67 protein-coding genes and 2 tRNA genes are annotated in these 52,363 nt (G+C 47.3%); 49 read left to right on the top strand and 20 right to left on the bottom strand.

Going from position 1 to position 52,363, the window contains the following annotated elements; all coding sequences use genetic code 11:
- The 10 genes from ACKTR5_RS08145 to ACKTR5_RS08100 all read left to right on the top strand — a co-directional run.
- The coding region (locus ACKTR5_RS08145) for a hypothetical protein (RefSeq protein ID WP_407880656.1) at nucleotides 1-348 on the top strand (348 nt) is incomplete at its 5' end.
- A gap of 14 nt (nucleotides 349-362) precedes the next feature.
- Nucleotides 363-662, top strand: a complete 300-nt coding sequence (locus tag ACKTR5_RS08140) for a hypothetical protein (RefSeq protein ID WP_407880655.1) — start codon at nucleotides 363-365, stop codon at nucleotides 660-662.
- Between the two features lie 168 nt (nucleotides 663-830).
- A complete protein-coding gene (locus ACKTR5_RS08135) occupies nucleotides 831-1,241 on the top strand; it encodes a hypothetical protein (RefSeq protein ID WP_407880653.1) in 411 nt (136 codons plus the stop codon).
- Nucleotides 1,234-1,464, top strand: a complete 231-nt coding sequence (locus ACKTR5_RS08130) for a hypothetical protein (protein ID WP_407880652.1) — start codon at nucleotides 1,234-1,236, stop codon at nucleotides 1,462-1,464. Before ACKTR5_RS08135 ends, ACKTR5_RS08130 begins: the two co-directional genes overlap by 8 nt.
- Complete coding sequence (locus tag ACKTR5_RS08125; RefSeq protein ID WP_407880650.1) at nucleotides 1,457-1,876, top strand: phage holin, LLH family; 420 nt, start codon at nucleotides 1,457-1,459, stop codon at nucleotides 1,874-1,876. The genes ACKTR5_RS08130 and ACKTR5_RS08125 overlap by 8 nt, the downstream gene beginning before the upstream one ends.
- Complete coding sequence (locus tag ACKTR5_RS08120) at nucleotides 1,876-2,751, top strand: peptidoglycan amidohydrolase family protein (protein ID WP_407880648.1); 876 nt, start codon at nucleotides 1,876-1,878, stop codon at nucleotides 2,749-2,751. Before ACKTR5_RS08125 ends, ACKTR5_RS08120 begins: the two co-directional genes overlap by 1 nt.
- Nucleotides 2,752-2,976: 225 nt before the next feature.
- The gene (locus ACKTR5_RS08115) at nucleotides 2,977-3,372 is read left to right on the top strand and encodes a hypothetical protein (RefSeq protein ID WP_407880646.1); all 396 of its coding nucleotides are present in this window, start codon (nucleotides 2,977-2,979) and stop codon (nucleotides 3,370-3,372) included.
- A complete protein-coding gene (locus tag ACKTR5_RS08110; RefSeq protein ID WP_407880644.1) occupies nucleotides 3,372-3,794 on the top strand; it encodes a hypothetical protein in 423 nt (140 codons plus the stop codon). Before ACKTR5_RS08115 ends, ACKTR5_RS08110 begins: the two co-directional genes overlap by 1 nt.
- A 300-nt stretch (nucleotides 3,795-4,094) precedes the next feature.
- A complete protein-coding gene (locus tag ACKTR5_RS08105) occupies nucleotides 4,095-4,220 on the top strand; it encodes a hypothetical protein (RefSeq protein WP_407880642.1) in 126 nt (41 codons plus the stop codon).
- A complete protein-coding gene (locus tag ACKTR5_RS08100) occupies nucleotides 4,211-4,402 on the top strand; it encodes a hypothetical protein (RefSeq protein ID WP_407880640.1) in 192 nt (63 codons plus the stop codon). Before ACKTR5_RS08105 ends, ACKTR5_RS08100 begins: the two co-directional genes overlap by 10 nt.
- Before the next feature lie 11 nt (nucleotides 4,403-4,413).
- Here ACKTR5_RS08100 and ACKTR5_RS08095 read toward each other — a convergent pair whose 3' ends face one another.
- The 5 genes from ACKTR5_RS08095 to ACKTR5_RS08075 form a co-directional block, all read right to left on the bottom strand.
- Entirely contained in the window at nucleotides 4,414-4,740 is a 327-nt protein-coding gene (locus ACKTR5_RS08095; protein WP_407880639.1) for an acetyl-CoA carboxylase, read from the bottom strand.
- 2 nt (nucleotides 4,741-4,742) lie between these two features.
- Nucleotides 4,743-4,958 carry a hypothetical protein gene (locus ACKTR5_RS08090; RefSeq protein WP_407880637.1) on the bottom strand — a complete coding sequence of 72 codons (216 nt, stop codon included), beginning with the start codon at nucleotides 4,956-4,958 and terminating at the stop codon, nucleotides 4,743-4,745.
- Between the two features lie 573 nt (nucleotides 4,959-5,531).
- Nucleotides 5,532-5,828: a putative quinol monooxygenase gene (locus ACKTR5_RS08085; protein ID WP_407880636.1), complete on the bottom strand. Its 297-nt coding sequence runs from the start codon at nucleotides 5,826-5,828 to the stop codon at nucleotides 5,532-5,534.
- Between the two features lie 20 nt (nucleotides 5,829-5,848).
- Nucleotides 5,849-6,145, bottom strand: a complete 297-nt coding sequence (locus ACKTR5_RS08080; RefSeq protein ID WP_407880635.1) for a putative quinol monooxygenase — start codon at nucleotides 6,143-6,145, stop codon at nucleotides 5,849-5,851.
- Nucleotides 6,146-6,156: 11 nt separating this feature from the next.
- Complete coding sequence (locus tag ACKTR5_RS08075) at nucleotides 6,157-6,906, bottom strand: SDR family oxidoreductase (RefSeq protein WP_407880633.1); 750 nt, start codon at nucleotides 6,904-6,906, stop codon at nucleotides 6,157-6,159.
- Between the two features lie 200 nt (nucleotides 6,907-7,106).
- On the opposite strand from ACKTR5_RS08075, the gene ACKTR5_RS08070 reads away from it, so the two are divergent.
- The 3 genes from ACKTR5_RS08070 to ACKTR5_RS08060 all read left to right on the top strand — a co-directional run bounded on the left by ACKTR5_RS08070 (nucleotide 7,107) and on the right by ACKTR5_RS08060 (nucleotide 8,244).
- Nucleotides 7,107-7,487 carry a winged helix-turn-helix transcriptional regulator gene (locus ACKTR5_RS08070; RefSeq protein ID WP_407880632.1) on the top strand — a complete coding sequence of 127 codons (381 nt, stop codon included), beginning with the start codon at nucleotides 7,107-7,109 and terminating at the stop codon, nucleotides 7,485-7,487.
- Nucleotides 7,488-7,651: 164 nt separating this feature from the next.
- Entirely contained in the window at nucleotides 7,652-7,870 is a 219-nt protein-coding gene (locus ACKTR5_RS08065) for a CsbD family protein (protein ID WP_407880630.1), read from the top strand.
- A gap of 143 nt (nucleotides 7,871-8,013) precedes the next feature.
- Complete coding sequence (locus ACKTR5_RS08060; protein WP_407880629.1) at nucleotides 8,014-8,244, top strand: hypothetical protein; 231 nt, start codon at nucleotides 8,014-8,016, stop codon at nucleotides 8,242-8,244.
- Nucleotides 8,245-8,316: 72 nt separating this feature from the next.
- On the opposite strand, the gene ACKTR5_RS08055 is transcribed toward ACKTR5_RS08060, so the two are convergent.
- Complete coding sequence (locus ACKTR5_RS08055) at nucleotides 8,317-10,317, bottom strand: cation:proton antiporter (RefSeq protein ID WP_407880628.1); 2,001 nt, start codon at nucleotides 10,315-10,317, stop codon at nucleotides 8,317-8,319.
- A gap of 21 nt (nucleotides 10,318-10,338) precedes the next feature.
- Entirely contained in the window at nucleotides 10,339-11,694 is a 1,356-nt protein-coding gene (locus ACKTR5_RS08050) for a hypothetical protein (protein ID WP_407880627.1), read from the bottom strand.
- 232 nt (nucleotides 11,695-11,926) lie between these two features.
- Here ACKTR5_RS08050 and ACKTR5_RS08045 point away from each other — a divergent pair, with 232 nt between their 5' ends.
- The 4 genes from ACKTR5_RS08045 to ACKTR5_RS08030 all read left to right on the top strand — a co-directional run bounded on the left by ACKTR5_RS08045 (nucleotide 11,927) and on the right by ACKTR5_RS08030 (nucleotide 16,385).
- On the top strand, nucleotides 11,927-13,513 hold the full coding sequence (locus tag ACKTR5_RS08045; RefSeq protein WP_407880625.1) for a hypothetical protein: 1,587 nt from the start codon (nucleotides 11,927-11,929) through the stop codon (nucleotides 13,511-13,513).
- Between the two features lie 173 nt (nucleotides 13,514-13,686).
- Nucleotides 13,687-15,024, top strand: a complete 1,338-nt coding sequence (locus ACKTR5_RS08040) for a dihydrolipoyl dehydrogenase family protein (protein WP_407880623.1) — start codon at nucleotides 13,687-13,689, stop codon at nucleotides 15,022-15,024.
- Between the two features lie 244 nt (nucleotides 15,025-15,268).
- On the top strand, nucleotides 15,269-15,928 hold the full coding sequence (locus ACKTR5_RS08035; protein ID WP_407880622.1) for a hypothetical protein: 660 nt from the start codon (nucleotides 15,269-15,271) through the stop codon (nucleotides 15,926-15,928).
- A 118-nt stretch (nucleotides 15,929-16,046) separates the two neighbouring features.
- Nucleotides 16,047-16,385, top strand: coding sequence for a YxeA family protein (locus tag ACKTR5_RS08030; protein WP_407880620.1), 339 nt, complete (start codon nucleotides 16,047-16,049; stop codon nucleotides 16,383-16,385).
- 50 nt (nucleotides 16,386-16,435) lie between these two features.
- On the opposite strand, the gene ACKTR5_RS08025 is transcribed toward ACKTR5_RS08030, so the two are convergent.
- Nucleotides 16,436-17,005, bottom strand: a complete 570-nt coding sequence (locus ACKTR5_RS08025) for a TMEM175 family protein (protein ID WP_407880619.1) — start codon at nucleotides 17,003-17,005, stop codon at nucleotides 16,436-16,438.
- Between the two features lie 303 nt (nucleotides 17,006-17,308).
- On the opposite strand from ACKTR5_RS08025, the gene ACKTR5_RS08020 reads away from it, so the two are divergent.
- From ACKTR5_RS08020 to ACKTR5_RS07990, 7 genes are all read left to right on the top strand, one after another.
- Nucleotides 17,309-17,647, top strand: coding sequence for an ArsR/SmtB family transcription factor (locus ACKTR5_RS08020; RefSeq protein ID WP_407880617.1), 339 nt, complete (start codon nucleotides 17,309-17,311; stop codon nucleotides 17,645-17,647).
- A complete protein-coding gene (locus ACKTR5_RS08015) occupies nucleotides 17,644-18,330 on the top strand; it encodes a type 1 glutamine amidotransferase domain-containing protein (protein ID WP_407880616.1) in 687 nt (228 codons plus the stop codon). The genes ACKTR5_RS08020 and ACKTR5_RS08015 overlap by 4 nt, the downstream gene beginning before the upstream one ends.
- Before the next feature lie 131 nt (nucleotides 18,331-18,461).
- A complete protein-coding gene (locus ACKTR5_RS08010; protein WP_407880615.1) occupies nucleotides 18,462-19,496 on the top strand; it encodes a hypothetical protein in 1,035 nt (344 codons plus the stop codon).
- 92 nt (nucleotides 19,497-19,588) lie between these two features.
- The gene (locus ACKTR5_RS08005; RefSeq protein ID WP_407880613.1) at nucleotides 19,589-19,999 is read left to right on the top strand and encodes a VOC family protein; all 411 of its coding nucleotides are present in this window, start codon (nucleotides 19,589-19,591) and stop codon (nucleotides 19,997-19,999) included.
- Nucleotides 19,950-20,225, top strand: a complete 276-nt coding sequence (locus ACKTR5_RS08000) for a glycosyltransferase (protein WP_407880611.1) — start codon at nucleotides 19,950-19,952, stop codon at nucleotides 20,223-20,225. The genes ACKTR5_RS08005 and ACKTR5_RS08000 overlap by 50 nt, the downstream gene beginning before the upstream one ends.
- Before the next feature lie 446 nt (nucleotides 20,226-20,671).
- Complete coding sequence (locus ACKTR5_RS07995) at nucleotides 20,672-21,118, top strand: hypothetical protein (RefSeq protein WP_407880609.1); 447 nt, start codon at nucleotides 20,672-20,674, stop codon at nucleotides 21,116-21,118.
- Nucleotides 21,119-21,170: 52 nt separating this feature from the next.
- The gene (locus tag ACKTR5_RS07990; protein ID WP_407880608.1) at nucleotides 21,171-21,446 is read left to right on the top strand and encodes a DUF3781 domain-containing protein; all 276 of its coding nucleotides are present in this window, start codon (nucleotides 21,171-21,173) and stop codon (nucleotides 21,444-21,446) included.
- Nucleotides 21,447-22,075: 629 nt separating this feature from the next.
- Here ACKTR5_RS07990 and ACKTR5_RS07985 read toward each other — a convergent pair.
- The 8 genes from ACKTR5_RS07985 to ACKTR5_RS07950 form a co-directional block, all read right to left on the bottom strand.
- Nucleotides 22,076-22,148 (bottom strand) — tRNA-Gln (locus ACKTR5_RS07985).
- Between the two features lie 53 nt (nucleotides 22,149-22,201).
- Nucleotides 22,202-22,274, bottom strand: a tRNA-Glu gene (locus ACKTR5_RS07980).
- A 173-nt stretch (nucleotides 22,275-22,447) separates the two neighbouring features.
- Nucleotides 22,448-22,894 (bottom strand): universal stress protein, encoded by a 447-nt coding sequence (locus ACKTR5_RS07975; RefSeq protein ID WP_407880607.1) that lies wholly within the window; start codon nucleotides 22,892-22,894, stop codon nucleotides 22,448-22,450.
- Between the two features lie 103 nt (nucleotides 22,895-22,997).
- The gene (locus tag ACKTR5_RS07970; protein ID WP_407880605.1) at nucleotides 22,998-23,390 is read right to left on the bottom strand and encodes a VOC family protein; all 393 of its coding nucleotides are present in this window, start codon (nucleotides 23,388-23,390) and stop codon (nucleotides 22,998-23,000) included.
- A 30-nt stretch (nucleotides 23,391-23,420) separates the two neighbouring features.
- Complete coding sequence (locus ACKTR5_RS07965) at nucleotides 23,421-24,197, bottom strand: fructose permease (RefSeq protein ID WP_407880603.1); 777 nt, start codon at nucleotides 24,195-24,197, stop codon at nucleotides 23,421-23,423.
- Nucleotides 24,198-24,227: 30 nt separating this feature from the next.
- Nucleotides 24,228-25,100, bottom strand: coding sequence for a fructokinase ScrK (scrK, locus tag ACKTR5_RS07960; RefSeq protein ID WP_407880602.1), 873 nt, complete (start codon nucleotides 25,098-25,100; stop codon nucleotides 24,228-24,230).
- A gap of 372 nt (nucleotides 25,101-25,472) precedes the next feature.
- Nucleotides 25,473-26,468, bottom strand: coding sequence for a LacI family DNA-binding transcriptional regulator (locus ACKTR5_RS07955; RefSeq protein ID WP_407880600.1), 996 nt, complete (start codon nucleotides 26,466-26,468; stop codon nucleotides 25,473-25,475).
- A 34-nt stretch (nucleotides 26,469-26,502) separates the two neighbouring features.
- Nucleotides 26,503-26,709: a hypothetical protein gene (locus ACKTR5_RS07950; protein ID WP_407880598.1), complete on the bottom strand. Its 207-nt coding sequence runs from the start codon at nucleotides 26,707-26,709 to the stop codon at nucleotides 26,503-26,505.
- A 115-nt stretch (nucleotides 26,710-26,824) separates the two neighbouring features.
- Between ACKTR5_RS07950 and ACKTR5_RS07945 the strand changes: the two genes are divergently transcribed.
- Nucleotides 26,825-27,832, top strand: coding sequence for a serine hydrolase domain-containing protein (locus ACKTR5_RS07945; RefSeq protein ID WP_407880597.1), 1,008 nt, complete (start codon nucleotides 26,825-26,827; stop codon nucleotides 27,830-27,832).
- A 75-nt stretch (nucleotides 27,833-27,907) separates the two neighbouring features.
- Complete coding sequence (gene manA, locus ACKTR5_RS07940) at nucleotides 27,908-28,873, top strand: mannose-6-phosphate isomerase, class I (RefSeq protein WP_407880595.1); 966 nt, start codon at nucleotides 27,908-27,910, stop codon at nucleotides 28,871-28,873.
- Nucleotides 28,874-28,956: 83 nt separating this feature from the next.
- Here the strand turns inward: manA and ACKTR5_RS07935 are convergent, their stop codons facing one another.
- Both ACKTR5_RS07935 and ACKTR5_RS07930 read right to left on the bottom strand, forming a co-directional pair.
- A complete protein-coding gene (locus ACKTR5_RS07935) occupies nucleotides 28,957-29,664 on the bottom strand; it encodes a type 1 glutamine amidotransferase (protein ID WP_407880594.1) in 708 nt (235 codons plus the stop codon).
- A complete protein-coding gene (locus ACKTR5_RS07930; RefSeq protein WP_407880592.1) occupies nucleotides 29,664-31,025 on the bottom strand; it encodes a MurT ligase domain-containing protein in 1,362 nt (453 codons plus the stop codon). The genes ACKTR5_RS07935 and ACKTR5_RS07930 overlap by 1 nt, the downstream gene beginning before the upstream one ends.
- 217 nt (nucleotides 31,026-31,242) lie before the next feature.
- On the opposite strand from ACKTR5_RS07930, the gene ACKTR5_RS07925 reads away from it, so the two are divergent.
- The 21 genes from ACKTR5_RS07925 (at nucleotide 31,243) to ACKTR5_RS07825 (ending at nucleotide 49,020) form a co-directional block, all read left to right on the top strand.
- The gene (locus ACKTR5_RS07925; RefSeq protein WP_407880591.1) at nucleotides 31,243-31,827 is read left to right on the top strand and encodes a thymidine kinase; all 585 of its coding nucleotides are present in this window, start codon (nucleotides 31,243-31,245) and stop codon (nucleotides 31,825-31,827) included.
- A gap of 35 nt (nucleotides 31,828-31,862) precedes the next feature.
- Nucleotides 31,863-32,945 (top strand): peptide chain release factor 1, encoded by a 1,083-nt coding sequence (prfA, locus tag ACKTR5_RS07920; protein WP_407880589.1) that lies wholly within the window; start codon nucleotides 31,863-31,865, stop codon nucleotides 32,943-32,945.
- Nucleotides 32,938-33,792: a peptide chain release factor N(5)-glutamine methyltransferase gene (prmC, locus tag ACKTR5_RS07915; protein ID WP_407880588.1), complete on the top strand. Its 855-nt coding sequence runs from the start codon at nucleotides 32,938-32,940 to the stop codon at nucleotides 33,790-33,792. Before prfA ends, prmC begins: the two co-directional genes overlap by 8 nt.
- Before the next feature lie 14 nt (nucleotides 33,793-33,806).
- Entirely contained in the window at nucleotides 33,807-34,832 is a 1,026-nt protein-coding gene (locus tag ACKTR5_RS07910; protein ID WP_407880586.1) for an L-threonylcarbamoyladenylate synthase, read from the top strand.
- Between the two features lie 175 nt (nucleotides 34,833-35,007).
- The gene (gene glyA / locus ACKTR5_RS07905) at nucleotides 35,008-36,255 is read left to right on the top strand and encodes a serine hydroxymethyltransferase (protein WP_407880585.1); all 1,248 of its coding nucleotides are present in this window, start codon (nucleotides 35,008-35,010) and stop codon (nucleotides 36,253-36,255) included.
- Nucleotides 36,256-36,330: 75 nt separating this feature from the next.
- Nucleotides 36,331-36,960, top strand: coding sequence for a uracil phosphoribosyltransferase (upp, locus tag ACKTR5_RS07900; RefSeq protein ID WP_407880583.1), 630 nt, complete (start codon nucleotides 36,331-36,333; stop codon nucleotides 36,958-36,960).
- A gap of 424 nt (nucleotides 36,961-37,384) precedes the next feature.
- Nucleotides 37,385-38,089 (top strand): F0F1 ATP synthase subunit A, encoded by a 705-nt coding sequence (gene atpB, locus ACKTR5_RS07895; protein ID WP_407880581.1) that lies wholly within the window; start codon nucleotides 37,385-37,387, stop codon nucleotides 38,087-38,089.
- Between the two features lie 25 nt (nucleotides 38,090-38,114).
- Nucleotides 38,115-38,327 carry a F0F1 ATP synthase subunit C gene (atpE, locus tag ACKTR5_RS07890; RefSeq protein WP_407880580.1) on the top strand — a complete coding sequence of 71 codons (213 nt, stop codon included), beginning with the start codon at nucleotides 38,115-38,117 and terminating at the stop codon, nucleotides 38,325-38,327.
- Between the two features lie 46 nt (nucleotides 38,328-38,373).
- The gene (atpF, locus tag ACKTR5_RS07885) at nucleotides 38,374-38,898 is read left to right on the top strand and encodes a F0F1 ATP synthase subunit B (RefSeq protein WP_407880578.1); all 525 of its coding nucleotides are present in this window, start codon (nucleotides 38,374-38,376) and stop codon (nucleotides 38,896-38,898) included.
- Nucleotides 38,882-39,427, top strand: coding sequence for an ATP synthase F1 subunit delta (atpH, locus tag ACKTR5_RS07880; protein WP_407880577.1), 546 nt, complete (start codon nucleotides 38,882-38,884; stop codon nucleotides 39,425-39,427). Before atpF ends, atpH begins: the two co-directional genes overlap by 17 nt.
- Before the next feature lie 27 nt (nucleotides 39,428-39,454).
- Nucleotides 39,455-40,987, top strand: coding sequence for a F0F1 ATP synthase subunit alpha (gene atpA / locus ACKTR5_RS07875; RefSeq protein WP_407880576.1), 1,533 nt, complete (start codon nucleotides 39,455-39,457; stop codon nucleotides 40,985-40,987).
- Nucleotides 40,988-41,006: 19 nt separating this feature from the next.
- Nucleotides 41,007-41,966, top strand: a complete 960-nt coding sequence (locus tag ACKTR5_RS07870) for a F0F1 ATP synthase subunit gamma (RefSeq protein ID WP_407880575.1) — start codon at nucleotides 41,007-41,009, stop codon at nucleotides 41,964-41,966.
- A gap of 68 nt (nucleotides 41,967-42,034) precedes the next feature.
- The gene (atpD, locus tag ACKTR5_RS07865) at nucleotides 42,035-43,441 is read left to right on the top strand and encodes a F0F1 ATP synthase subunit beta (RefSeq protein ID WP_407880573.1); all 1,407 of its coding nucleotides are present in this window, start codon (nucleotides 42,035-42,037) and stop codon (nucleotides 43,439-43,441) included.
- Between the two features lie 14 nt (nucleotides 43,442-43,455).
- Nucleotides 43,456-43,887, top strand: a complete 432-nt coding sequence (locus ACKTR5_RS07860; RefSeq protein WP_407880571.1) for a F0F1 ATP synthase subunit epsilon — start codon at nucleotides 43,456-43,458, stop codon at nucleotides 43,885-43,887.
- Nucleotides 43,888-44,013: 126 nt separating this feature from the next.
- Nucleotides 44,014-44,235: a DUF1146 family protein gene (locus ACKTR5_RS07855; protein ID WP_407880569.1), complete on the top strand. Its 222-nt coding sequence runs from the start codon at nucleotides 44,014-44,016 to the stop codon at nucleotides 44,233-44,235.
- 65 nt (nucleotides 44,236-44,300) lie between these two features.
- The gene (murA, locus tag ACKTR5_RS07850; RefSeq protein ID WP_407880568.1) at nucleotides 44,301-45,611 is read left to right on the top strand and encodes a UDP-N-acetylglucosamine 1-carboxyvinyltransferase; all 1,311 of its coding nucleotides are present in this window, start codon (nucleotides 44,301-44,303) and stop codon (nucleotides 45,609-45,611) included.
- 272 nt (nucleotides 45,612-45,883) lie between these two features.
- Nucleotides 45,884-46,873, top strand: a complete 990-nt coding sequence (gene mreB, locus ACKTR5_RS07845) for a rod shape-determining protein (RefSeq protein ID WP_407880566.1) — start codon at nucleotides 45,884-45,886, stop codon at nucleotides 46,871-46,873.
- A 19-nt stretch (nucleotides 46,874-46,892) separates the two neighbouring features.
- On the top strand, nucleotides 46,893-47,195 hold the full coding sequence (gene yidD / locus ACKTR5_RS07840; protein ID WP_407880565.1) for a membrane protein insertion efficiency factor YidD: 303 nt from the start codon (nucleotides 46,893-46,895) through the stop codon (nucleotides 47,193-47,195).
- Nucleotides 47,179-47,403: a DUF2969 domain-containing protein gene (locus ACKTR5_RS07835; RefSeq protein ID WP_407880563.1), complete on the top strand. Its 225-nt coding sequence runs from the start codon at nucleotides 47,179-47,181 to the stop codon at nucleotides 47,401-47,403. Before yidD ends, ACKTR5_RS07835 begins: the two co-directional genes overlap by 17 nt.
- A gap of 71 nt (nucleotides 47,404-47,474) precedes the next feature.
- Nucleotides 47,475-48,689 carry an FtsW/RodA/SpoVE family cell cycle protein gene (locus ACKTR5_RS07830; RefSeq protein WP_407880561.1) on the top strand — a complete coding sequence of 405 codons (1,215 nt, stop codon included), beginning with the start codon at nucleotides 47,475-47,477 and terminating at the stop codon, nucleotides 48,687-48,689.
- A 25-nt stretch (nucleotides 48,690-48,714) separates the two neighbouring features.
- The gene (locus tag ACKTR5_RS07825) at nucleotides 48,715-49,020 is read left to right on the top strand and encodes a glycine cleavage system protein H (RefSeq protein WP_407880560.1); all 306 of its coding nucleotides are present in this window, start codon (nucleotides 48,715-48,717) and stop codon (nucleotides 49,018-49,020) included.
- A gap of 59 nt (nucleotides 49,021-49,079) precedes the next feature.
- Here the strand turns inward: ACKTR5_RS07825 and ACKTR5_RS07820 are convergent, their stop codons facing one another.
- Nucleotides 49,080-49,799 (bottom strand): gamma-glutamyl-gamma-aminobutyrate hydrolase family protein, encoded by a 720-nt coding sequence (locus ACKTR5_RS07820; protein ID WP_407880558.1) that lies wholly within the window; start codon nucleotides 49,797-49,799, stop codon nucleotides 49,080-49,082.
- A gap of 150 nt (nucleotides 49,800-49,949) precedes the next feature.
- Between ACKTR5_RS07820 and ACKTR5_RS07815 the strand changes: the two genes are divergently transcribed.
- Both ACKTR5_RS07815 and ACKTR5_RS07810 read left to right on the top strand, forming a co-directional pair.
- A complete protein-coding gene (locus ACKTR5_RS07815) occupies nucleotides 49,950-50,933 on the top strand; it encodes a DUF2785 domain-containing protein (protein WP_407880556.1) in 984 nt (327 codons plus the stop codon).
- Nucleotides 50,934-51,038: 105 nt separating this feature from the next.
- Nucleotides 51,039-52,172 (top strand): D-alanine--D-alanine ligase family protein, encoded by a 1,134-nt coding sequence (locus ACKTR5_RS07810; RefSeq protein ID WP_407880555.1) that lies wholly within the window; start codon nucleotides 51,039-51,041, stop codon nucleotides 52,170-52,172.
- 100 nt (nucleotides 52,173-52,272) lie between these two features.
- Here the strand turns inward: ACKTR5_RS07810 and ACKTR5_RS07805 are convergent.
- Nucleotides 52,273-52,363: IS3 family transposase (locus ACKTR5_RS07805; RefSeq protein WP_407880658.1), on the bottom strand; the 91-nt coding region annotated here is incomplete at its 5' end.

Here is a 52,363-nt window from a genome sequence, read left to right as displayed (position 1 = left end):
GGCTACATTGTGACTGCTAAACGAATGGGGAACACCGTGATGTATGCATTCTCGGTCGACAACAATCGTAAACAAGTTAAAGGATGGACACAATTCACAGATGCAGGGTTTATCCCGGCGGGATTCAGACCAACAACTTCCCATTATTTAACGGCAGAAAGTGCGCCAGGAATCATTGATGGCAAGCCAGCTGACTGGGCCTCTGGATTCTTGGTTGTTAACCCAGATGGCAGTTTGGCAACTCGGGCGTTCGTTATTCCGTCCGCAGTGACCGACAATCCAGATTCATCTTGGGTAAATGCCAAAGGCACCGCAATCACTAGTGACGACTACCCAGCAAGTAATTAATAAGGAGAAAAGACATGATTGAATACTACAAATATGACCCAAAAACATTTGCATACGCTGGTGCCGGTGTGGGCGATAAGGTGCCAGAAAACGCCACAGCAACGCCAATTACTGGACTGGTGGGCAACATCGTTTACAACCCGGCGTCGAACGGGTGGACTGGGGACCGTTTACCAGCAACACCAGATCAGACAGCAAATCAACCCACGACTGATCAGTTGTTGATGATGAACTTGACGCAGCAAGTGGCAGCCTTGAATACAAAAGTGGCCGCCTTAACGGCAAGTAACGCGACGAAAGGGGCGAATGCATAATGTTTCCTACATTTGACGATTTAAAGATGTTTAAGTCATGGGGTGCCAGTGTTTCATACTTCCAGTTCTATTTGGACAATGGAATTATCACACAGGACCAATTTAAGGAACTTACTGCTTAACAGTACGTAATATTCATAAATTCTAAATCGAAAGAAGGTGTGACGATTGCGTACTCAATTCAGACGTTTTAAAGCCTGGTATCGCGTGTTGTTTCGTTCGAACTTTGGCGCCTTAGGCATTGCGTTGTTTTATTTTTCCGAGGGCCTTTATGTTATCTGTAACCCGGACTACTTGAGGGCTCAAGAACGCTTTGGCTGGCTGATTGGGTGGATCGATGACAAATGGTTTGGGTTCCTGCTGGTGGCCATTGCGGCGGTCTTGTTCCTAAGCATTACTCGACATGTACAAAGCATTAAACGTCCGTTAATCACGTTTAGTGCTTTTTTGTTTGGCGTCTACTCGGGCATTTTCATCTTGCGGTCCATTGATGGTTTTCCGAACTCATCATGGGCGCTGGCTTTAATGGGCCTATGGCTCTCAATCGGGATCACGAAGTATGGTGATTTCGATGAATAACTGGGCCAAGTTTTTTGAAGCAATTAAGGATGCCGGTCTGTTTCCGTTTTTGACAGGCCTAGTGCCGGCATTCTTCGCCTGGCGAAATTCACACACGAACAGCCAGACTAAAATTTTACAGATGAGTTTAGACCAGCTCAACAGGAACTACAAAGACGTCATTAACGAACGTGACGCGTTAAAAAAGGAGCTCGAAGAATTAAAGGAGAAGAAGAATGGGTAAGTTAAATATTAATGATGTGGTCACTTGGCTGTTAGCCAGTGGCCTTTTTACGTGGGCCTATTTTGGTTTGTTGTCACCCATGCTTCATCAATGGGTAGCCACGCAAAAGGCGTCTAAAGGGCGACAGATTGAAGAATTGCTCCTGAATTTAGCTGATACAGCAGTTCAGGGTTTAGCCACGAATTACAACATGACTGGGGCCACCAAGAAGAGTGCGGCAGTGCAACGTGTTAATAAGGCATTAGCGGACAAAGGGATTAATGTTGATGACCAACGCATCCAAGATACAGTTGAGCGTGCCTACCAGACGTTTGCTCAAACTGACGCGCCAGCCATTAAGCAACAGGCAAAATTACATCAACAACCACAGACCGGCGGTCCAGTTAAGCCACAAGACAAGGGGGCAAAGTAATGTCAGTCGATACAAATGCCGTTATTCAATGGTTCCGTGATCGTGAAGGACAATTAACATACAGCATGTACGGCTCTCGCAATGGGAGTGATGGGACAGCGGATTGTTCAGGGTCCATGACCGAGGCGCTGTATCAAGCAGGCGCTGGTCGTTACAGCTACCTGTACTCAACAGAAACCATTCACGAGTATCTTACAGCGAATGGGTTTGAATGCATTGTTGAAAATGACCAAAACGGTTGGGACGCTCAGCCGGGTGATATTGTTATCTGGGGACAACGGGGTTCATCGGCTGGCGCCGGTGGTCACATTATGGTGATGACGAGTGGTGATCCAGACAATAACTGTATCTCGACTTGTTATTACACTGGTGGCGAAGAAGGGACCGCTGTGCAAGAGCTAGGGTATGACTATTTCGCTTCGCTGGATGGCTATCCATATTATTACGTCTATCGGTTGACTGGTAATGGCAATGAACAAACGCCAACGCCACAGCCAGTTCCAGCGCCATCACGCGATAAATCAGCCGTTCAGCAATTTAAAGATGCTGGCGGCTGGGTTAAGTTCAACGGGCACCCCTGGTTACTTGATCAGGTCGAGTTTATTAACGGCTGCTGGCAGGGGCTGTCACATGAACTATCTGCGGCTAGTTCTAGCGATCAGTTAAGTTGGGATGACAATGGTGTGCCCCTGGTATTTGTTTCGTTAACTGATAACCTTAATCAAAATGACGCCACTCCAGGCAATCATTTCAAGTTCGATAAAGACGAGTGGTTAATTGCAGACTACGACGAAGGTTCAAACGCAATCGCGATTGATCTGGGAGCGGATTATGGATTGATTTGGTTCAACGCAGACGCGTGTTTAAAAGCATAGTTAAATGAAAAAAAGGCTCTAACTTCCTAAAATCACGGGAGGTTAGAGCCTTTTTTTATTAAAGCAAATTAATTTTACGAAATAGTGTCAACTATAGTTGACACTCGCAATACTAAGCGTTATTATGTATTTGTAATCAAGTGAGACAAAAAAGGCCCGCCGAAGCGGACCGGTCCTGCAAGACCTCCCTTGATTATACAATTTAAAAAATCGAGGTAAAGAACAATGAATGAATACGTTGAAGAAATGAATGTGCATGCTAACGGTGTTGTACTTGATGGTTTAAAATCAGCGGACCAATTAACCGAGGAAGAACTCAACTTGCTCACGATGCAATACGACAAAAAGATGGACGATTACGCTACATTCCGCGTAATGAAAAACAAACATGGCCGGGTTCTGCGCGTGCGAGCACACGATTATTCAGCACAAAAACAAATTGAAAATGAAGCCGAAAAACAAGCAGTAAGTGTGCTTGACCAGATGGCTGTAGCCTATGGATCGAAGTCCCAGCGCCGCCAAGCCTTGTCAAAAATGCGTCGTTCTAACAAAAATGTACCGTCACAAAAGGCCGTTGAAGCTGCTCTGACAACTATCCATGGCGAAGGGGGGGTCTATTAATGGCATTGAGCGAATTACAACGTGCACGGTTATTGTTGTCGGACTTCGATGGCAATGTAAGCGCACTGGTTAAAAAACTGGGAATTACGCGGCAAGCCTATTATTACTATAAAAATGGCGATCGTAATATTGAGGATGCTAGCTACAATGTTGTTCATCGTATGGCCATGGAACATGCCACGTGGGTTAATGAACAAATCACTAAACAACCGGAGTTTCTGATGTTCTTGCGAACGCTGAATGCCTATTTAAAAGATATGGTGCAGGAGCAAAATGAACTGGCTAATAGTCCAGAAGCGGCCTCCGATGACATGGCTATTGCGGCCATGTTAGGTGAGCTCAACAAATATGTTGCAAACGATCAGCAATTGCAGATGGATTTGTTTAGTGCGTATGCGCGGGCACTTCCAGATAATAAATAAAAAATCCTCTTTACCCATACTAAAATGGGTAAAGAGGATTTTTAGCTATTTAATTGTAGATTTTCTGTTGACATATAGTACTATGCATAGTACTATATAAATGTACCAAAGAGGAGGTGAGTAAATTGCCCCGCTTAAAAGTAAAAAAGCCACAATCGGTAAGCCTAACCCTGAAAGTTAACTTACTAATCATAGCTTTTGAGATTACTGTTAAGTGGTAAGTGATTACCACACAAGAGGGAGTTCGCCCTCCCTCTTTGGTACATTTTTAGTATAACACAAAATAATGGGGTGACTAACATGAAGCTATTTGAATCAAAGCACGTTAAAATAGTGGTCCGCCGCACAACACGTAAAGAACGGGTGGAGGGGATTGTTGCCTTAATAATCGTCTTGGCATTCGTGGGGTGGTTATTATGGCAGTAACACAAACAGAACGTAATAAAAAATGGGCTAATAAAAATAAAGCCCACGCTAGCTATTTAAGCGACCGTTCACGCGCAAGAAGTTTCATTAGAAACAAGGCCACTGTGGAGGATTTAAAAGAGTTGCTGACATTGATTGATGAAAAGCAGAAAACGATTCAGCAAGACGAACAGAATAGTTAGAATTGCTTACCTTATCTAGCTTCCTCTTTACTGATCCTTGGCTCAATTCGTTTCATTGTTGATGGCCACTTTGCTTCTCCAAATGCATTAAACTCAAATACTAGCAGTGTTTGCTTGCGGATTTCTTTAATCACTTCCTCAAGATAATAAAGTTCATAGTGATCCACATCATATATAGGGATTGAACGCGTCCGACGTCCTTTGTGCATTATTAGCATGAAAAAGTTGTAGGTCTTGTCGTATTTGTCATTGGCAATCTGAATGTGGTATTGGCACCCGGGAGCACGTGTAAATAGTTTGTTGACGCCTTCCATTATCGATTTAACATCTTTATTCATAATTACTTCCTATTTATGACCCGCAAATAGTCCTTTTTTGATTTATGCACATACTTGCCGTGGGTAGTGTTGATCCATTCGTCGAATTCTATTTTGAGACGTTCGACTTTTTCTGGGTCAGATTTAACGGATTCATAAATCGGAAGCGCGGTTAAAAAGAAGCGAGTGCCCTTATTGATATTAAGAAGTTGAGCCAACCACATTTGATCGTCTGACATAGAATCACCCTTTGGATTTGTTATCTCTGATTATACGAACTAGCGTTCGATATATCAAGAGTGAAGTGTAGCTAATGCAGATTGCTCTTAATTCAAAAATGTTTCCTTGGATGTTTCCTCTAGTATAGAAGTAGTGAAAACATTGAAAACGATGAAAACGCTATAAACGTTATTACAGCGGCATTTTTACTGTAATGAAACTAAAGAGAGTTAATGCTATTATATGACGAACATGTTTGCCTTGCTTGGAAAACCTGGCTTTGAAGAACAAACGAAAGAAATCCAAAACCGCGTGCAGGACTAGGGATTAGCGCACAATTAAGTGTCAAAACAGGTATGCACTCACTTAGTTTTTTCGTGCTTGCGGTTGCCATATTGGTTGCCATCGGGAGAAATTGCATTAGCCTGTATCGAAAAGTCATCCGTTCGTGGATGACTTTTTTCTTTGCCATGAGTCCACCGTTTGCAGGTAGTGCGGCAAGTCAGCATTTGAAACAAAGCGAGAATGTAAACGATCAAAAACCCGCCATCAATCTACCGATGGCGGGTTTAAAATAGGTGACAGCATGTCACTTATTCGGCTGTTGGAAGTTCCCGAAAGACCTTTACGTCCATGTCGTGGCTCAGGAGTGGCGTAACTTGAGCTAGAAAGTCCGTAAAGTGCGTGGCTGCGTGATGTGCATCCAGTGCGACTTGATCAGCATACTGTTCAATAAACACGAATTCACCCGCGTGTTCAACGGATTGATACATGTCGTAGCGTAAGTTACCAGGTTCACTTTGGGTGCCAGCGATAAGGGCGTCTGTGAACATTAAGTATGCATCAACGTCCGTTGGTTTGACATAAACTGTCGCATTAATTGTAATCATTGTTTTTCTCCTCTAATTGATTATTCCGTTGCGCCAAGACCATCAAAAATCATGACGTCCATTGGTGCATTTGTAATCGGTGCTAATGCCGTTAAGAATGCTTGGAAATGGGCCGAATCACGGTGGGCAACGATGGCTGCTTGATCCGCATAAACTTCAACAAAGACAAAGTCACTGTTGCAAGCGTGACGATGATAGAGATCAAAGCGGGTGTTGCCCACTTCAGCCCGCGAACTGGTCGTTAAGGCCTGGGCTAGTTTCATAAAGGTTGCTTCTTTTCCGGGTTGAACGTGAACCGTTGCGTTAATTGTTTTCATCATGGTGCTCCTTAATAATCTCGTTGTGCTGTGGACCGTAAAATCACTTCGTTAATACCGACGTTAGCCGGCGTATCAATGGCATACACGACGGCTGTAGCGACGTCCGTTGCTGTTAACCCCGTTTCCGCTTCGCTTTTCAGGACGGCAGCGCGTAACTCAGGGTCAGAAATGGTTGAGGCTAATCCTGTTTGGGCATGCCCTGGTGAAATCAACGTTGACTTGATTCCTTTACCGACTTCCTCGGACCGCAAGCCTTCCATCACAGCCCGCATTGCATACTTTGTGCCAGAGTAAACGGCTGATCCTAAGCCAACAAAGTGACCGGCCACAGAATCCGTTGTGATGATGTGGCCGCTCTGCTGAGCTTCCATTATTGGTAATACTGCTTTAATGCCGTACAAGGCACCCTTTAAGTTAATGTCGATCATCGCTTCCCATTCGTCGACCTTACCATCGCGGAGCATTGAAACGGGCATTAACCCAGCGTTGTTGAAGAGGACGTCAATGCGACCAAAATGCTGTTTTGCCAAGGTGATCAGTGATTCAACTTCGGCCAATTTAGTCACATCCGTTGGTTGGTAAATAACGTTTGCTTGATAAGTGCTGATTAACTCGTTTGCTAACGTTGCCAGCGCTTCTTCACGACGTGCTGCTAAAACTAACTTTGCGCCGCGCTCTGCGAGTAGTGTTGCCGTTTGAGCACCGATCCCGCTTGACGCACCGGTAATGATAACGACTTTATCTTTTACGTTTTCCATTTTAAACTGAGCCTTCGCTTTCCGTGTTGATGATTAGTTTACTGCACCTGAACCCATAAACAATTACGCACTTTAAGCTTACTAAGGCACTTTAAGGTAAGTTTTGTGCACCAGCTCGAGTTAGGCGGCCCATTTTATTGTTTTATTTTTACCTGCAAATGGTGTAGCCTTTTCCTATAATCACCAGAGGAGGACCACGGATGAGCGAACCACAAACGATTTATAAAAATGGTGTTCAAGCCACACTCGCAGTTATGGGAAATAAATGGAAACCGTTGATTTTGTGTCACCTTGGGCACGGCCCGATGCGAACGGCGGACGTGCGCCGTGCCGTTGCCGGAATCTCACCAAAAGTGTTAACGGATCAACTGCGTGAACTGGAGAATGATGGCATCATCGCCCGGAAGGTCTACAATGAAGTTCCCCCACACGTGGAATATTCAGTTACCGAATACGGAAAATCGTTAAACAGTGTGCTGATTGCGATGTCCGAGTGGGGCGAAGACCGGATTAAAATCCTGCAGGCTCAGGGGAAGAACGCAAACTTATTGTTTCCCGATCACGACGGGTATGAGCATTAATCAGTTACCAGCGGTAATGGCGCCCAAATAATGGGGGCCATTTTAGTTTGTCGACAGAAGCAGTTTATTCGCGTCATGAGTAGTCAGCCTTTACACTGTAAGTATGAAGGACTGCGAGCCTTTAGTTTTTGATAACTCACCGAATTGTTCAAGGGGGTAAGCGTATGGCACTAGACGATAAAGTGGATGCTAAAAAGGATCAACTGGTTGGGAAGGCCAAGGAAACTGCTGGCCATGTAACGGGTGATGAACAAACAGAAGCAAAGGGTAAGGGCCAAGAACTATTAGGGAAGGCCAAAGAAGAAACCCAAAAGGTAACGGGAAAGCTTAGCGAGGAAGCTGGGAAACTGGCGGACAAAGCAAAGAAAAAGTTAGACCGCTAACCAACTTAAAGTGGCCCTGCCAGGTGGATTAAACCATCAGGCAGGGCCATTGTTGTGAAAGCAGATTTTTTGCGAAAGGGGATTAACTACTTTTAAATGGGAACTATAAATAACTGATGTTCATCAAGAAAGTAGGAATTGCCATGATTACAAATGCCAACGAATTTTTAGCTGATTTACACCGGGTGCTTCGCGGCGCCGCGACCCGTGCGGATGATGACGTTACCAGAACACTGCGGTTAGTGGCGTATCAGCTAAAGGAACGACATTCCTTGCATTACCGATTGTCACGTTGGCGGAGTGTGGATGCACAGGATCATGAGTTCACTTTCCGGGCAAACTCAAATGGTAGTTATACCTACTTACATGCATAATGAATCGGCTTAAATCAAAATCGGCGTGCGCCCTCGATGAAAAGGACGCACGCCGATTTTGATTTGGGTGCATTACCGAATAAACGTGTCGTTATTTTGAATGTACGCCATTTCGTCGAAGATGATGTGTTGTTGCAGATGTTGAGCGGTTTCTAAACTCAGGTTGTCACGCGTGATGGCAGTTTGAAAATACTCATACTCAGCGTGAAACGCGGTCAAGAACAGCTGATAAACAATGCGTGCATCGGGTTCAGGCATGGTCATCCGCCGGTGGCGTTCCCGGTAAAAGCGTTGAACGGCGTGAAGCTCAACGGAAGTTGTGCCACCATGAGCGCGGCGATAGCGTTTAAGAGCCTTCATGACGGCTTGAAAACCGGCTTCCTCAATGGGCCGAATATCCTCGCCATGGACATCAAATTGTTTTTGCCAATAGCGCTGTTCCGTGATGACCGGGGTGGTAAAAAAGACGTTTTGACCGACAGTAACATTTTGGTAACGGGTCATGTTAATGCTGAAGCGAAGCCGAAGCCAGATGTTTTTCCAGGGGCGGGTGTCCGCTGACAGTAAGTTCAGATCAATGAACTGGTGGTAGTACTTGCGTTCAGAATGACTGATCTTTTCGTCGTTGTAGAGTTTCTCAATGGCGTCGTGTTCAGCGGCCGCGGCGTATTCGTACAGGATGTGGCGCTGTCGCCGGTGTAAACGTGCGTTTTGGTGAAGTTGTTGACTCAATGCATCCAGGACAATTTGCGTTTCTGCTGGATGATCAGTGTCACTACGAACGGTATTCATGGCAACCATCACCATTTCGCGGGTCCATTGCGACATCGGTTTAACAACTTCCTCAGGCGGAAGGGCGGTCATCCGGGGCACCGTAATTGCGGCAACGGTTAAACTGAGCAAAATAACAACGGCAACAATAAAGATAAGCGCATTTCGGTCAATGAGGACGTGAGCACCACTAATTGTTGGCAGGAGAAAGGCCAGTGATAAGGAGATGGTTCCGCTGGCTCCGCTGACGGCAATGAGTAAACTGTCTTGCCACCGGTGGTCACGAGATACGTGCATCCAAACAAGGTAACGGGCCCACAGTAACCGAATGAGGAACTTTAGCCCGTACAACGAAAGTCCGATGAGGAGGAGAACCCACAGAAAACCAGGACGTTTAAGGATGATTTGGGCGACGATTGCTGGCAGGGAAATCCCCAGAAAAATGAACACGATTCCGGTTAGACCTTCCTCGACCAGGTCCCAGATGTTACTCCGAACCAGTTGCATGCGGGTGGAAATGAGTTGTAAATGATCGTTTTCTAGTCCCTGAACGATGCCGGCAGCGACCACCGCCAGAATACCGGAGAGGTCAAAGTGTTCGGCCGTAAAATAGACCAAAAATGGCACCAATAGCTCCAGTGCAATCATGACAAACGGACTGTCATCACCCCAAATAATCAGGCACTGCCGCACGCCATAGAAGAGCGCGCCAATAATCGCACCACAGAGAAGGCCACCAATAAACTGAACGAAAAAGGAACTAAACGCGTTTGTTGCCGAGAAGGTTCCCGTTGTGAAGGCTAGTAAGGCAAGGTCAAAGGCCACAAATCCGGAAGCATCATTAAAGAGTGACTCGTTTTGAAGAATCGTAAACGGAATGCTTAGGTCTGGATTGGGTTTTGCAAAGGCACTGACAGCCGAGGCATCGGTCGGTGTGACGATGGCACAAAGGGCAAAGGCTAAACTGAGTGGTAGGAAGGCAAATAAGCTGTGAAGTGCCGCGCCAACCACCACAACGGTCGTGATCACTAACAGAATGGATAATGACACAATGTTGATGGCCCCACGGCCGATCCAATAACGTGAGGCGGATTGGGCCTCGTTATAAAGGAGCGGCGCCACAATAAAGAATAAGAATAACGCAGGATCAAAAATGTAATTGTGGTACAGCGGAAAGAGTGATAAAACGAGCCCCGCCGCGATAAAACACAGTGGTAGTGGCAGGAAGCCGGCATGATGGTGCACGAGGACCGAAAAGACGACGGCGATAAGGATCAAAAGTACAAAAAAGGTACTGGTCATGAGTGAACTCCGTTTCAAAAATTACTTGGTGGATGATGAGCGGCGAAGACGCCAGTTAGCCACGCCCCACCCAATGAGTAACAACCCGTCAATGAGATCGTTTAGCGGGCCGATGGTGCTGTGATGAAGGGCAGTGGCGAGCGTGGGCGTCAATTTGAAGAACATAATGATTGAGAAGTGTTGGGTAACACCAAACGTTAATAGGAGGGCGAAAAAACAGAGTTGAAATAACTGACTGCCATATGCGGACAACCGGTACTTATAAAAGAGGGCAACGTCCTTACTGAGGCCACTTTTGAAGTACAGGTCATTATTAAAGTAGGGATTGAGAAAGCCGACGTACAGGGAGAGTAAGAGAATCCCCAGAACAAACGTCCACGGTTGATTCAGGATAATGAGGAGGGTTGCTGATAACGGCCACCACCGATCTAACAATTGCCGATGATCGATCAGGACGGGGAACCACTTTGGTAACCGGGGGCCAATCTGAAAACCAATCAAATAAGTACTAAAGATGACGAGTGGTCCATGGGTTCCCCAGAATAAACCGCCATAAAAGGTGGCGTAAAAGAGGACAAAGTTTAGGAGAAAGCCCCGGAAGACAAGGCGAATGTCAATGTCAGCCAGAAGTTTCGTGTCCAACAGCAATTCGCGGAGCGTCATCACAAACGCAATCAAAATGAGCGCAATTAGTAATGGATACAGGTAGCCGCCAACGGACTGTTTGCGGGCCAACGCTAAACTTGCAATGATCCCAGCAAAAAAGAGGAGGGGAACCAACCGCCACATGCGCGGCCGTTGATCTGCATGAAGGTCAGCCTGTTGATACACAGGAGCAAGGTTATAGACGAGGCGAATGGCACTGGGTAAGGCGGCTGCGTACAGAATTGCGAGCGCCCCAAATGCAAGGTGAAGGCTGGGATGAAGCAAGTCAATGCCAATAACGCCGCCAAGACTAAGTAGAAAAATGAACCAGTGATAGGGCTTCGGTGCAAACGTGCCGTACGTGGTGGCGTGTAGCTTGATGGTTAAAAAGTAGGGCCATAACGTGGCGGCACTGTAACCAAGAGGCAACCCACCAATGATGAGCCAGAGCGTGGTGCTAGGTGCAATCGTATAGATAAGGGCCCCCAGAAGACCACAAAGAAGGTTCAGGAGAAGGTACTGGCTCGACTTTAGGCGAAGGTGGAGACCCCCCAAAAAAGAGACGGCCCGGGTTGTGTAGATGGTGAGCAGGCCAATTAACAATGCTGTTGAATGGAGCTGATTATAGGCGAGGAGAATGAACAGGTAGGGCAACAACACGCCAAGGTTTGCAATGCTGTTTAGGGCACCATATGAAAGGGTGAAACCAAGGGTATTTGGGGTGGGCTTCATGGCTGTGCTCCTTTAATGGATAATGATCGATGCGAATAAATAAACACACTTAGTGTACCAGTAATTAGTGGCTATGCGTTAGTTTGAACCAATTCACACGCGGTAGCGATCAAAGAATGGCTAATAAAGGCATTTTGGCTAAAAATCGTATGCTATACTTTAAGGGATTGCTAACAAACAAGTTTGTAATGGGATAGTGTCATTTAGTAAAAGAAAGCGGAGAATTTATGTTATGAGTAAAATGACTAGTCGGCAACGCCAGTGGGTTAACTATGTCATTCCATTGCTGGTTATTATTTTGGCGAGTTTAGTGTATGTTCACAATAGCCCACTCTATAAAGGAAATCAGTGGGTTGATACGAATGCAATGTTAACGCTGGGGCAAGCGTGGTTACAGGGCCATGTCCCGTTGCGTGACATTTTTGAACAGCGCGGACCAATTCTATATTTATATTATTTAATTGCCAATGTTATTTCATCTCGTGGTTATTTTGGCTTGTTTGTTATTGAATGTCTCAATTTATATGGCATTTGGTATTGGTCAAGGAAAATTCTCCGATTGTTCGCACCAACGGTTTCAACTGAAGCGGCTAGTGGGATAAGTTTGACATTGCCGCTGCTTCTTCTTGGTTCCTTTAGCTTTGAGGATGGTGGTAGTCCGGAAGAATTAATGCTCTTTTGGATTTTATGGGCCCTTTATCTGGGCCTTCGCTACTTTAAATTAGGAAAACTAGAAGTTCGTAATGGTGTTATGTTAGGGGTTAGCTTTGCCGTTGTTTTTTGGACAAAATATACCTTAGTTGGAACGTGGATTGCTCTAATTGTTTTATTTACTGTAGTTGCATGGGCACGTAAGCAATGGCGAATCTGGTGGCAGACTGCAATTAGTTTTACTGTTGGCGCGAGCTTAGTTTCAGGGATTATCTTAGGTTATTTCGCAGTTGTTCACGGATTGAACGCGTTAATTCACGTGTACTTTACCGTTAATATGACGGCGTATGCTTCGCCTGCAGGTGGTAAACGGGAGCGTTTGTGGGAAATGGCTACAGCTATTCATCGGAATGTGATGGCGCACCCGTATGGATTTGCACTTTTTGTTGCGGCCGCCGTTGTTTTACTGTTTTTCTCAAAAGAACATCGACCATTAGTAGGAACTACAGTAGCAGTTATTGGCGTTAATTTAATTCTTTCCTACTGGTCACTTCGCACTGACCCTTATGTATTTTTAATTACAGTTGGGCTTGGAATGGTACTGGTAGCCCCGGCATTAATGGTTATCGGTGATCAGTTACAAAATAAACGATTGTGGTTAATCGCGGTCGGAATCACCGTGTTAATGCTGCCAGCATTTGGTAATCGAATTGCGTTAAGTGGTCCATATATTTGGTCGAATCAACCCTTTGCAGCGGCAGATTTTGGTGCATATATTTCAAAACATGAGACAAAACCAGTTCGTGTTTTGTATTATAACGGCGTTGATATGGGGATTTCTCGTTTTACAAACGTGGTCCACGATCAGTATTATTTTGAGCATACAAATTTATCAATCACGAAGTATCCAGCACAGAGCCAAAGTGAGCGGGACACGGTAGCTCATAAGCGGGCTAAATATGTTGTGTGGACCTTAACATGGGGAAATAAAAATCAGTTCAATCTTGCCAATCGTCAATCATTAAAACAGTTCATTCCCAAGGATATTCTTAAAAATTATCGAATCGTAAAAGTTGGTTCGTCACGAAGTCCCTTGTTTGATGGTGTATCCGGTGCCTCAATTGTTGGTCTGCATGATGAGCAGTATGTTTTATTAAAAGCACGATAGCGGAAAATGCATGATAAAAGATGTCAGTGGTCACCAACGAGATATTCGTCGGTGACCACTTTTTATTAAATTGTGCGACCATTATCAAGCTAATAAATTGTTCATCGGCATAAAAGCGCCTAGCATAAAGGTTAGTTTCAAGCTGGTTAGTTGATGACGATGGAGGGAAAATGATGACAGAAGAAGTGTTTGATTTTGATGTCTTGTATGTCGGTAGTGGTCACGGAACGTTTGACGGCGCAATTCCGTTAGCTAGCCGCGGTAAACGGATTGGGGTCATCGAAGCCGGACTAGTTGGGGGAACGTGTCCCAATCGTGGCTGTAACGCAAAAATCACTCTCGATGCGCCGGTCGACTTAACCCGGTATCGTGAGCGAATGGGGGACATCGTGAACGGTGACTTAACAATCAACTGGGCGGCTAACATGGCCCACAAGCACGCGGTGATTGACGGGTTGCCAGACATGATCACCGGGTTACTTAATCAGGCTGGTGTGACACTCATCACGGGTCGTGGTGTGGTCACCGGACCCCATCAGGTTCGCGTTGATGAACAAACGTATACGGCAGAAAAAATTGTTGTGGCAACGGGGTTAACCCCTCATCGTGTGGCTGTTCCCGGGGCAAATCTAGCCCACACCAGTGACGACTTTTTAGAGCTCACGGAGCTACCAAAGCACATCGTCATCCTCGGCGGCGGGTACATTGGGATGGAGTTTGCGACCATCGCGAACGCAGCGGGCAGCGATGTGACCGTATTGCTTCACGGTCATCAGGCGTTGCGCGCATTCCACCAGCCGTTTGTTGAGCAGGTTGTCGCCGACCTTAAGCAACGTGGGGTTACCTTTGTAACGGACGCTAAGGTCAGTGCGTTGACACAAGCGGGCACGGAGATTGCTGTCCGCTACGGCGACGGAGACACGCTCACGACTGACTGGGTGCTGGATGCAACCGGGCGGATTCCAAACGTAGCGGGCTTAGGACTAGAGGACGTTGGCGTTGTGACGAATGCAAACGGCATTGTGGTGAACGATCACCTGCAAACAAATATTCCGAGCATCTACGCTTCTGGGGATGTGATTGATAAGCAACAGCCCAAGCTGACACCGACTGCGGTGTTCGAATCACTGTACTTAATGCATCAATTTGCTGGTGACAGTGACGCTGCCATCACCTATCCGGTAATTCCATCTGTCGTTTTCACATCACCACAAATTGTCCGGGCTGGCGTTTCTCCGGAAACGGCGGCTGATCACGATGGCATGCAAGTTCACGAAAACCACTTACCAAAGTCATGGTTCCGGCAGGTGGATTCAGAAACAATGGGTGATAACGTGTTGGTGTATGACGAAACGCACCACATCATTGGGGCTACTGAAATGAGTGCACATGCGGCGGAAGCCATCAATACGTTATTACCAGCCATTGAATTTCATTTTGGTCCGGAGGAATTGGCACGGTTAGTTTACCTGTTCCCAACGTTAGCCTCTGATACGTGGGCGGCCATTTAAAGCGTAAAGTGAGTGTTGAGACTAGTTTTCCTTAGTGATTGGAAAACTAGTTTTTTTGTGGAAAATGAGATCGTGATGGTTAACCTGAACTAGTGAATTATTCAACAAAGTTTGATCAAATTAGGGTGAAACCATAGACGGGAAATGTTTAATAATTTATAATTAATAAGTTAATTTATTTAAATGGTAAATTTACAGAACAATCGTCATCGAAGGCTGACGGTTAACGGGGGAGAATGATTAGATGAAGCGGGGATTAATTGTAATTGGGATTGTTTCAACGGTGCTTTTAGCTGGGTGTCATGCGCAAGTTAGTGGGCATCAGGCAGCAGCACAACACAACCAAACCACGGCAACAAAGAAGCTGTCCACGAAACAAATGACCAACTTGAAGGAGCGGATGTACCAGTTGGAGTTGTCGTTGGCATTTTATGATAATTACATCGGTAACATTGGTTATAACGTTCAGGAGGGGATGAACGCAGATACCGTTGCCGAGGTTCAGGAGTATACACAAAAGGTCCTGATTGAACCACAAGCGGCCGCTCAAAAGACGGACGCGGCGGATTTGAAAGCAATCGGTGAGCTAAAGTTACCGTCAAAGACGGTTGAAAAATACACGACGGATTATCAACAATTACGAACAGATCAAGACCACTGGATTACGAATTTAAAGAACTTTAACGCAAATAACATTGCTGAAACATGGCAGGCACTCGATGCGCACCAGGATGAATATCGAAAGCTGTCCACTACGTTTGGGAAGGACCAGGTTGCACTGTTGAAGGCTGGCGGGATGAGTGACGAAGAGGCAGGTAAGACGGTTCAAACGTTAATCAAACGGGCAGTCAAAGAAGTTGGGGACCCAACGGACGCGGCTAAGTTGAATGAAACGAATCAGTAAACGGTGGGGATGATCGGAAGCCATCACTTAAATAAAAGCTAAAGCTCACTGAAACTTATGAATGAACCGGTGGTTAACGGGTATAATTGGTTCAGAGAAAAAGTGGGGGGATTTGAAGATGAAACAGATTGACCGGGGGACGCTTGCAATTGGCCTTTTGCTGCTGCTTCTGATTGTCGGGGCTAATCAAGCGCTGATGAGCTTTCGGTATGGCGGCACGGTGCACACCGTAAGGGTGGTCGGAAAGCCGGTAAGTTCCTTTCCGGTTTCATTACCAGGGAGCGTGACGGGAACGGGTTATGAATATCGGGCAGTAGATGCTAGTCATCACGGGGCAAAGCGCACGCTTCGGTTTAAAACCAATCCAGATCAACAACTAAAGTTTAAGGCTGGCGACCGCGTTAAGCTGACAGTCAGTCGCCGGTATGGCGTGACAACGTACGCACCAGTAAAGTAAAAAGCAGTTTCTGAGAATTTTTAAACTCAGAAACTGCTTTTTCATTGTCGTTAAACGGACCGTTTGATTTTTGCTACAAGCACCCGGGTCCCCATGCTTAAAATAATCAGGGGGAGGAGGGTCACCGGCCAGCAACTACCGATGAGCCAATAGCCAACACTGCCCCATAATTGAATTTTGGCCGATAAAAGTTCCTCATGATCATGGGCCGATAACTGATCATAATGACGAATGACCAAGCGGAACAGCCGATACTGTAAGAAGTTAACGATCACTAGGACTAGCGAGAAAAAGAAGACCACTAATTGTGACAGCGGGTAGCCGTTGAACCAGGCGGTGGTAAATGGAATGAGAGCGATGGCAGCTAAATAATAGAGGTTCGTGACAAGGAGTGGGTTGGGAAGCTTTGTTAGCTGCGTGAAAATTTCTTGGTGAAAGAGCCAGTATTGACAAACGACTGAAAAGCTCACCAAGTAAATAATAATTTGACGGGCAAGCACCTGCAAGGCGGTGCTGGTTAAGGCATGTGGCACCTGAATGTTGAGCACCATAATGGTTAAGACAACGGCAAAAATCCCGTCTGAAAGCGCACGGGTTCGCTCCAACGAATTTTTAAACATAAACTGGCTCCCTTATTAAGATAAAAAAGACCACGACGCGTCATATAAACGTCATGGTCATCTTAAGCCTGCTAGTGGTTTCTGTCACTGAAATGTTTAGTGATGGATGGGGAATACGGGGGCAAGATGGCGTAAGACTAATAAGCAGGTCGTGTGAAACTGATAACCTCTATTCATGATAGAGGGCACAATAACTTATTTAATGCGCCAAATCATGGCACAGTGAGGTGGTTTCACTTGAAACAAAAGGAGAAGTGGTGTTTAATGGTTTAAAAATCCAAACGGATGGTGGTGAGCAATAACATGATTGAGGGTCATTTAAGTACGGACTTCGATGCTTCCGGGCCGTTTCTAACCGCACTTGGGGATGAAAAACGCCAGAAAATTATTATTAGTCTGTTGCAAGCAACAACGTGTGAAGGGCTGCAAGTAAGTGATTTAACGAAGGTTACCGGATTATCGCGACCAGCGGTTTCGTATCACTTAAGGATCCTCCGGGCCGCTAAAATCATTGACTATCGGACTAAGGGAACGAAAAACTTCTATTACTTTGTGCATGAAACGACAGAAATTGAAAAATTACAGCACCTGTTAAGTGACGTTGTGCAGGCGATGACAACAAATGGAGAAGCAGACAAATGAAAAAAGTCTTGGTTGTGGAAACAAACACGCAGCAGTACGGGTCAGTAAGCGAACCAACTGGCCTGTGGCTAGGCGAAAGTGCGGAGTTCGTTGATGAAATGCAAAAGGCCGGTGTGGCCGTTGATTATGTGAGTCCGCTTGGCGGGTTCGTCCCGTTGGATCCACGGAGCATGAAGTACGTTGACACGAGCATTATGGGCATTTATGAGGATGATGATTTTATTAAACGGGGATTGAAAAATACGCTAGCACCGGCAGCCGTTGATCCTGACGACTACGTGGCAATCTACTATACCGGTGGTCACGGGGTGATGTGGGACTTTCCGGACAATCCCGAGTTACAGGCACTTGCCGCCGCTATTTATAAAAATAATGGTTATGTGATGTCCGTGTGTCATGGAATCGCAGGCCTTTTTAACATTAAGGATGAGCACGGACAAAATGTAATCTCAGGTAAGACGATTACGGGCTTCACCGCCACGGAAGAATTGATTGCTGGTAAACGGAAAGTTGTGCCATTTTTGAATCGCGACATGGCCGTGAGTCGTAATGCAACCTTTAAGCAAAAGCGGTTTTATGCTGATTATGCTGTGCAAGACGACCGGCTCATTACGGGCCAGAACCCATTTTCTGTTCGGTCTGTGGCCAAATTGTTCCTGAATGCAGTAGGTCAGTTAAATTAATGCTAATGATTACTTTATACCGAGATTTAAAAAGATTATTAACTCGATCCTGCTAGGCCAAGAAAAATCAGGTAGACTAGTGAGTGTTAAGAATTGTTATGGTAAATTCAATGGAAATTAGGTAGTCAATCATGCTTCTATTTTTAAGCCTTATTCTCCTTCCCTTTTTATGTGCACTGGTGGCCTGGCTGTGCATCGACGTGATTAGTGGCGTGGTAAGTCGGTCTGAACAACTGACGCGTTTCGGAGTTGACTTTGGTTCATGGATGAAAAAACAGCGGTTCTGGATGGGTGCCTTGTTCCTTGCAACTGGCGTGTTCGGAATGGATCAGATGGGGCGATTTTATCTTTTTAATGGGGCCTACTTTTGGTATGTATTGTTAAGCTTTGGTCTGTACTTGTTGCTTTTTATTGTCCCGTTAGGCGCGGTGAGTTTATCGTTTCAAACGGCGTCAACGTTAAAACGACAAGCCGGGCTAAATTACTGTGTCATTGGTTTCACCTTGCTTTGGGTGGTTATGTTGGCGATGAAAACAGATCCCTTTGTGTACCTTGATGAAGGTGGTGTTGCGAAGAAAAGCGTTAACTTGGTGTGGAAAAATCTGGCGCTGGCAGGCATGATTGTGAATTTTATTTTGCAGGCGAGCTATTTGTTGAGTTCTAAACTTGCGAATGATCGCCACGTGCTGATGGATCAGTGGGGCCCACGTTTACATCAATTTTTTAAACGGCTGACGTTGAAGCCGGCAATGGCGCGTTATGGTGCACAACCACCGCGAAAACAATTCACCATAGGACTATGGCTGATGCTGGTTGGCCTGATTATTGGAATGATGATTTTCAATTTGCTAAGCCAAATCGGCGTAGCCCTAAGTCTATGTTTGTTCCTTCAAATAAACTTGATCATCTTAGCGTATTTAGGACGGTTGCTTTTAAAGCCGACCAAACGTGCATGGGTAACGCGGTTAAAGCGGCTAGTTTATTGGGTGCTAATGATTGGCTACTGGCTGATGGTGTTAATGATCGGGATGATTTGGATGGGTTCTACTGCCCTAATGGCGGTGATTTTTCTGGTGATCATCGGTTGCCAGGCGACGCTCTGCTACCGGGCGTGGAAGCAGTTCAGGCGTGAGCGTCGGAAGACGAGCGAGGTTGCTGACGTTTAGGGACGATTAATTGTCTTTGAATCGGACAAATTAATTGATGGCGAGATTGATGTATGATAGTTTGACGGTATTAATGAAAGGAAGTGTCCATGATGCCAAAAATGATTTTTGTTAATTTGCCAGTTACAGATTTAGCACGGTCCATTAGTTTCTATGAAGCGTTGGGATTTAAACGCAATCCAACGTTTTCAAGTGAGTTTGCAAGCACGATTGTCTGGGACGAAACGATTATGTTTGAGCTGTTAACACCGGACTTTTACAAGAAATTCATTGGTGAAAAGAACATCATTGACGGTAAGACGACAAGTGGTGCGCTTATCTCCTTGAGCATGGATAGTGCCGATGAAGTCCGGGCCTTTGCGAACGCGGCCCAGGCAAACGGTGGCCATTACTTCCACGTCGACACGGGGATGCCAGAAGAGCAAATGTTTGGCTTAGAAGTTGTTGATCCTGATGGGAATCAATTGGAGCCAACGTGGATGGATGTTGACATGGTCAATTAAGCGATTGCCATGGTTTGAAAACCAGGTGGTAATTAAAAAACATCAATCGCAAATTTTGATCAGTTTAAGTCAAGTCGATACTGAACCCCTGTCAATAATTGAGGCAATGGGGCACGGTGTTCCAGCTCTCAGTTATCGATATTCTTATGGCCCAGAGGAACTGATCAGAGATGGCCAAAATGGCTATTTGTGCCATCAAAGCAGTGAGGACGATGAATCACTATAAACCTTATCGGAAACGAGCTATACTGAGTGAAGCCGGTTCAGTGCAGATAAAATTCTAGATAAGTGGAAAGATTTGCTAGAATTATAGTCGGTTGAACCGTTTTACCAACTGGTAAAACACGGGACCAAATGACCTTTAAATAACGACCTGATGCGGTATTCAACCGAAATCAGGTCGTTTTTTAGTGAACCAAAAAGACCTGCGCTCAGTTAAATACTGAGAACAGGCCATTGCTTAGAATCAAAAGCAAATTTGACTAACCTTTTTAATGATCAAGATAAATTTTTATGAATGTCTGTCGCGTGCCCACGAGATTCGTTAAAATGAACTTACAGACGTTCGGACAGCTCATTGCTTGCTACCTTTCCGTGGCGTTAGGCAATGGACTTGTTCCATCGTTTAAACGGGTTATTTAAAGTGTTGAATCAATCAGCTGGAGGAAAATCATGAAAGACATTACTGACAATCAAGCCGCTTCGTACGGGGTCTTCTCTCATCATCAAAAGATGGACAATGGTGAGTTGCGCTTTCGACTACAGTTTGCGGATGGGACGAGTTATATCCGGACGGAAGGAACAGCCACGGGAGCATGGCAGAATAGCCATAAGCACCAAGCAGTTCATGAGATGTTTATTGTTCAAACGGGATGGATCGTATTTGTTGAGTTGGTCGATCGCGTCCCGATTTTTAAACGGTATTCAGCTGGTGACTATTTCACGACGACACCAGGTTATGCCCACAATATGTATGTAAGTGCTGACACGATCATTCAGTGTGTTAAATATGGCACGGCTCTAAAGGAAACAGCTGATTGGATTGCCGCACCAGATTTAGACGAATTGACTAAAAAACTAAGCGAACAGGATTTACTAACCAAAATCGACCGCGACTAAGGTATATAGTGATAGCCTAGTTGGGAAATATAAGTCGGGGGTCCAAAGATTTATGAAAGATGATTCCGATATTCAATTGGCAAATAAGATTGTGAAAGAGATTTGTTATACGGAACTTGTTTACGGAAGGGTTAATAAGAAGTTAAATGCTGAATTGGATAAAAAACAGATTGAGGAGCTTGTTAGAAAAAGTGTATTGAGTTCTGACAAGATCGAGCGACACGGGAAAAACTATTATGTTTATAACGGATCTGCAAAAATTGAAATCACGATCAATGCAAATAACTATCGAGTAATTACAGTGAATAAATATATTGAAAATAACTAAACGCAATACTAGTCTTTTGCTATGTGGTATTGGCTGCTGTAGAGGCTAATGTTTCTTTCACGAGTGAGAGAAACTTGTATGAATGTGTAGCGTTTGACCACTAACTTAGGTGAAATGAATTTTACAGACGTTCAGTCAGCTCATTACTTGCTGTGGTCCTAGCTGGTTGTTACTCGTCCCCATCTTCATCCACTTCCTAGTAAAGGGGTGAGGACTGATGACACTCAGATTAAGGAGTTTGTGGGATGTGATACAGCTTGCTGTGTCCGTCGATGTCCTCGCCAAGGCAACGGTTTTGTTTGCCAAGGCGTACGACATAATAAAAAAAGCTAATCGCATTTAGCGACTAGCTTTACCCAATAACACTTATCCCAGCGGGTAGTGAGTGCCGTTAACGCTCACTACCTTTCCATGGTTATATTATATCAGGTTTTGCCTGTTAGGCAATAACTTAGATTTGGGGATGAGCTCACTCGAGGACATCCTTTTTTGGATTAAAAACAATGAAAAATTGATTTAACATAATAGGAACGGTCTATTATCGAATTTCGTGGACCAATTCATTCTTAAATAAAAAATGTCTCAATGCTGATATAACAGCACTGAGACAACCTTATAGAACTTATCAATTGGGTATACTGGATTCGAACCAGTACATTACGGATTCAGAGTCCGCTGCCTTACCAATTTGGCTAATACCCAATAATTCATTTAAAGTCGTAAATCTGCCAAGCAAACGCCCGGGTGACTTCAAATCACCCCACCGGGGATCGAACCCGGAACTCCGCCTTGAGAGGGCGACGTCTTAACCAATTTGACCATGGGGCAAATTTACTTAATTAAGTATACGGTACTGACAAAAATTGTCAACGCTATTTCAGGATAAAACCGTCATTTAGTGAAAATAATTCTTTTACCGGAAGAACTGCCGCACTAAATCATTGCTGAGGCACTAAAAAACGGCGACCTTGCCCATAATGACAAGGTCGCCGCTTATGCAATTATGCTTCGGGATCTTTAACCACCATGACGTTAACGGTGGCGTTTCGAACCACATAACCCGTTGTTGAGCCAAGAAGGGCCCGTTCAAACGCGTTTGTTCCGGTTGCACCAATCACAATTAAATCAATTTCATACTTTTCCGGAATGGTCTTTGCAATGGTTGGCTTTGGAATCCCAGAACTGACGAGCGACTTGATCTTAGTGAATCCGGTCTCGGCAATGGTCTTTTCAGCCAAACGTTGGGTATAGGCCTTTGCGTGCTCTGTGACTTGTCCGGCAAGATCTTCCACGGGGTATTGGGGGGCCGAGTACAAGGGCGCAACGACTTCAAGCAGGTAGACTTCTGCATCGGTAAGTTTTGCGATGGACACGGCTTCTGCAAGTGCCAATTTGGCGTTATCTGATTCGTCGGTTGGCACTAAAATACGTTTAGGTGTGAATGACATGGAAATAGCCTCCGTTTCAAAATGATGTATTAAACCTCTAAATCATTTATACCACGAATGCATGTTAAAGCGATGGTTATCTGCTTCTCAAACGAAACGGTATCTATGCTGTCAAGATTTGGCAAAATTCAACGATTTCGCCGTTGGGGCCCTGAATGTTGAAATAGCGGATGCCGTGGTCCCAGAAGGGGAGGGCTTGCACCGTTTGATCAATTAAGGTTAAGCCGGCTTCCTTCACTGCGGCAAAGGAGGCGTCGATATCCGTACTGTTTATCGAAATGTGATTGATGGCGCCAGCCACCATGGGTGTTGTGGGCATGGTCCATGTTTCAATGACAAGGTGGTTAAGTTGCATGAATGCAACCTGACCGTCACCGTTAGCGAACTGGCCGCTTTTTGTGAAGCCCAGGGTGGTCCAAAAAGCGATGGTGCCGGGGAGGTCAGTGGTGGGAACCCCAATGTGTTGAACATCGGTAATCGAATCAGCAATTTTCATGAGGAAGATCCTTTCATTAATGGCGTGGTGTTAGCCTTGGTGAGCTGGGGTGACAGGCGTCGTTGTCGTTGTTTCAGTCCCAACATCAACGGCTTGATGTTTAAGGTGAGGGAAAACATAGCGATCAGCCAAACCAGTAATGCCGCCCTGAAACAGGAAGGCAAAGAGGGTGCCAAGGCCAAAGTTTGTAAACTGCCGGGTGATGGCAAAGGCGATGATGGCCATTAGGGTTGGTGGAATGTATGAGGCCCACATCGCAACGTTGGCGTTCCCATGACAGTACTTGAAGCGGAGGATTTGCATTAAATCATCTGCGGGGTGCAACACGAGGTTGACGCGTTGGTAAAGAGAGATGGCGATGGCGATGAGGACAACGCCCAAGAAGTTTAAAATGACGTACAGACTGGTCATGCCAATGCCGTGCGCAGTTGGGAGCCCGGTAAAGATGTTTGCGTAAACACCATTAAAGAAGTCAGCAAATACTTGAATCAGTGCGGAAAACGGCACCATGAAAATCAGGTTACCAAGGGCCCGCCGCCATTCCCATTTACCAACCAAGATGGCGTTTAAAACGGTGGTCAACATCCCAAAAATAAGGAAGGCCCAGAAAAGGTTCCAGTGAATGGCGTTACCAAGGTTGACCTCGGCAGCCGTCCAGTAGGCTGAGCCCATAAACGATGGGTGAATCTTAGCGCTGGTCACAAGCGTGAGCACGTTTCCGGCGGCGTTAATGACGAGTGATAAAACAAAGAAACCGATGGCACTGACCATTGAGATGGAGCGGCCAGATTGATGTGTTTGTTTCATGAGTGGAGTCCTTTCTTAGTGACGATGAGGTTAGGCCTGAAGTTCTCTAAGGGCCAGCGCAAAGTTTCCCAAGGTGGCGGAACCGTTGTGCTTAATAGCTGGCATTGTGATGTAGTCGTTGAGGTCGCCAACGGCCACATAATCATTCAGCAGGTCGGTAAATTGGGCCCGAACCTTATCCAAGAAGGCGTCACTAACGACACCACCGCCAAAAATAATCTTGCCGGGCCGCAACGTTAAGGTGACTTGAATGGCAGCTTGGGCAACGTAATAGGCCATGATATCCCACACATGATCAGTCAGTGGAACGTCCTTGCCGGGTTTTCCCGTCCGCGCGTCAAATGTTGGCCCCGCAACCAGGCCTTCTAAACAGTCACCGTGAAATGGACAGATACCGGCGAAGTCCAGGTCATCTGGATGGCGTTTGAGGCGAACGTGGCCCATTTCGGGGTGCCCCAGTTCACCGACGAAATCCCCGTTGATGATGGCGCCGGCGCCAACACCGGTCCCAATGGTGTAGTACACCAGGGAATTAACCCGTTCGTTGGTCAGCGTTGCCATGACGTATTCGCCGTACGCAGATCCATTAACGTCCGTTGTCCAGTACATGGGGATGTCAAAGGCGTCCTTCAAGGCACCAATGAAATCAGTGTCTGCCCAACCCGGTTTTGGCGTGTTAGTGATGTACCCGTAGTGAGGATCGTTTCGCCGAAGTTCGATGGGGCCGAATGATGCAACGCTTAAAGCTTCAATATCAAACTGTTTGAAGTAGTCGATGGTGCGTTTGAGCGTTTCTTCTGGTGTTGTGGTGGGAAAATTAATCATGTCCTTCGTCCGGTAATTTTCATCCCCGACGGCGCAAACAAATTTAGTTCCTCCAGCTTCAATGCTTCCTAATAGCATGGCAATGTGTCCTTTCATGGTGCGTAAGTTTTTATTTTGTATTTTTTGTAAGCGATTACATAATTTATCCTACGGCGAGACTAGTGGCAGAACAATGGGTTATGAGAAATTTGACGTGTCGAGTTACTTTGTGAAGAAAGCCCGTAATCCCTGGTGTGGTCAGGGTTAACGGAAAGTCGTCGTCGTTTTATGAAAGTAGCCGATTGGGGAAAAGGCAGAAGACAAACGTTTGTCTTTGAAACTGACTTGGCACGCATGAAAACAATGGCGGATGTTTCATAAATTGATGTAAAGCCTTGATGGAACAGGGGCTGACTGTCCTTGAATAAAAAAGACCGTTCCCCTGATAAGCAGGGCAACGATCAAATGGATTTAGTGATTGGGATGGTGTTCATGAAACGTCACGGGGAACCGGGTCGTTGAAACGGGGGCCTCTGGATGCGCGATGCGATCGAAAAGGGTGGTGACCGCGACGTGACCGAGCTGGTAGGTTGATTGTTGGGCAGCAATCAAATCAACATTAAGATAGTCAAACCATGCGAGGTAATCAAATGTACCGAGTTGAAGCGGAGCCGCTTGGTGTGTAGACGCGGTGAGGGTCTTCAACACCTGGCCCAAAATGACGCTATCTGCGATGACAAGGCCGTCCACATGTTCAGTTTGACGGAGTTCATTAACGATCCGGGCGGTTGTCTCTGGGGTGTAGTTCGTGTGGCGAATCAGATTTCGTTTGACGGAAAGACCGTGATTTTTAAGGGCAGTACGATAGCCGGTTTCGCGTTCGGCAGCCGAAAAGGCAACGGCACTGCCGATGAAGCCCAGCCTTGTTGCACCAGCGTCGAGTAAGCGGGTGGTTAATGAGGTTGCTGCCGGGACGTTATCGGTTAACACGGCGTCATAGCGGGCAATGGAGGCGGCGTTTGGGACCCGATCCACAAAAACGGTGGGGGCCGCCTGGGTAAGCGCGTCATAATTGGCGATGCCGCCGGTGCTAACAATGATGAGACCATCCACCATTTGCCCGGTCAACGACTGTAAGATCCGCGTTTCCTTTTCCGGCTGTTCGTCTGTGTTAAACAGAATCATGTGGGTGTTTGCCCGGAGAAGTTCATCACTAATGCCACGGAGGACTTCGGTGAAGTAAGGATTTAAAATGTTACTGATGACAACGCCAACCGTATTGGTGCGCTGGTTTCGGATGCTTTGTGCCAGGACGTTTGGTTGATAGTGGAGTTCTTTAGCCACCGCTTGAACGTGACGGCGTGTGGCCGCCGTGACCCGGGAACTGTTATGAAGTGCGCGTGAGACTGTCGACGGCGCAAGGCCAGTGTGAGCAGCAATGTCTGCTAACGTAACGTGTTTAGCCATGAAGCGACCTTTCTTTGGATGATGGTGAGTGGCATTAATGGTGAACTAACAGTTGCCACTCGAGCCAAAGCCAGATGGCAAAGAGGATGGCAAGGTAGGCCCCGCAGGCCCAAAACGCGATAATAACGATGATTGATGGGGTCATTAAGCGAATGATGAGGAGCAAGATGGCCAGGACGGTGGCAATCACAAAGCGTTGGCGAACCTGGTCGAGATGATCATGCAGTGCTTTTTGTGACATGGGTAAACCTCCAAACATGAGTTAGAATCGTAAAAAAGGGTAACTTTTAGACATGAAACGTTTCTTGCTGTGGATGATTGCTACACTTAGAATAACGAAGTCCAGGAGGGTAACCATGCGACAGTATCAAAAAACACAGCGATTAATAAACGCGTTGGTCGAACAACACATTGTGCCCGGGGCAAGCTATGCCCTAATCGATGGTGAGGACGTGATGACCCATACGGTGGGAAACGCCTCTTGGTGGCCTGAAGTGACGCCATTGACAACTGGGATGCTGTATGATGTGGCTTCCTTGACGAAGGTGGTGGGGACCACGACGGCGTTAATGCACCTAGTTGAACAACACGTTTTGACCGTTGATGAGCCATTGTCCCGGTTTGTCCCTGCGTGGCATGACGACCGGGTGACGCTCCGTGACTTATTGACGCACACGTCCGCCATTGCTGGCTACATTCCCCACCGAAATGAACTGCCAGCGGATCAATTAACGGCGGCCCTCCTAAAGCTGCCGGTGGGTGAGACGTTTGAAGTCCGTGATCATTATACGGACATTGGTCTGATTTTTATTGGTTGGGTCCTGGAGGCTGTTTATCAGCAACCTGTCCAAACAATTATGACACAAACCGTCTTAGAACCGCTAGGCATGACAACGGCAACCTTTACACCAGCGCCAGCACAGTGTGTGCCGACAACGTTAACGCCCACCGGGGTGCTGCGTGGCCGGGTGCATGATCCGAAGGCGGCTATTTTGGGACAGCACTGTGGATCTGCCGGGCTTTTTGCCTCGTTAGCGGATCTAACAACGTTTGCCCAGTGGTTTTTGGGTGAGGATGATTGTGTGCTGACACCTGCAACCCGTGACCTATTGGCGACGGACCAAACGCCGCACCGCAACCTCGGCCGATCACTTGGGTGGAACTTACTGGCTGCAAGCACGCCGGATCATCTGGTGTCCTTTCACACGGGTTTTACGGGAACCATTTTGATCTTGGACCGGATGACGCACCAAGGCCTTGTGTTACTGACCAACCGGGTGCACCCAACGCAACAAAATCACCGGTTTATTGAACGGCGTCCCAAAATCTACCGAACGTTTTTGGATGAAGTGAGTGAAAAATAGTTTAGGCGGTCAAGCACTGTGCTACACTATTAACCGTAATGTAACGGCTTACAAAGTGAAGAAGGAGTGCACATAATGACTGAACCAATGTTTATGATTCCGGTGTTTCATGAAAAAATTTGGGGCGGAACGGGCCTTCATGACCGGTTTGGCTATGAAATTCCAACGGACCACACCGGGGAAGCGTGGGCCATTTCGGCACATCCCCATGGCCCGGCAACCATCGTTAACGGAGAATTTAAGGGGCAGTCGTTAGACACGATCTGGGCAACCCGTCGCGATGTGTTTGGTAACGCCACGGGGGATGTTTTCCCACTGCTGACCAAGATTTTGGATGCCCACGAGGATCTTTCCGTCCAGGTTCATCCAGATGATGCATATGCTGAGGCGCATGAACATGAATTGGGGAAGACGGAATGCTGGTACGTGATTGCGGCGGAACCTGGTGCCAAGCTTTATTACGGGCATAATGCAACGACCAGAGCGGAATTGGCCGATTGGATCGAGCATGATCAGTGGGACAAACTGTTCCGAACGGTTCCAGTTAAAGCCGGGGACTTCTTCTACGTGCCAAGTGGAACAATCCACGCCCTCGGAGCCGGCGTCATGGTTTTAGAGACCCAGCAAAGTTCTGACACCACATACCGTGTGTATGATTGGGATCGTGAGGACGCTAAGGGCCGGAAACGGCCACTCCATAAACAGCAAAGCATTGACGTCACAACGGTGCCACATGTTGACCCTAAGCTAGCTGTGGAAAAAACGGTGGTGGGTGACGCGGTCATTAAAAAGTTTGTGTCGTCTGATTTCTTTGCTGTTTACGAATGGAAGACAAACGGTGACGAACTGCACTTTACACGTGGCAAGGCGCCATATACGTTGGCCTCCGTTCTCAATGGACGTGGCGAATTGCTGGTTCCTGGTGAAACACCATACACGTTGACGAAGGGGATGCACTTTATCTTGCCGTTTGACGTTAAGGAATGGACGGTGCGCGGCGATGTGCAAATTATTGCCAGTGAACCCGGACAACAGGCCTAACGTCAGTTTAGTCAGAAAATGAACGTAAAAAGCAGCCCCTTTCCGTTTCTGGAAAGGGGCTGCTTTAATTTACATAAATGTGATTAAAAGGTTGCTGGAATAACCATGGCATCCTGTTCACTGAAGTCTTGCTCTGGATACTTGCGTCTTAAGGCGGCCACAAGCAGGTGTTTAGCGATGTCACCGTTACGGGTCAAGATCGGTCCGTGGAAGTAGGTGCCATAAACGTTTTTGTAGTGAACACCCTCGGTGCCATCAGCACCGTTGTTACCAGCACCTTCGGAAACAACACCCAGTGGGGCTTCGTCATCGCCAAGGAAAGTCATCCCCTGGTGGTTTTCAAACCCATGGTACGTTTCACCGGTTTGGTCATCCTTGATGATGGTGTCCCCGATGAACCGGTGATCCTTTTGGTTAGTGGTGTAGTGACTCATGGATTTCGTTCCCATGATGCGTTCGCCGTCAGCGCCAATGTAGTACTGACCGAGCAACTGAAAACCACCACAGATGGCTAATGTAGGGCCACCGTCCTCAATGAAATCAGTGATTGCAGCGGCTTTTGACGGGAGGTCACGCGCTACGATCGTTTGTTCAAAGTCTTGACCACCACCGAAGAAAATAATGTCGGTGGCTGCGGGATCAAACGTGTCGCCCAAGCTGACTAACTCTGTGTGAATGGTGACGTTCATTTGTTTTGCATAGTAGTTCATGGCGAGAATGTTACCAACGTCGCCATACGTATTCATCAAATCGCCGTATAAATGGGCGATAGTTAATTCGTAAGCTGCCATTAAGCACCCATCCCTTCTTTAATGAGGCCTTCACTGGCCCACTGTTTCCGGAGTTGCAAAATTGCGGTGTACGTTGCTAAAACATAAACTTTATCCGTCGGCAATTGCTGGATCTTCTTCGTGACTTCACCAAGATCTGGTTCGGTCAGCGGGTGATCGACACCAGCAACTTGAAGCCGGAAGGTGATGTCTTTGTAACGTTCACCACCAGTCATAAACGCCTTGATCTTCGGATGCTCACCCTGACCGGCAGCCCCCAGCTTTTCAAACTCGCCGTCCCAGATCCAGCTCGTATCGATTCCATCCGCATAGTTAGCGTTTAACAGACCGACAAAAGAAAAGTCAGCTGGTTCCGTCAAAATCATGTCGATGACTTGGTTCACGCCAACGGGGTTCTTGATCAGAATGAGGGTAACGTCTTTATTACCGACGTGGACAACTTCCTGACGGCCAAAGACCCGTTCGTCGCTGGTAAAGGCGGCGCGAATTTGTGCAGGGCTAACGTCCAAGAACCGACCAACTGCGTAAGCAGCGAGGGCGTTGTAGATATTATACAAGCCACCGATGCCAATGTTAAATGATTCGCCATCAAGGTCGAACGCAGATGAGGTTGGGGTCATTGCCCCAAGCTTTGTGACCGCATAGGTTAATGCGGGCCGCTCGAAGCCACAGTTAGGACAGAAGTAGTCCCCAAGGTTTCCGTAGGTCATGAAGTGGTAGTGCAAGACGTGTTCACAGTTGGGACAAAGGATCCCATCCGTGTTTGTTGGGGCTAACATGTCACCCTTTGGAAGGTGGTTAAACCCGTAAAAAATCTTTGGGTTTGGGAGGTCAACAGAATTAAACAACTGAGCGTCACCGTTAGCGATGATGGTTGCTTCCGGTGCCAGTTTGACCCCATCAATAATTTTTTTGTACGTCGTGTAGATTTCCCCGTAACGGTCCATTTGGTCCCGGAAAATGTTGGTGAAAACAAAGGCGATCGGCTTAATGTACTGTGTGACCTTAATGACGTTGGCTTCATCAACTTCTAAAACGGCCAGTGGCCGTGAGCCGTGAGCCCGTTTGGCGTGCAGAAAGGTGCCGACGATACCTTGTTCCATGTTTGAACCAGTTGGGTTGGTTAACACATCATCGTACTTTTCGCGGAGGACCCGTACGGTTAGTGCCGTGGTTAGGGTCTTCCCGTTGGTACCCGTGATCACGATAACATCATAATTTTTGCCGAGCGTCTTTAGGAGCTCGGGGTCGATGCGGGTCGCTAGCTTACCAGGTAGTGAGGACCCGCCGTGGAGAAACGTGTGTAAAAACCAGTATGAAGATTTGCCAACTGCTGTGGCGATCCCGCTTCGTAATGACATGAAAAGACTCCTTTAATTCTGTTAATTAACTTTAAGTAGTTTAGCACAAGTTGTGGAATCCGGGTGCCCTAGCGCTCACCTTTAAGGGTGCGTTAACAAATTGCCGTGAGAATGACGGTGGCAATCGTCATTTTACAAGGTTTTTGTGCGCGTCCCTGTTCAAGTATTCATGCATTCGGTATAATAGTAAGGATTAAAAACAGGTGGAGGACAGCACATGTCACAGTTATTTTTTCGTTACGGTGCAATGAACTCTGGGAAGACAATCGAGATTTTAAAGGTTGCTCATAACTATGAGGAGCAGGGAAAGTCTGTCATTATCATGACCAGTGCATTAGATACGCGTGATGGCGAGGGTTACGTTTCAAGTCGAATTGGGCTGAAACGGGCCGCTAACACAATCACTGGCGAGATGAACGTCTTTGAAGAAGTGAAAAAAATTGATCCAGCGGCGTCATGTGTCCTCGTGGATGAGGCCCAGTTTTTGCAAAAGCACCACATCATCGAGTTGACGCACGTTGTGGATGAATTGCACATTCCGGTGATGGCGTTTGGGCTAAAAAATGACTTTCGTAATGAGCTGTTCGAAGGGTCAAAGTACCTCCTGTTGTACGCGGACAAAATTGAAGAAATGAAAACGATCTGCTGGTTCTGTGAGAAAAAGGCGATTATGAACCTGCGTTTTCACGATGACCGGCCCGTTTACGAAGGTGAACAGGTCCAAATCGGGGGGAATGAAAGTTATTACCCAGTGTGTCGGGAACACTACTTCAATCCGCCGTTGAACCGATCGGTAAAGTAACCGCTATTTCGTGAGTTGAGGAGACAAGAACGTTTATGGATGAGATGTTTGATAAATTACAGGCGGTCGCTGATCGCTACGAAGAACTGAATGAATTAATGAGTGATCCGGAAGTGATCTCAGATTCTGAACGCTTCATGAAGCTGTCGAAAGAAGAAGGAAGCATTCGTGAAACGGTGGAAAAGTACCGTCGTTATCGGAAGGTCGTCGACGAAATCAACGATGACAATGAGATGCTACGCGAAAAGATCGATCCAGAAATGGAAGAACTAACCAAGCAAGAATTAAAGGAACTGGAAGCAGACAAGGCAACGTTGGAGCAGGAGATTACGGTGTTGATGCTGCCAAAGGATCCAAACGATGATAAGAACATCATTATGGAAATCCATGGTGCCGCTGGTGGTGACGAAGCCAGTCTGTTTGCAGCGGACCTCTTTAACATGTACACCCGGTATGCTGAAAAGCAGGGGTGGGATGTTGAAATCATTGATGAAAATGCGACTGAAGTCGGTGGTTTCAAAGAAATCGTCATCATGATCTCTGGCGATAAGGTTTACTCCAAACTGAAATTTGAAAATGGGGCGCACCGGGTTCAGCGGGTCCCAGTAACGGAATCAGCTGGACGGGTCCACACGAGTACCGCCACAGTTGGTGTGATGCCAGAATACGAAGATGTTGACATTGATTTAGAAGCCAAGGATATTCGGACAGATGTGTTCCGGTCCTCCGGTGCGGGTGGTCAACATATTAACAAGACGAGTTCAGCGGTGCGGATGACCCACTTGCCAACCGGAATTGTCGTGTCCATGCAAGATCAACGGTCACAACAGCAAAACCGGGTCAAGGCGATGGAAATTCTGAAGCAGCGGGTCTATGACTACTACGCGTCACGGGAACAAAACGAGTACGACGAACAACGGAAGTCTGCCGTTGGGACGGGTGACCGGTCTGAACGAATTCGGACGTACAACTTCCCCCAAAACCGGGTGACTGATCACCGGATCAACTTAACGTTAAACAAGCTGGACCGGGTCATGAACGGTGAACTTGATGACATTATTGATGCACTGTTGCTGAACGAACAAGCCCAAAAGATGGAAGAGCTGAACAATGGCTAATCCAACGATGTTAGAAGCCCAGCAATGGGCTTCTTCTTGTTTTACCGGAACTTCAGCAGGTGCTGATCCACAACTGGCGGAAACATTAATGATGGACCTTTTTAACTGGCGGCGCACACAACTCTTGATGCGGCTTCGAGAATCGTTAACGGACGATCAGTGGACCACATATCAACAGGCTGTTCACCGGATTGCTAATGGGGAACCGGAACAATACGTTACCGGCCATGCCATGTTTTACGGGCACGACTTTTCGGTGAGCCCGGCGGTATTGATTCCACGGCCAGAAACGGAAGAATTGGTCGAGTGGTTATTAAATGACTGTCCAGAAAGTGACAGACCACAGACCGTGGTGGATGTGGGGACCGGGAGTGGTGCGTTAGCCATTGCCACAGCGTTAGCGCGGCCTACGTGGCACGTTACGGGCACTGATATTAGTGACGAGGCAATTGCAGTGGCAAAACACAACGGGGCCACACTGGGTGCATCCGTGTCATGGGTGACGGGGAATCTATACGCCCCCATCACTGACCAGCGGTTCGACATTTTGTTAAGTAACCCACCGTACATTAGCGAAGCGGAACGGCCGTTAATGGATGAGAGCGTCATTTCATATGAGCCACATGGCGCACTGTTTGCGGATGAAGATGGATTAGCGCTGTATCGGCGGTTGGCAGCCGGGTTGGCAGAACACCTCACAACGCACGGCCGGGCCTACTTTGAGATTGGTTATGCACAGGGGCCGGCAGTTGTGGCGTTAATGCAACAGGCAATGCCATCCGCCACGGTGACCTTAAAGCAGGACATTACAGGCCATGACCGGATGGTTCGGGTTACGTTGGGGTAAAGGAGACGTTAATAATGGAAACAACAATTTTTTCAAAGCAGGAGTTACCTGCCGCTGCGGCAGCGCTTCGTGCCGGGCAACTGGTGGCTTTTCCCACAGAAACGGTGTACGGCCTGGGAGCGGATGCATTCAATGAGGCCGCGGTTAAACAGGTTTATGCAGCGAAAGGGCGGCCGAGTGATAACCCGCTGATTGTGCACGTTGCAGACATTGCAACGGTAACGGCACTAACAGAACCACTGTCAGACGCTGCGTTAGCACTGATGGATGCGTTTTGGCCAGGCTCGCTGACAATGATTTTTAAGTTGAAACCGGGTGCTCTCTCAAAAGCAGTGACGGGTGGATTATCGACCGCTGCCTTTCGGTTTCCGGCAAACGACACAACGTTAGCCTTGATTAAGGAACTGGGGCGGCCCATGGTTGGCCCGTCAGCCAACACATCTGGTAAACCAAGTCCCACAACGGCCCAACATGTCTACCACGATCTTCAAGGAAAAATTGCCGGCATTGTTGACGATGGGCCAACCACGGTTGGTGTTGAGTCAACGGTTCTTGACATGTCAACGGGTCACCCGGCAATTTTGCGGCCTGGCGCGGTGACCCCTGAGCAGATCGAGGCGGTAATTCATGAGCCGGTTGCTACGGAGCTACACAAAGTTGGCGCAAAAGAAACACCAAAGGCACCGGGGATGAAGTATAAACATTACGCACCAGCAGCCCAGGTGGAAATCGTGAACGACGGTGACTGGGCGGCGGCACTGACGTGGGCAGCTAAGCAGGATGGTCCGGTTGGTTTGATGGCCACCACAGGGCGGTTAGACGGACTGACCATTCCCGCCAATGTGGAGATTTTTCCATTGGGGAGTAACGTTGCCGGGGCAAGCCATGCATTGTTTGCCGGTTTGCGTCATTTTGATGATGAAGGTGCCGTTCACAACATTTTGGCGGAAGGCTTTGCTGAATCTGGTCTCGGATTGGCGTACATGAACCGGTTGAAAAAAGCAGCTGGCAACGTGTTCTTCTCGTCCACGATGGCATAAATGGTAAAATTACGTGTCGATTTCTCAATTGAGAAGTCGGCGTTTTTATTTTGGTGCGAAACCAAATGACGGTGGTCACTAGATTTAAAACAGTTCCTGATTGCCATAAGAAATCATGATGGGGTAAACTTGGCGTAATAAAACGTTAGCAAACGAAAATGACGGAGGGTTGCCAATGACTAGTGAAGATTACCGGACGGTCGATCCGGATTTATGGAACGCAATTAACAATGAAGGCACACGGCAGCAAACGACAATTGAATTAATCGCATCAGAAAACATCGTTTCAGATGCCGTTCGAGCAGCACAGGGATCGGTGCTGACCAATAAGTATGCGGAAGGGTATCCTGGGCACCGGTACTACGGTGGTTGTGAATACATTGATGTTGTGGAGCAACTGGCCATTGACCGGGCAAAACAACTGTTTGGCGCAGAATATGCCAACGTCCAGCCACATTCTGGGTCCCAAGCGAACATGGCCGCCTACATGGCGTTAATCAAGCCAGGAGACGTGGTGCTTGGTATGTCACTGGATGACGGGGGCCACCTAACCCACGGTTCCAAGGTGAACTTCAGTGGGAAGACGTATACGTTTTACGGTTACCATGTCGATCCAACAACGGACCGGCTGGATTACGATGCCATTTTAAAACAGGCGCAGACGGTTAAACCTCAATTGATTGTGGCCGGGGCATCGGCGTACAGTCGGGAGATCGATTTTAAGGCCTTTCGTGACATTGCAGATGCAGTGGGCGCTAAACTGATGGTCGACATGGCTCACATTGCGGGGCTAGTGGCAACGGGGCTTCACGTTAGTCCGTTGCCGTATGCGGACGTTGTGACGTCCACAACGCATAAAACCCTGCGGGGACCTCGTGGTGGCTTGATCCTTGCAAAGGCGGCCTATGCAAAGAAATTAAATTCGGCAGTGTTCCCAGGTACCCAGGGTGGGCCATTAGAACACGTGATTGCCGGAAAGGCCGCGGCGTTTGGCGAGGCGTTACAGCCAACGTTTAAAACATATGCTGAGCAGATCATTAAAAATGCTAAAGCAATGGCCTCAGTTTTTGAAGCTGACCCAGACGTTCGGGTGCTCACGGGTGGCACCGATAATCATTTAATGACTCTGGACTTGACGTACACCTCGCTGACAGGGGCGGCGCTCCAAGATTTATTGGATGGGGTGCACATTACAACGAACAAGGAAGCCATTCCAAATGATCCAGAGGGCCCGCGGGTGACGTCTGGATTGCGGGTGGGAACACCAGCAATAACCACCAGAGGGTTTAACGAAGCGGACTGTGAACAGGTTGCGAACTTGATTTTAACGATGATTCACCATCCAGAAGATGCCGCCGTCGCTGAACAAGTGTTAGCGGCGGTCACGACGTTAACTGCTGCCCACCCAATTAATGTGAATTAATTGCAGATAGGCCTCGCGTTTGAAGGGGAAATCGTCTAAAATTGAGAGCAGAATATAAAAGGAGTGTGGCATCCCATGGGGAAGTTTCAAGTTCTTGATCATCCGTTAATTCAGCATAAGTTAACCATCATTCGTAACCAGGACACTGGGACCAAGGTGTTCCGTGAAGTGGTCAACGAAATCTCAACGCTAATGGCATATGAGGTTTCACGTGACATGCCGTTGGAAGACGTTTCCGTCACAACCCCCGTTGCCACAACGACAAAGCGGCAGCTGGCCGGGAAGAAGTTGGCAATTGTGCCAATTCTTCGTGCTGGTTTAGGCATGGTTGACGGGTTCTTGAACTTGATTCCGGCTGCTAAGGTCGGCCACATTGGAATGTATCGGGATGAAGAAACCCTGCAACCAGTGGAATACTTTGTGAAGATGCCAGCTGACATTGATCAACGCCAGATTTTTGTGGTTGACCCAATGTTAGCGACCGGTGGTTCAGCCATCATGGCAATCGATGCTTTAAAACAACGTGGCGCAAATAACTTTAAGTTTATGTGTTTAGTGGCCGCACCAGAGGGTGTAAAAGCTTTACAAAAGGCCCACCCAGATGTGGACATTTACACAGCTGCACTGGATGAAAAGCTTAATGAAGATGGCTACATTGTCCCTGGATTAGGGGACACTGGTGACCGGTTATTCGGGACCAAGTAATTGAAAACAGGTTGTCATTGTGAGTAATCGCGCTGATAGCCTGTTTTTTTGCACGCACTAATGGCGTTGGTTCAGGGTTTGACGTGAAAAAATTAACCGTTCGTAAAAAAGAATCTTCCTATAATATAAACAGTTAAATTGGTAGCAGGTGGGCGAATCCGTTTAGACGATCAATGATTAATCAAATGAAAATTATTTTCTCACAGTTGATGGTAACGGTTTCAAACGATATAAAACCTTGTGGCAGTAAGAATGAGAAGTCAATTTGATTCCTGAAATTCTTTTGCGAATGCATTTCAATGGTGGTATCATGTTTTTGTATTTTGAACAGCAGGGGCCTGGTTTGTTGTGGCCATTATGGCGACAATTGGGCTGGTTCACAATATTGCAAGACAACTAAGGTTACGAAAAGAGGTGATATTTAGTGGATTCCTTCCAATTTTTGGGGCTGACTTTTCACACTGCCAACGTCATTTCTGTGACAATTGCGTTTGCCCTAGTGTTCTTCTTTATTTTCTTTCTTTCAAGAAAGATCGCGATGAAGCCGACGGGTGGACAAAACATCTTGGAATGGGTGATTGATTTTACGAACGGAATTGTTCGTGGGCAATTACCTGGACGTGATGGCGGTCAGTTAGGACTATTTGCATTTACGCTCTTCTTATTTGTATTCTTTGCTAACCAGATGGGCTTGTTCCTTCAGGTGGCGGTAAACGGTACGGAGTACGTTAAGAGTCCAACGGCTGACCCTGTAATGACACTAACAATGGCTATGGTTACACTTGCGTTAGCGCATTTCTTGGGTGTTGTGAAGTACGGTTTTGGTGGTTATGTATCAAATTCTTACTTAAAGCCATTTGCGGCGTTACTACCAATTAACCTCGTCGAAGAATTCACGAACTTGTTAACGTTAGCTTTGCGGCTATACGGGAACATCTTCGCTGGTGAAACGTTACTTAAATTGATCGGAGGGCTAGCATTTTCACATGGTCTTCCAACCATCATTGTGGCGTTACCACTCGAGATTGCTTGGCAGGGATTCTCGGTATTTATCGGGGCAATCCAAGCCTATGTTTTTGTAACCTTAAGCACGGTATACATTTCTCGGAAAGTTACAGCTGAGGAATAAAAAATTTTTAGGAGGATTCAATATTATGGGAGCAATTGCTGCTGGGATCGCCGCTGCTGCGGCTGCCATCGGTGCCGGAATCGGTGACGGGATGGTTATTTCCAAGACCTTGGATGGGATGGCTCGTCAGCCAGAACTATCAGGTCAACTGCGTGGAACGATGTTCATTGGTGTTGGTTTGATCGAAGCCATGCCAATCATTTCAATCGTTATTGCCTTCTTAGTTATGAACAAGTAGTTTTTGACTAAGAACAACTAAATTCTGACAAGGGAGGTGCCAATAGATGTTTTCACCATTAGTAATGGCGGCTGAAAAGGGTTTCGATTACGGAGACATGCTTTTCTACATGGTCGCTTTCGTGTTACTGATGTGGCTCGTCAAGGTTTTCGCATGGAAACCAGTGACGAAGATGATGAATGAACGGGCGACTAAAATCGCTGACGACATTGATTCCGCTGAAAAGTCACGTGCCGATGCTGCTGATTTAGCAACACAACGCCGCGACGCACTCGCAAACTCGCACCAAGAAGCAGCAACCATTGTGGCTGATGCCAAAACAACGGGGAACGAGCAACGTGATCAAATCATCGCCCAGGCTCAGACTGATGCTCAATCATTGCGCGAACACGCAACGGCTGACATTGATCAAGAACGCCAGGACGCCTTAGTTAGTGCACGTAAAGACGTGGCTGATTTATCTATTGAGATTGCTTCCAAGATCATTCACAAGCAATTGAATGCCGATGATCAAAAGGCATTGATTGATTCTTATATCGAAGGGTTGGGAAAAGATGACCAAACTCGCTAAAACACAAGTTGCGCGTCGTTACGGCCGTGCCATGTTTGACGCTGCCAGCGATCGTCAGCAACTAGAGTCTGTTTATGACGAGCTCATCCAAGTCCAAGGTGTTTTTCAATCCGTTCCTACGTTAGGCACGGTTTTGACAGGTGCTGGCTTACAGAACCCTGAGAAAGAAGCCCTCTTGAAGCCTTTGCTGGACGCGGCTAGTCCGCTCGTCCATAATTTCTTGCAAATGCTTTTCGACTACGGCCGGTTGAATGACACGGTCGCAATCATTGATGAGTTCAAACGACTCTATGATGAACAAAACCAAACTGTTTATGCTGATGTGACCACTGCTGTTGCGCTTAGTGATGAGCAGCAACAGCGGTTAGCCGCTAGCATTGCTAACCGTGTGGGTGCCAAAACAGTGCATGTGAACCAGCTTGTTGATCCTGAAATTGTTGGTGGCGTTATCGTCAACAGCAACAACACGGTGATCGATGGTTCGATTCGCACACAGTTAGCTCATATCCGTCAAGCATTGACGCGATAAAATTCTTTGCAAAGAGGTGAAATCCGCATGAGCATCAAAGCTGAAGAAATCAGCGCTCTCATTAAGCAACAACTTGAGAATTATCAAGAAGAGCTGACCGTTGAAGAAACGGGAACAGTAACCTACGTCGGTGACGGGGTTGCCCGTGCTCATGGTCTGGATAATGCTTTAGCTGGCGAACTGCTTGAGTTCGACAACGGTGTCTATGGCATGGTTCAAAACCTCGAATCCGATGATGTCGGAATCGTTGTTTTGGGTGCTTACGACGGGATCCAAGAAGGTTCATCCGTTAAACGGACGGGCCGGATCATGGAAGTTCCCGTTGGTGATGCTTTAATTGGCCGCGTTGTGAACTCACTGGGGCAAGCAATCGATGGGAAGGGTGAGATCAAGACTGATCACACCCGTCCTGTTGAATACAAAGCTCCTGGTGTTATGCAGCGGAAGTCCGTTAGTGAACCATTACAGACCGGGATCAAAGCCATTGACGCCCTTGTTCCGATTGGCCGTGGTCAACGTGAGTTGATCATCGGTGACCGGAAGACAGGGAAGACGTCATTGGCCATTGATACGATTGTTAACCAAAAGGATCAAGACATGATTTGTGTGTATGTTGCGATCGGTCAAAAGGAATCAACAGTGCGTTCACAAGTTGAAACACTGCGCCAACTTGGGGCCATGGATTACACAATCGTTGTTTCTGCAGGTCCTTCTGAACCTGCGCCAATGTTGTACTTAGCACCATATGCTGGTGCAGCAATGGGTGAAGAGTTCATGTACAACGGCAAGCATGTGTTGATCATTTATGATGACCTTTCCAAGCAAGCCGTTGCTTACCGTGAACTGTCCTTGATTTTGCGTCGGCCACCAGGTCGTGAAGCTTACCCTGGGGACATTTTCTACACCCACTCACGTTTGCTTGAACGTGCCGCTAAGTTGAGTGATGAAATGGGTGGTGGTTCAATGACTGCCTTACCAATCATCGAAACGCAAGCTGGTGACGTTTCAGCCTACATTCCAACTAACGTTATTTCCATCACCGATGGACAAATCTTCCTGAACTCTGATTCATTCTATTCAGGTGTTCGGCCAGCCATTGACGCCGGGACGTCTGTCTCTCGTGTTGGTGGGGATGCCCAGATTAAGGCCATGAAGAAGGTTGCCGGGACATTGCGTTTGGACTTATCTTCATACGCAGAATTGGCTTCCTTCGCACAGTTCGGCTCCGACTTGGATCAAGCGACCCAAGACCGGTTGAACCGTGGGAAACGGACCATTGAAGTTCTGAAACAACCACTTCATGCACCACTTGCTGTTGAAAAGCAGGTTGTGATCTTGTATGCCTTGACACGTGGATTCTTGGATCAAGTGGACACTGATGACATCGCCCGGTTCCAAGAAGAACTGTTCGATGACTTCGATGCTAACCATGCAGATCTGTTGGACACCATCAAGTCAACGGGTGCGTTGCCAGATGATGACGCCATGAAGGCTGCAATCAGTGCATTTGGTGAGAATTTCCAACCAACTAAGGCTGCAACTGACGCAGCTGCTAACTAGTTGAAGGGAAGGTGAGCAAATGCCTGCAGCATTAAACGAAGTTAAACGCCGGATTAGTTCAACGCAGAATACCGCTCAAATTACGACGGCCATGCAAATGGTGTCAACGTCAAAATTAAGCCAAATTCAGCGCCATACCGCTGGTTATCAAGTTTATGCATCAAAGGTCGAAAGCGTTGTGACTCACCTCGCTGCCTCTCACTTATTGGAAACAGCCACCGTTGATGCGGCGGCTTCCAATAAGACTGACGACGTGCCTGTTAGTAGCTTGATGGCACAACGGCCGGTTAAGAAAACCGGCTTGTTGGTTATTACCTCAGACCGTGGGTTAGTGGGGAGTTATAACAGTAGCATCATTAAGGCAACCAATGATTTCATCAAAGAACATGGCCGGACGGAAAATGACTATGTCATTATGGCCGTTGGTGGTAACGGGGCCGACTTCTATAAGAAGCGCGGCATGAACGTTGCCTATGAGTATCGTGGTGTAAGCGATGTTCCGACTTTTATTGAAGTTCGGGAAATCGTGAAGACCGTGACCGCAATGTACAACGATGAAGTTTTTGACGAGCTGTATGTTTGTTACAACCACTTTGTGAACCGTTTGACCTCACGTTTCCGTTCCACCCGGATGTTACCCATCACGGGCGAAACGGTGGCGGAATCTAAGCCAGACGGGGATGAAGCAGTTCAGCCGGATGATCATACAATCAGCATTACGCCAGAATATGAACTAGAACCTTCTGCAGAGGAGATTCTTCAAGTTGTTCTGCCACAGTATGCTGAGAGTTTAGTTTACGGCGCGATCCTTGATGGGAAGACATCAGAGCACGCATCAAGTTCTACTGCGATGCAGACTGCCTCTGATAATGCCCAGGACTTAATCGACAGTTTGAGCCTTCAGTATAACCGTGCTCGTCAGAGTGCGATTACGACTGAAATCACCGAAATTACTGGTGGTCAAGCTGCGTTAGGCTAGGTGGTTAAAGTCCATAATGTGAGGGAACTCCGTTATGGTTGAAAAAATGATGGAAGGAAGAAACGCGAATGAGTTCTGGTAAGATTGTTCAAGTTATCGGACCCGTTGTTGACGTTGAATTCCCTCTGGATGGCACATTACCTGCCATTAACAACGCGCTTCAAGTTAAACGTTCCGATGATAAGGATCTGACGGTCGAAGTTACCTTGGAATTAGGTGACGGAGTTGTTCGGACGATTGCCATGGATGGAACGGATGGCTTACAACGTGGGATGGAAGTCGAAGACACAGGTCATTCAATCTCTGTTCCCGTTGGTGAAGAAACGTTGGGACGGGTATTCAACGTCCTCGGGGAACCAATTGACGGCGGTGCAGACTTAGGTCCAGATGTTCAGCGCGACCCGATTCACCGGGAAGCACCTGACTACGACCAGTTGGCAACCAGTACCGAAATCCTTGAAACAGGGATTAAGGTTATCGATTTACTTGCCCCATATGTCCGTGGTGGTAAGGTCGGACTCTTCGGTGGTGCCGGTGTTGGGAAGACGGTTCTGATTCAAGAACTGATTCATAACATCGCGCAAGGCCACAACGGGATTTCTGTGTTCACCGGTGTTGGTGAACGGACCCGTGAAGGTAACGACATGTACTTTGAAATGAAAGGATCAGGTGTTCTTAAACAGACGGCCATGGTTTATGGTCAGATGAATGAACCACCTGGTGCCCGGATGCGTGTTGCCTTAACTGGTTTGACAATTGCGGAATACTTCCGTGATGTTAAGGGCCAAGACGTGTTACTTTTCATCGATAACATCTTCCGGTTTACCCAAGCCGGTTCAGAAGTGTCAGCTCTGTTAGGGCGGATTCCTTCAGCCGTTGGTTACCAACCAACGTTAGCAACTGAAATGGGTCAACTGCAAGAACGAATCACTTCAACTCAAAAAGGTTCCATTACGTCGATCCAAGCCGTTTATGTGCCAGCCGATGATTATACCGACCCGGCCCCTGCAACGACGTTCGCGCACTTGGACGCAACGACGAACTTGGAACGGTACCTGACACAACAGGGGATCTACCCTGCCGTTGACCCACTTGAATCAACTTCTTCAGCATTAACACCTGAAATCGTTGGTCAGGAACATTACGATGTTGCTAGCCGGGTTCAACAGATTTTGCAACGGTACCATGAGTTACAAGACATCATCTCAATTCTTGGGATGGATGAATTGTCTGATGAAGAACAAACAATCGTTGCTCGTGCTCGCCGGATCCAAAACTTCTTGAGTCAACCATTCTCCGTTGCGTCACAGTTTACTGGGATCGATGGTCAATATGTATCTGTTGAAGATACGGTTAACGACTTTAAAGAAATCTTGGACGGTAAATACGATGACCTTCCTGAAGAAGCATTCCGACTTGTCGGAACGATTGATCAGGCGGTCGCTAAGGCCAAGCAACTACAAGGTAACAATTAAGGGGGCAATGAACAATGGCTGAACCTCAACTGACTGTCACCATTGTGACGCCCGATGGAACGTGTTACGAAAATGACCAAGCAACCATGTTTGTTGCGAAAACAACGAACGGGGAAATTGGGATTTTACCAAACCACGTGCCATTGATTGCGGCTTTGGAAATTGATGAAATTCGGGTTAAGCATGATTCTAGTGATGAAGATGAAATCGCCGTGAACGGTGGCTTTGTTGAATTCTCAGATAATGTGGCAACCATTGTTGCCGATTCTGCTGAACAACAGTCTGATATCGACATTACCCGGGCTGAAAGTGCACGGACCCGTGCACAAAATGCCATTCAACATGCGCAACAGGTTCACGACACCGCTGAATTACGGCGGGCGGAAGTGGCCTTGCGTCGGGCGATTAACCGAATCAACGTTGGTTCGCATAACCGTAACCGGTAGTGCAATTAATTTCACCAGTAAAGAGACTTACTAAAATTTTAGTAAGTCTCTTTTTTTGAGTGAAATATCACGACGCGGGCTTGATTTTTATGCTAAACTGGCGTGTATAAATTAGCGAGGTGCAAAATGGCAGTTTACGGGTTTTCAGCGGTGATTAAGATTGTGGTGCAGTTGGCCTTTATTTGGCTTGCTTTTTGGGCATTGCGACCATTACCGCTCGTTAAAATCATGCCAATGTACCCACGGCAGGCGCAGCTTCTGTTAGTTTTGCTGGCCATTACCGTGGGTTACACATGCAGCTCGTTTTTTATTGATTTAACACAAACATTGATCGGCTACCAACCGTAACAAAGGCGCGTTGGCCCATCAATCACAAGATTAACGAATTCATGTCAGTTTGGAGGAACATACCAATGGAAAAAATCATCGTTCATGGCGGTCAACCGCTATCAGGAACGGTTCACATTGAAGGCGCCAAAAATGCTGTGTTGCCAATTCAAGCAGCAGCCATCTTAGCGTCATCTGGCGAATTAGCATTAACGAACGTCCCGGCGCTATCAGATGTTTACTTGATGAACAAGGTGCTGAGCTTTTTAAACATCGATGTTAATTTTGATCAACAAAGTAAATCGGTTACCTACGATGCGACACGCCAACTTGGTTCAGAGACGCCGTTTGAGTACGTTTCAAAGATGCGTGCGTCAATGGTCGTCATGGGTCCATTATTAGCCCGAGTTGGTCGAGCACGCGTTGCGATGCCAGGTGGATGTGCCATTGGTAGTCGGCCAATTGACTTACATTTAAAGGGATTTGAAGCATTAGGGGCTACGATTGAACAGCATGATGGCTACATTGAAGCCAATGCGGACCACCTGACAGGGGCCAATATCTACCTTGATTTCCCAAGTGTGGGGGCCACTGAAAACATCATGATGGCCGCAACGTTAGCACAAGGAACAACATTGATTGAAAACGTTGCCCGCGAACCAGAAATCGTGGACTTAGCCAACGTGCTCAATAAAATGGGGGCCCACGTCTTCGGCGCTGGGACGGAAACAATTCGGATCGAAGGGGTTTCCGCCCTTCATGGTTGTGAGCACAGCGTGGTTCAAGATCGTATTGAAGCCGGGACGTTTATGGTGGCTGCGGCCATCACCCAGGGAAACGTGTTGATTGCTGACGCAATTCCTGAGCATAACAAGCCCCTGATTTCAAAACTGTTAGAGATGGGCGTAACGGTGCAAGAAGAAGCCGGTGGCCTCCGCATTATTGGGCCTAAGACACTCCAACCAGCGGATGTTAAGACGTCACCACACCCAGGTTTTCCAACGGATATGCAACCACAGGTTTCCGTGCTTCAGTTAATGGCAACCGGAACCAGCACGTTGACTGAAACAGTGTTTGAAAACCGGTTCAACCACCTTAATGAACTTCGCCGGATGAACGCGAAGTTTACAATTGAGGGGAACACGGTTGCCCTCCAAGGGCCGACGGACTTTAGTGGTGCTGAGGTTGGGGCCACTGATTTACGGGCCGCTGCGGCACTTGTTTTAGCGGGACTTGCAGCAACCGGCTATACGACAGTGACCAACTTGAACTACCTTGATCGTGGGTACTGTGATTTCCACACCAAGTTAGCGGCACTGGGCGCTGAAATTGTTCGTGTGGACATGGCCACAGATTTGCAAGCCATTATTTCAGATCAATCATTAAAAATTTTATAGAACAGGTGTAAGCACCAGTTCATGCAAATGACTGACGTTCCGTAACTTTGGAGCGTCAGTTTTTTAGTGTGACGGATGCCTAGACTAAACCCGTGAATGGGGGTGTAGTGGTTTAATGATTGAAGTGATTCTTACGGGGATTTTAATGAAAACACAAGGTTAGCTGACTTCCCTACTGCCCGTAGCGTTAACCGGAAGGATGCTACTGACGAACCGGTTCATCTTGTGCTATAATTGTGCATTGAAATTGTGCGTTTTGAAAGGAGTTTAACATGGCTAAGGATATTGGGATCGATTTAGGCACGGCCAACGTGTTGATCTACGTTGTTGGCAAGGGCATCGTCTTAGACGAACCGTCCGTTGTTGCCATAGATACCAAGACAGAGCGCGTGCTAGCTGTGGGATCAGAAGCTTACCGAATGGTTGGTCGGACCCCCAGCAACATCCGCGCGATTCGACCATTAAAGGATGGGGTGATCTCAGACTTTGATGTAACAGAAGAAATGCTGTCCTACTTTATTAATAAATTAAATGTGAAGGGCTTTATGTCACGCCCAAACATCATGATCTGTGCGCCAACGAACATCACGGAGATTGAACGCAAGGCCATCATTCAGGCCGCTGAAAAATCCGGTGGTGCCAAGGTTTACCTCGAATATGAGCCAAAGGTTGCCGCAATTGGTGCCGGGTTAGACGTGTACCAAGCCACGGGTAACATGGTGATCGATATTGGTGGGGGGACGTCCGACATTGCTGTATTGTCACTTGGCGACATTGTGGCAAGTACCTCGTTGCGGATGGCCGGTGACCGAATGAACGCGGACATTGCCGCATACGTTAAGCGGGAACACGGATTGGTGATTGGTGAACATTCTGCTGAAAACATTAAGATCAAAATTGGAACCGCCGTTGTGGAAGATGAACCAGAAACAATGGAAGTTCGTGGTCGTGATAATGTTAACGGGATGCCACACTCTGTGGAAATCAACGCAAACGAGATCGAATCAGCGTTGCACGAGACCTTACAACAAATTGTTGAGGCTGCGCACGGTGTTCTTGAACGGATCCAACCAGAACTTGCCGCAGACATCATCGACCGTGGGATCATCCTGACCGGTGGTGGCTCCTTGTTAAACGGTTTAGATCAATTGATTTCCCGAGAACTGCAAGTGCCAGTCATGGTGTCTGAACAACCACTGGACAACGTGGCGAAGGGTGCTGGGCAGTTATTAGAACGGATGAACGGTAAAGCAAAAGACTAACCGAGTGGAGGTGGTCATTGTGAAATGGTTGTTAACTGCATTGATTCACGGGTACCAGCGGTTCATTTCACCGTTATTTCCACCGAGCTGTCGGTATTACCCAACGTGTTCTAATTACATGCTTGATGCGTTAAAAAAGCGTGGTGCAATACAAGGAACTGTGATGGGGCTTGCCCGAATTTTACGGTGTAACCCGTTTGTTCGTGGCGGCTATGATCCGGTTCCCGATTACTTTACCGTTCGACGCAATCCTGACCCGCAAGACATGGATCCGATTGTGGCGGCGTACATTCATGGAGAACAGCATGGCAAAAAAAGATAAAACAATTCCGGTGTCAATCGAAGAAAAAACGGTTAACGGTAAGGAAATTGAAGAAGTATTAGTAAACAAACAGGCAATTGGTGAAATTGAAGCGACCGAAGATGGCAAGAAGTTTACGGCCACCATGACGGCAGGGCAAAAATTCACCGTTAAGAGCCAAGAAGAGGCCCTTCAGGCCATTCTGGCGGAATATAACCTACATGGTTAGTCGTTTCATTTATGCGGCGACCGTGGAAGCTAACGGCACGGCATGATGGAACCCTGTGAAGGAGGCCAAACGTGCAACGAGAACGAAATTCTGCTAGTCGGAATGAAAAAAACCTAGATTCACGCATCGATTGGGGCATCATTTTTTGTGTCCTCATGCTGGCGTTAATCGGAATTGCCTCCATTTACGTGGCGGCGTCACATGATACGAAGGCAATCAGCATCTCCAAACAGGTGATTACCCAAATCGTGTGGTACGTGATCGGAACGGTTGCGATTGTTGTGTTAATGCAGTTTGATTCAGAACAGTTATGGAAGTTGGCACCGCTAGCATACGGTGTTGGGATTTTCCTATTGGTCGCGGTGCTCGTCTTCTACAGTCGGGCGTACTACGTTCAAACGGGGGCCCGCAGTTGGTTTGCAATCGGACCGTTGACGTTTCAACCGTCGGAAGTTATGAAACCAGCGTACATTTTGATGATGGCGCGGGTCATTTCCATGCACAACACTGAGTATCCCACCCACACAGTGCGGACCGACTGGTTGTTGATTGGAAAAATGTTTGCCTGGACGTTACCCATTTTCATTCTGATGAAGCTTCAAAATGACTTTGGGACGAACTTGGTGTTCGGCGCCATCTTTGCCGGAATGATTTTGGTGTCCGGGGTGACGTGGCGCATTTTAGCCCCAACGTTTATTGGGGCCGCCGTTATTGGTGGCGGGGCCTTAACGTTGGTGATCACTGACTGGGGCCGGGCCATTTTGGGCCACCTTGGCTTTCAATCTTATCAATTTGCGCGGGTCGACACGTGGTTGCACCCAAATGCCGATACCACCAACCAGGGTTATCAGTTATGGCAAAGTATGAAGGCCATCGGTTCTGGTGGTCTGTTCGGAACGGGCTTTAACGTTTCACACGTTTACGTTCCCGTTCGTGAATCGGACATGATTTTTTCTGTTATTGGTGAAAACTTCGGGTTTGTGGGCGGCTTACTGCTCATTATCTTGTATTTCTTCCTGATTTGGCAGATGGTCCGGGTCACGTTTGATACAAAGAATGAATTCTATGCCTACATTGCAACCGGTGTGGTGATGATGATCTTATTCCACGTGTTTGAAAACGTGGGGATGACGATCGGATTGCTACCATTGACCGGGATTCCGTTGCCCTTTGTTAGTCAGGGGGGCTCTGCCTTGATTGGGAACCTCATTGGGATCGGATTGATTATGTCAATGCGGTATCACTACACGAGTTATATGTTTAGTAATGATTCACGGTTTAAATAACTTAAACTAAAGCGAGGTTATGATGATGAATAACGATGCAGAACGTTACTTTTGGACAAAAACAACGGATGAGGGTACGAAGCTAGGGCTTAGTAAAGACGCTCAGGATGAACTTGGCAACGTGACGTACATTGACTTGCCCAAGGTTGGCAGTGAACTTGTGGCCGGGCAAACGTTTGTCAGCATGGAAGCTGAAAAAGCCGTTTCTGACATGCCAAGTCCAATCAGTGGAACGGTGACCGGGTTGAATCCTGCGTTAGCTGACGGAACAGATGCGCTAAATGGCGACTGGGACGAAGCGTGGTTATTAACATTTACCCCAGCAAAGTAATCCAATGACTTAACAAAAAGACACTTGTCGATCATCATCGACAAGTGTCTTTTGTGTTATTAGTGGGTTGCGGCAGTGACGAAGCCGCTAAAAATGGCCGCTGCGTGGGAATCAGTCGCCGCCATCATTTCAGGATGAAACTGAACGGCAACGAGTTGACGGGTCACGTCTTCAACGGCTTCAATAACACCATCAGTCGCGGTTGCGGTGACGGTGAGACCAGGAGCAGGTTGCTGCACTGCTTGGTGGTGAAATGAGTTAACCTGGCCGTGATCGCCCCACACGGCCTGCATGCGGCTGTTGGGGGTGGTGGTTATCCCGTGAGTGGGGGTCGCCCACGCCGTTGGGTACTGATTGTGGGCAATGGCATTGTTCACGTGACTGGCGATATCTTGAAGGTTCGTCCCACCTAGCGTTGCGTTAATGATTTGCAAACCGCGGCAAATACCGAGAATCGGCTTGTGGGCCGCAATGGCCGCTTTGATCAATGCCTGTTCAAATTGATCACGAGCGAGGTCGTTTAACTGGTTAACTGGCTCAGGTTCTGCACCGTACAGGCTGGGGGTCACATCCTGGCCACCGGTTAAGAGAAGGCCGTCGACGTGCTCAATGTAGGCTGCGGCCGTTTGGGGATCACCGATGGGCAGTAAAAGGGGAAGGCCACCAGCTGCGGTAACGCTAGCGACATAGTTCTTTTGTGTGTAGTCAACGTAATTATCATCAAAATGGTCGCTGGGGCGAATGAGGTGGTTGGTGCCAATACCAATTAGGGGTTGCATAAAAATCACTTACTTTCATCAGAATAATGTGTTCAGTATAGGCCTCTTTAAATAAAACGGCGACTGTTGTGTGTTACAAAAGGCCAGTAAGTTGCGTCAGCTGTCACTGGCCGTTAAGATGAAAGGATAGTAAGAAGGGACGGATGGAAGATGACAGAGGAGTTAAAACAGGTAACGGTGGTTAGACAGGCGTTACAAGACCTTCGGCAACAGTTACAGGCCGGAACGATCTATCAATCACTTGGGAGCCGGGTTGCCCATGTTTTGGCAGCAGCACCACATAATGATGCAACGCCGGTGACACTCCCTGATGATGAGGACGGGATTCGTGCCCTGGTGGCAACGTTGAACCGTGAGCTCCAAAGCGGCACCTTAGATAGCGTGACAGACGAGCAGTTGCTAATGTTGCTTGGTCATTTGGGGAGTACTGATCTAACGGTGCGAGACCAGGGCGTTTATTACTTTTTGAATGACGCCGTGCAACAACACGTGTTAACGGCTGACCAGATGCGGTTGGTGATGAACGCGTTATTGCAGGATAAAGTTCTTTTTGACCACATCACGGAGCCCACTAATGACGGGATCTACGGGCGGTCATTTGCCATGATGGTGCTGTCATTATTCGTCTATGTTGATCGGGTCGGGACGGCGTTTATGACGCCTGAGATGATGGACCGCCTGGTTGATCAAGTGTTGACTTACATAGCCCTTGAGGACGATACACGTGGGTTTGTCGGCACCACGGGATGGGCGCACGCGTACACCCACATTGGCAACATGCTTGATGAGCTGGCAGAAAGTCAGTTATTAAGTCGGGCGGACAAACTGCTTATGATGGTGGTCTTACTGCGGAAGTACCGACGGTTAGGCACCCCGCTGATTGCTGGTGAAAATCGGCGTCTCGCTGCTTATTTTGCAACGCTTCTAAACATGAACGATTTATACACCCAGGCCTTTTTGCAAGAGTGGCACCAGTGGCGGGCCGTGTTAAGCAATCAACCACAGCCAAACGAGGAGGCAGGGTGGAATAAGCTCTTCAATCGTTCCCGGTTGGCGACCGCCATGTTGTTGCGTGATGACTATCCAGAGGCCATTACCGCTGCACTCGAAGTGGAACGGGACTTTATGTCGTAACTAAAGTTTATGCGGCGGTTTTTTGGTCGTTTCGGGTTCGGTCTGGTATACTTAAGGTTCTATCAACAGACCGATTAAAAAGCGAAGAATAGGATGAGGAATTTTATGGACAAGAAAAAGTTGCACATCGCGTTATTATTTGGTGGTAACTCCTCAGAGCATGACGTTTCAAAGCGTTCTGCGCACAACATTTACGATGCCATGGACAAGGATAAGTACGACGTTAGCCTGTTTATGTTCACCAAGGATGGCGTTTTACTAGGAAACAAGGCATCACACCGGATTTTCGATGGTGAACCTGAAGACGTTGTTGTGGCCGAAGAACTACCGAAGATTGATCAATCTAACCCACTTGCACCAGTGCTGGCGCTTAGCGAAGTGAAGGACATCGATTTGTTCTATCCCGTTATCCACGGAAATCTTGGTGAAGATGGGACCATTCAGGGGTTGTTTAAGCTCCTGAAGAAGCCTTACATCGGAAGTAATGTGTTAGCATCCGCCGTCTCGTTTGATAAGGACATGACTAAACGGATCCTGAACCAAGCGCACGTTCGCAACACGGAGTACGTGGTGATTACCCCTGAAAACAAGGACCAGATGGATTACGACACGGTTGCTGCAAAGGTTGGCCGGGTGATGTTTTTGAAGCCTGCTAACCAAGGCTCATCCGTGGGGATTCACAAGGTGTCAACCAAAGAAGAATTTGACGCTGGTTTGGCGGATTCTCTACAATATGACTTCAAAGTCCTGGCTGAAGAAGCGGTTGATCATCCACAGGAAATCGAAATTTCGATTCTTGGTAATGAACATCCCCGTGCGTCAAAACTGGGGGCCGTTCGGGTGCCAGACTCTGACACGTTCTACGACTATAACAACAAGTTCGTGGATGCCAGTGGCATTGTGTTTGAACTACCAGTGATCCTGCCAGAATCACTTGCAAATGAAATTACCAAGATGGGGCTGGATGCGTACGTCGCCCTTGGCTTAAAGGGGTTAGCCCGGATCGATTTCTTGGTTTCACAAGATGGGGTTCCGTACCTCAGCGAACCAAACACGTTGCCAGGCTTTACCAACATCAGTCTGTACCCACAAATGTGGGGTGTTTCCGGGATTAATTATCCATCCCTGATTGATGAAATTATTGATTACGGTTTGGCCGAGTTTAAACGAAACGAGTCCATCAGTTACTCGTTCACAGAATTAGGAACTGAACACGTTGGTGAAAAGAAGTATAACTAGCCATGTGTGCTTAGCCGAGTGCGTTAATGAAACTAAAGAAACGACTGTTTTCCTAAATGTTCGGGAAAGTGAAGTGAACCCATTAAGTTGGACATGTATATTAAGCGACTGATTGAAGGGCAAGCTGCCGGTATTGAACCGGTGTCTTGCCTTTTAGTTTGGTTTTGATTCGGCCTTGGTTGTAATAATCC

The organism is Furfurilactobacillus entadae (assembly GCF_045862745.1).
Classification (GTDB): Bacteria; Bacillota; Bacilli; order Lactobacillales; family Lactobacillaceae; genus Furfurilactobacillus; species Furfurilactobacillus entadae.
Note: the sequence above shows the minus strand (reverse complement) of the source record. Positions and strands in the feature narration are given on the sequence as shown.

Excerpts from the sequence above, each read along its gene's own strand:
- atpE (WP_407880580.1), top strand. The coding sequence starts at position 38,115 with ATGGGAGCAATTGCTGCTGGGATCGCCGCTGCTGCGGCTGCCATCGGT.
- ACKTR5_RS07810 (WP_407880555.1), top strand. The coding sequence starts at position 51,039 with ATGGACAAGAAAAAGTTGCACATCGCGTTATTATTTGGTGGTAACTCC.
- ACKTR5_RS08060 (WP_407880629.1), top strand. The coding sequence starts at position 8,014 with ATGATTACAAATGCCAACGAATTTTTAGCTGATTTACACCGGGTGCTT.
- prfA (WP_407880589.1), top strand. The coding sequence starts at position 31,863 with ATGGATGAGATGTTTGATAAATTACAGGCGGTCGCTGATCGCTACGAA.
- ACKTR5_RS08010 (WP_407880615.1), top strand. The coding sequence starts at position 18,462 with ATGCTTCTATTTTTAAGCCTTATTCTCCTTCCCTTTTTATGTGCACTG.
- ACKTR5_RS08005 (WP_407880613.1), top strand. The coding sequence starts at position 19,589 with ATGCCAAAAATGATTTTTGTTAATTTGCCAGTTACAGATTTAGCACGG.
- ACKTR5_RS08035 (WP_407880622.1), top strand. The coding sequence starts at position 15,269 with ATGAAGCGGGGATTAATTGTAATTGGGATTGTTTCAACGGTGCTTTTA.
- ACKTR5_RS08030 (WP_407880620.1), top strand. The coding sequence starts at position 16,047 with ATGAAACAGATTGACCGGGGGACGCTTGCAATTGGCCTTTTGCTGCTG.
- ACKTR5_RS08050 (WP_407880627.1), bottom strand. The coding sequence starts at position 11,694 with ATGAAGCCCACCCCAAATACCCTTGGTTTCACCCTTTCATATGGTGCC.
- ACKTR5_RS08040 (WP_407880623.1), top strand. The coding sequence starts at position 13,687 with ATGACAGAAGAAGTGTTTGATTTTGATGTCTTGTATGTCGGTAGTGGT.
- ACKTR5_RS07860 (WP_407880571.1), top strand. The coding sequence starts at position 43,456 with ATGGCTGAACCTCAACTGACTGTCACCATTGTGACGCCCGATGGAACG.
- ACKTR5_RS08105 (WP_407880642.1), top strand. The coding sequence starts at position 4,095 with ATGAAGCTATTTGAATCAAAGCACGTTAAAATAGTGGTCCGCCGCACA.
- mreB (WP_407880566.1), top strand. The coding sequence starts at position 45,884 with ATGGCTAAGGATATTGGGATCGATTTAGGCACGGCCAACGTGTTGATC.
- atpH (WP_407880577.1), top strand. The coding sequence starts at position 38,882 with ATGACCAAACTCGCTAAAACACAAGTTGCGCGTCGTTACGGCCGTGCC.
- ACKTR5_RS07945 (WP_407880597.1), top strand. The coding sequence starts at position 26,825 with ATGCGACAGTATCAAAAAACACAGCGATTAATAAACGCGTTGGTCGAA.
- ACKTR5_RS08095 (WP_407880639.1), bottom strand. The coding sequence starts at position 4,740 with ATGAATAAAGATGTTAAATCGATAATGGAAGGCGTCAACAAACTATTT.
- atpF (WP_407880578.1), top strand. The coding sequence starts at position 38,374 with ATGTTTTCACCATTAGTAATGGCGGCTGAAAAGGGTTTCGATTACGGA.
- ACKTR5_RS07820 (WP_407880558.1), bottom strand. The coding sequence starts at position 49,799 with ATGCAACCCCTAATTGGTATTGGCACCAACCACCTCATTCGCCCCAGC.
- ACKTR5_RS07950 (WP_407880598.1), bottom strand. The coding sequence starts at position 26,709 with ATGTCACAAAAAGCACTGCATGATCATCTCGACCAGGTTCGCCAACGC.
- murA (WP_407880568.1), top strand. The coding sequence starts at position 44,301 with ATGGAAAAAATCATCGTTCATGGCGGTCAACCGCTATCAGGAACGGTT.
- ACKTR5_RS07870 (WP_407880575.1), top strand. The coding sequence starts at position 41,007 with ATGCCTGCAGCATTAAACGAAGTTAAACGCCGGATTAGTTCAACGCAG.
- ACKTR5_RS07815 (WP_407880556.1), top strand. The coding sequence starts at position 49,950 with ATGACAGAGGAGTTAAAACAGGTAACGGTGGTTAGACAGGCGTTACAA.
- ACKTR5_RS08020 (WP_407880617.1), top strand. The coding sequence starts at position 17,309 with ATGATTGAGGGTCATTTAAGTACGGACTTCGATGCTTCCGGGCCGTTT.
- ACKTR5_RS07835 (WP_407880563.1), top strand. The coding sequence starts at position 47,179 with ATGGCAAAAAAAGATAAAACAATTCCGGTGTCAATCGAAGAAAAAACG.
- ACKTR5_RS08130 (WP_407880652.1), top strand. The coding sequence starts at position 1,234 with ATGAATAACTGGGCCAAGTTTTTTGAAGCAATTAAGGATGCCGGTCTG.
- ACKTR5_RS07975 (WP_407880607.1), bottom strand. The coding sequence starts at position 22,894 with ATGTCATTCACACCTAAACGTATTTTAGTGCCAACCGACGAATCAGAT.
- ACKTR5_RS07855 (WP_407880569.1), top strand. The coding sequence starts at position 44,014 with ATGGCAGTTTACGGGTTTTCAGCGGTGATTAAGATTGTGGTGCAGTTG.
- ACKTR5_RS08085 (WP_407880636.1), bottom strand. The coding sequence starts at position 5,828 with ATGATTACAATTAATGCGACAGTTTATGTCAAACCAACGGACGTTGAT.
- ACKTR5_RS07995 (WP_407880609.1), top strand. The coding sequence starts at position 20,672 with ATGAAAGACATTACTGACAATCAAGCCGCTTCGTACGGGGTCTTCTCT.
- ACKTR5_RS08070 (WP_407880632.1), top strand. The coding sequence starts at position 7,107 with ATGAGCGAACCACAAACGATTTATAAAAATGGTGTTCAAGCCACACTC.
- ACKTR5_RS08015 (WP_407880616.1), top strand. The coding sequence starts at position 17,644 with ATGAAAAAAGTCTTGGTTGTGGAAACAAACACGCAGCAGTACGGGTCA.
- prmC (WP_407880588.1), top strand. The coding sequence starts at position 32,938 with ATGGCTAATCCAACGATGTTAGAAGCCCAGCAATGGGCTTCTTCTTGT.
- ACKTR5_RS08125 (WP_407880650.1), top strand. The coding sequence starts at position 1,457 with ATGGGTAAGTTAAATATTAATGATGTGGTCACTTGGCTGTTAGCCAGT.
- ACKTR5_RS08120 (WP_407880648.1), top strand. The coding sequence starts at position 1,876 with ATGTCAGTCGATACAAATGCCGTTATTCAATGGTTCCGTGATCGTGAA.
- glyA (WP_407880585.1), top strand. The coding sequence starts at position 35,008 with ATGACTAGTGAAGATTACCGGACGGTCGATCCGGATTTATGGAACGCA.
- scrK (WP_407880602.1), bottom strand. The coding sequence starts at position 25,100 with ATGCTATTAGGAAGCATTGAAGCTGGAGGAACTAAATTTGTTTGCGCC.
- ACKTR5_RS08110 (WP_407880644.1), top strand. The coding sequence starts at position 3,372 with ATGGCATTGAGCGAATTACAACGTGCACGGTTATTGTTGTCGGACTTC.
- ACKTR5_RS07825 (WP_407880560.1), top strand. The coding sequence starts at position 48,715 with ATGAATAACGATGCAGAACGTTACTTTTGGACAAAAACAACGGATGAG.
- ACKTR5_RS08000 (WP_407880611.1), top strand. The coding sequence starts at position 19,950 with ATGGGAATCAATTGGAGCCAACGTGGATGGATGTTGACATGGTCAATT.
- ACKTR5_RS07965 (WP_407880603.1), bottom strand. The coding sequence starts at position 24,197 with ATGAAACAAACACATCAATCTGGCCGCTCCATCTCAATGGTCAGTGCC.
- upp (WP_407880583.1), top strand. The coding sequence starts at position 36,331 with ATGGGGAAGTTTCAAGTTCTTGATCATCCGTTAATTCAGCATAAGTTA.
- manA (WP_407880595.1), top strand. The coding sequence starts at position 27,908 with ATGACTGAACCAATGTTTATGATTCCGGTGTTTCATGAAAAAATTTGG.
- ACKTR5_RS08090 (WP_407880637.1), bottom strand. The coding sequence starts at position 4,958 with ATGTCAGACGATCAAATGTGGTTGGCTCAACTTCTTAATATCAATAAG.
- ACKTR5_RS08140 (WP_407880655.1), top strand. The coding sequence starts at position 363 with ATGATTGAATACTACAAATATGACCCAAAAACATTTGCATACGCTGGT.
- ACKTR5_RS07955 (WP_407880600.1), bottom strand. The coding sequence starts at position 26,468 with ATGGCTAAACACGTTACGTTAGCAGACATTGCTGCTCACACTGGCCTT.
- ACKTR5_RS07970 (WP_407880605.1), bottom strand. The coding sequence starts at position 23,390 with ATGAAAATTGCTGATTCGATTACCGATGTTCAACACATTGGGGTTCCC.
- ACKTR5_RS07935 (WP_407880594.1), bottom strand. The coding sequence starts at position 29,664 with ATGGCAGCTTACGAATTAACTATCGCCCATTTATACGGCGATTTGATG.
- ACKTR5_RS07910 (WP_407880586.1), top strand. The coding sequence starts at position 33,807 with ATGGAAACAACAATTTTTTCAAAGCAGGAGTTACCTGCCGCTGCGGCA.
- ACKTR5_RS07930 (WP_407880592.1), bottom strand. The coding sequence starts at position 31,025 with ATGTCATTACGAAGCGGGATCGCCACAGCAGTTGGCAAATCTTCATAC.
- ACKTR5_RS07925 (WP_407880591.1), top strand. The coding sequence starts at position 31,243 with ATGTCACAGTTATTTTTTCGTTACGGTGCAATGAACTCTGGGAAGACA.
- ACKTR5_RS08080 (WP_407880635.1), bottom strand. The coding sequence starts at position 6,145 with ATGAAAACAATTAACGCAACGGTTCACGTTCAACCCGGAAAAGAAGCA.
- ACKTR5_RS08100 (WP_407880640.1), top strand. The coding sequence starts at position 4,211 with ATGGCAGTAACACAAACAGAACGTAATAAAAAATGGGCTAATAAAAAT.
- ACKTR5_RS08075 (WP_407880633.1), bottom strand. The coding sequence starts at position 6,906 with ATGGAAAACGTAAAAGATAAAGTCGTTATCATTACCGGTGCGTCAAGC.
- ACKTR5_RS08045 (WP_407880625.1), top strand. The coding sequence starts at position 11,927 with ATGAGTAAAATGACTAGTCGGCAACGCCAGTGGGTTAACTATGTCATT.
- ACKTR5_RS08055 (WP_407880628.1), bottom strand. The coding sequence starts at position 10,317 with ATGACCAGTACCTTTTTTGTACTTTTGATCCTTATCGCCGTCGTCTTT.
- ACKTR5_RS08065 (WP_407880630.1), top strand. The coding sequence starts at position 7,652 with ATGGCACTAGACGATAAAGTGGATGCTAAAAAGGATCAACTGGTTGGG.
- atpD (WP_407880573.1), top strand. The coding sequence starts at position 42,035 with ATGAGTTCTGGTAAGATTGTTCAAGTTATCGGACCCGTTGTTGACGTT.
- ACKTR5_RS08025 (WP_407880619.1), bottom strand. The coding sequence starts at position 17,005 with ATGTTTAAAAATTCGTTGGAGCGAACCCGTGCGCTTTCAGACGGGATT.
- atpA (WP_407880576.1), top strand. The coding sequence starts at position 39,455 with ATGAGCATCAAAGCTGAAGAAATCAGCGCTCTCATTAAGCAACAACTT.
- ACKTR5_RS08115 (WP_407880646.1), top strand. The coding sequence starts at position 2,977 with ATGAATGAATACGTTGAAGAAATGAATGTGCATGCTAACGGTGTTGTA.
- ACKTR5_RS07990 (WP_407880608.1), top strand. The coding sequence starts at position 21,171 with ATGAAAGATGATTCCGATATTCAATTGGCAAATAAGATTGTGAAAGAG.